The following is a 47712-nucleotide window of genomic DNA, read 5'->3' on the forward strand; positions in this document are numbered from 1 at the left end:
GAATACGAGACCATCATGACCACTCAGGTCGCACTCGCCGCCTGAGCCCGACTGTCACCTATCGGTGCAGCAGACCCGACCGCGCTATCCACAACCAGCCGCCGCAACCCCCGCCCAGGCAGCCGATCGTGGCCCCATGGGAGAAGGCCCCAGAGGAAGGGAGCAGGACGATGACCGAGTTCAATGCCGTCGACCCGACGGCCACTTGGATGCAGATCATCGCGATCCTGACGGCCGCAGCTGACAGCCCACAGAAGACGGTGGCGGGCGGGCCGGACCTGCAATCTCTGGCTCTGGGCGCACAGATCGTTGCGTCAAGGGCTGTGGCGCTCCTGCCCATCGACTCCGACGACGACCTCGAGGACCTCGTCCTGGAGGTCGCTGCGTCGTCCGCTGTGGGAGAGCTCATCCGGGCGGCGGCAGAGGCTGCCCGTCGGTACCCGATCGACAAGTTCCCCGCCGGTGCCGCCGCAGTGATTTCCGAGCTAGACGACTTGGTCGCCGAAACCGAGGTCGCATCGTGACGGCGGCGAGAGGGGCGTCGTCCGCCACCGCGCCGCCGGTGCCGCCCGACGAGCGGACGGTGGGAGATCTGCTGCACGACGCCGACTTCGCCGCACGTGAGCTCTTATGGGAGGCACCGCCACATATGGCCAAGGCCAGGGTGCGTTCGTGGGGCGAGGTCGTTGAGGCGGCGGCCGGATTGTGGGCGTCGATCCCGGATCGGACCGGGGACCCGAGCATGGGGCGGATTCACAGGCTTGCTCTGGGGATGCACCGCACCCAGCTGCGGACCGGTTGGCCGGGCGTCGGTGAGGGCGACCCGCTCCTGGAACGCGCTGTGGAGAATCTCTGGCTGGCAGCTGAGATGGTCGCCGCCCGCCGACACCCCACTGCGCCGCTCAGCGAGCCGGGGCACCTGGACTCCGAGGCCGCCCGAACTCGGATCATGCACGTGGTCTACGTCGCCTCGCACGGCGTAGGCCAGGCGCTGGACAACTACAACCGCGACCTGCGCCGCGTGCTCGACGCGAAGCACCGCGTCGAGCCGGGGCAGTCGGCAGAGCAGTCGCGTGACCTTCTGGTGCGGGTGGGAACGGCCGAGCAGTTGGCGGCGTCCTATCTGTCCGGCCGCTGGCCCGCCGCGCTGACCGGGCAGCACCTCGACCCCGTCGAGCCAGGCCGCCTCGAACGCGCCGTCGCTCGCTGGGACGTCCAAGCTCGCCGGACGCTGGCGGCATCGCCGACCGCAACGGATGTCCTATTCACTGTGAAGGTCGAACGGGACCTAACCGTGACCGGCGCCAGAATCTTCACCGCGGCCGCTCACCTCGGTGCCATCGACGCCGACCAGCACGCGAACCGTCTGCAGCCGGCGCTCGGTTCGCTCGACGACGCCTGGGCGCAACTGGGTGTCGACCTCCAGCAGATCGCCGGACGCGCCCGCAGAATCGACCCCGACCTCCTGCACGCTGGCGCCGAGCTGCGCGCGTCCCTGCGGGAGATCACCGCAGACCTCGGCGGCCACGCCGGACCGGAAACGATGGCGCAGCGCGTCGACCTGCGCGCGGCGAGCCGGGAGGTGCAGCGCGGGCTGGTCGCCGCGGTCGACTTTGGCTACGTCCTGCGCGAGGCGGTCACGGATCCCGAGTTCTTCGCCCCGGCCCGTGGTGTGGCGGCCGCGTGCACGGTTCTTTTCGTCCGGTCCGACGACGCGGCCTGGGTCGAGCTAGGGGACCTGTACGCCAACCGTGCGATACCCATCCCCCAAGCCCTCCGCGAGTCTTTGGCCGAGCGCAGCGCCGACGTCGTGGAAGCGGCGGTGCAGGTCGACTCGGCCAGCACGTTCCTGGGTGCGAACCGTGACATCAGCCCAGCCGGCCCGCGGCTGAATGGGCGCGGCCACGAGGAGCGCGGGATCGGTGTGCCGCCAGGCCCGGGCCCGGCATATGGCTGCGAGCGGTGACGGACCGGTGACGAGACGATCGAGAGGAAATGCCATGCGAAGCAGGGACCCGGTTGGCGACGCGATCGCGGCTTTGACCGAGGCAGCACGGGGCACCCGGACCATCGGCGCGGGTTCCCCGCACGAGCACAGTGAGCCGGTCGACTTCGGGGAGATCGCCTGTCACGTCCGGACTGCCGTGGCGGCCAACGTCGGCGGGGTCGAGCGGCTGCTCTCCGGTCGTCCCGGATCATGGGAAGCCGACTATGTCCGGCAGATCGTTCTGAGCACGGCTGGCGAAGGTAGCCAGGAGCTGTTGCGCTGGCGAACCGAAGCATCTCGGCTCTCGCCAACGGGTGGGGATGCCGACGATGGCCAGCATCACCAAGCGCCCTGACGGGGTGTGGCGGGCTCGGTACCGCGATGAGGTGGGCCGCGAATACTCCAAGCACTTCCAGCGCAAGCTTGACGCGCAGCGGTGGCTGAACGAGGTGACCACGGCGGTGGGGACAGGTACCTACCTGGACCCGGAGATCGCGCGCACGACGGTGGAGGAGTGGTGCACCTCGTGGCTGGCCGGCTATGGCACCCGGCGCGCGTCGACCGTCCGCCAGGGACGCGTGCACGTGGCGCGGATCGTCGCGGAGTTCGGACCGAGGCGGCTGGCGAACGTGCGCCCCTCCCACGTGAAGGCGTGGACGGCCAAGCTCAAGGCCGAGGGTGTGTCCGACTCCTACGTCTACGCACTGCACGCCCGCCTCGCGCAGATCATGGCCGACGCGGTCCATGACGGCCTGATCGCGCGCTCGCCCTGCTCGCGGCGCACCTCACCGGGCGCTGGCAAGCAACGGCCCTACGTCGCCACGGAGATCCAGGTGTGGGCGCTTGTCGACACCGTGCCCGAGTACCTGCAGCCGGCGGTCTTGCTGGCCGCGTTCGCCGGCCTGCGCGTCGCTGCGGTCTGCGGGCTCCGAGTCACTGACGTGGACTTCGCGCGAGGTGTCATCAACCCGGCGGTGCAGTACCCGCAGGAGCCGCTCAAGACGGCCACGGCGCGCATCGCGATTCCGATCCCGCAGGCGCTGGTGGTCGAACTTGCGGACGGAGCAGGTGGGCGCAAGTGGATCGTCGAGACGAGCGCGGGGGAGCAGGTCGCCCCGTGGAAGATCGATCGGGCCGTCCGTGCGGCACGAGCCGCACTCAAAGCGAGGGCGGAGAAAACGGTGCAGCAGCCGACGGCGGAGCTCGTCGAGGTCGAGGCGGCGCGAGCCGCCGCGCTGCCCGTGGGCTTTCGGTTCCACGATCTGCGGCACTTCTACGCGTCGCTGCTGATCGCGTCCGGCGCCGACGTGAAGGTCGTCCAGGCGCGGCTTCGGCACGCGTCCGCTAAGACGACTCTCGACACCTACGCCCACTTGTGGCCGGATACCGAAGAGTCCACCCGCGCGGCCGTTGGAGCAGCGATGGCGGCGCGTGCGGACTCGGTGCGGACCAAGACGTCCTCGTGAACGCGGTTGCGCTGCCTAGAGGCAACTCCATGTCAGAAGCCATCAACGGTGACGGCGAACCTGATGAGCCTGGGAATGAAGTCCACCGGGGAACCGCGATCAGGACCATACTCCAGTCCCCGCCCGCGACCACTTCTGGTCTGAGGATCTCCGGCACTTCTATGGCTCGTCACTGATCACCTCCGGCCCTTCCGCATTGGCCATCCAGGCACGGGTTCGGCACGCGTTGGCGAGGCCCCGCTCGACACCCAACGCCCACCCGTGGCCGGACGCAGAAGAGCCCGCAAACGCCGACGTTTCAGGAGTGCTGTCGGCGCTTGCGGACTCTGTGCGGACTAGACCGACCTCACGCCTGCGTTTGTGCAGGTCAGAGGCATATCTTCGTCAGCAGTCGTAGTAGAGCTCGAACTCGTGCGGGTGCGGCCGCAGGCGGATCGGGTCGATCTCCTGGGTGCGCTTGTAGTCGATCCACGTCGAGATCAGGTCGGGGGTGAAGACGTTCCCGGCCGTGAGGTAGTCGTGGTCGGCCTCGAGCGCGTCGAGGACCTCGCCGAGGCTGCCCGGAACCTGGGCGATCGCGGCGTGCTCCTCGGGGGGCAGCTCGTACAGGTCCTTGTCGACCGGCTCGGGCGGCTCGATGCGGTTCTGGATACCGTCGAGACCGGCCATGAGCATCGCGGCGAAGGCCAGGTACGGGTTGGACGACGGGTCGGGGACCCGGAACTCGATGCGCTTGGCCTTCGGGTTCGATCCCGTGACCGGGATGCGGATGCACGCGGAGCGGTTGCGGGCCGAGTAGACCAGGTTGACCGGCGCCTCGAAGCCCGGGACCAGGCGGTGGTAAGAGTTCACCGTCGGGTTCGTGAACGCGAGCAGCGACGGCGCGTGCTTGAGCAGGCCACCGATGTACCAGCGCGCCATGTCAGACAGGCCGCCGTAGCCCTTCTCGTCGAAGAACAGCGGCACGCCGTCCTTCCACAGGGACTGGTGGACGTGCATGCCCGAGCCGTTGTCGCCGAACAGCGGCTTCGGCATGAAGGTGGCCGTGCGGCCGGCTTCGTGCGCCACGTTCTTCACGACGTACTTGAACAGCTGGACCTTGTCGGCCGAGATGGCGAGCTTGTCGAAGCGGTAGTTGATCTCCGCCTGGCCGCCGGTGCCGACCTCGTGGTGCGAGCGCTCGATCTGCAGCCCCAGAGCGTCGAGCTCCAGACAGATCCGGTCGCGGATGTCGATGAAGGAGTCGACCGGCGCGACGGGGAAGTAGCCACCCTTGTAGGGGATCTTGTGGCCGAGGTTGCCGCCCTCTTCGACGCGGGCCGAGTTCCAGGCCCCTTCGATGGAGTCGACGATGTACGACGCAGAGTTGGACTTCGTCTCGAACCGGACGTCGTCGAAGATGTAGAACTCGGCCTCGGGGGCGAAGAACGCCGTGTCCGCGATGCCGGTCGAGAGCAGGTACGCCTCGGCCTTGGCGGCCACCTGGCGCGGGTCGCGGCTGTACGGCTCGTTGGTGTACGGGTCGACGATCGCGAAGTTGATGTTGAGGGTCTTTTCCTTGCGGAAGGGATCCAGGTAGGCCGTGGTGATGTCCGGGATGAGCTTCATGTCGGACTCGTGGATCGCCTGGAAGCCGCGGATCGAGGATCCGTCGAACATCTGACCCTCGGTGAAGAAGTCCTCGGGAAGCGAGTAGGCCGGCACGTTGAAGTGCTGCATCACGCCCGGAAGATCACAGAACCGCACGTCGACGAACTTGACGTCGTTGTCCTTGATGAACGTCAGGACTTCCTCGGGATTACTGAACATCCGTTGCTCCTCGGTTCGGTGTGCCCGGTGCGGGCGGTCTCGACGCTAGGTGAGTGGCGTTAACCAACCGTGTACCTCGTGTTTCCGCCGTGTTAAGTCGACGCCGGATCGCACGAGATCCGGTCGTTAGGCTACCGGGATGGCAGCGCGGGACGACATCGGCTCATGGTTGGACGGCACCGGGTCCGGCGACGGGACATCTGGTGCCGGCCGCCGGCTCGGGCTGCCGTCGACCGGCCCCGGCTCGCTCGCGTCGCTGGTCCGCCGGGTCGCGGCGATCGGCGTGGACTGGGCGCTGTGCCTGCTCATCTCGGCCGCGTTCTTCGACGGTGACCCGATCGCCACGCTCGCGGTGTTCGCCGTCGAGAACGTGCTGCTGGTCGGCACGATCGGCCACACGCTCGGGCACCGCCTGCTGGGGATCCACGTGCGGCGCGCACCGTCCGGCGGGGGAGCCGACGGCGGTCGTTCCGGCGGTGGGCCTGCTGCGTCGCTCTCCGGCCCGGGCGCCGTCGGCATCCCGCGAGCCGCGCTGCGCACCGTGCTCGTGTGCCTCGTGATCCCCGCCGTCGTCTGGGACGGTGACGGCCGTGGCCTGCACGACCGGGCCGCCGGGACCGTCATCGTCCGGCTCTGACCTCGCCTCCACGCAACGACCTCGGCGACCTCGGCCGCACGCACCCGGCGCACCCGGCGCACCTGGCAGCCGCAAAAGAAAGGCCGGCTCCCGGGGAACGTATCCCCGAAGAGCCGGCCGTCGGCGAAAGCGGTCAGCGTCCGCGCATCCCCTTGCGGTCCGGGCGGGCCCGGGTCGGGTCGATGCCCTTCGGGACGGGCAGGCGCACGCCGCCCAGCGCGGTGAGTCGCTTGGAGATCTCGGACGTCTCCTGCTTGGTCAGCGTGGGGCGCAGCTTCTGCACGCGTCGCGGCAGCTTGCGCAGCGGCACCTGCCCCTCGTCGGAGCCGGCCTGGATCAGGGTGATCGGGACGTTCGGCAGCACGCGGGCGGTGCGCTTGCGCTCGGTGTCGAGCAGCTTGGCCGCGCGCGCCTTCGGCCCCTCGCTGACCAGCACGACGCCGGCGCGCCCGATCCCGCGGAACACGAGATCCTGCGTGCGGGGGTCGACGGCGACGGGCTCCTCGGCGAAGCTCCAGCCGCGGCGGATCGTGCCCAACGCCGCGCGGGACGCTCCCGGCTGGCCCTCGATCTGCGAGTACGCAGCCGTCTCGGCCCGGCGGGCGAGGATGAACATCGCCGCCAGGGCGCCGAACGGCAGCCCCAGGAACAGCGTGTAGATGACGTGGCCCCACCAGAGGCCGATCAGCAGCGCGACGGCGACGATGCCGAGGAACGCTGCCAACATCAGCCAGGTGACCGCCGGATCCTGCTTGCGGGTCATCTGGTACGCCTGCCACACCTGCGTGTACCAGCGGGTCTTCTTCTGCTTTACCGGCTTGGCGGCGGGTGTGTTCGCCCCGGTGCTCTGACGTGCCATGGAGCGAGAGTCTAGACGGTCCAGACTGACGGCTCGGGCCGCAGCGGCGCGTCAGCGGGCGAGCAGGCTCGCGGCCTCCTGCCGAGCGGTCCGCGCCTCGCCGAGGTGCGCGAGGGCGGCGGGGATCTCCTGGCCGCGCCGGCGCATCGCCTGCCCCCACAGCCGTCCGGCCCGGTACGACGAGCGCACCAGCGGCCCGGCCATGACCCCGAGGAAGCCGATCCGCTCGGCCTCGTCGGACAGCTCGACGAACTCCTCGGGCCGGACCCACCGGGCCACCGGGTGGTGGCGCACGGACGGGCGCAGGTACTGGTTGATCGTGATGAGGTCGCAGCCGGCCGCGTGCAGGTCGACCAGCGCCTCGCGGACCTCCTCGGTCGTCTCGCCCATCCCGAGGATGAGGTTGGACTTCGTGACGAACCCGGCCGCGCGGGCGGAGGTGATCACCGAGAGCGACCGCTCGTAGCGGAACGCGGGCCGGATCTGCTTGAAGATGCGGGGCACGGTCTCGAGGTTGTGCGCGAGGACCTCGGGCCGCGAGGAGAAGACCTCGGCGAGCTGGTCGGGCACGGCGTTGAAGTCGGGGATCAGCAGCTCGACGCCGGTGCCGGGGTTGAGGGCATGGATCTGGCGGACGGTCTCGGCGTACAGCCACGCACCGCCGTCGGCCAGGTCGTCCCGGGCCACGCCGGTGACGGTCGAGTACTTCAGCCCCATGGCCTGGACCGACTCGGCCACGCGGCGCGGCTCGTCGCGGTCGAGGTCGGCCGGCTTGCCCGTGTCGATCTGGCAGAAGTCGCACCGCCGCGTGCACTGGTCGCCGCCGATGAGGAAGGTCGCCTCGCGGTCCTCCCAGCATTCGAAGATGTTGGGACAGCCCGCCTCCTCGCACACGGTGTGCAGGCCCTCGCGCTTGACCAGGCCCTTGAGCTCGGAGTACTCGGGCCCCATCGTGGCGCGGGTCTTGATCCAGGCGGGCTTGCGTTCGATGGGGGTCTCAGCGTTGCGGGCCTCGACCCGCAGCATGCGGCGTCCTTCGGGTGCGATCGTCACCTTCGCCACACTACGTCAGGGGTTCGGCCCCGACGGCGGCGGTCTCGCGGCGGCCGCTGCGGCCCACCGATCCCCGGGCCAGCAGCCCGACGACGGCGAGCGCGGCCGCGGCGGTCACCGGGACCCCGAACGCCGCCTGGACCCCCGCCGCCTCAGCGACGGCGCCGGCCCCCGCCGCGCCGATCGCGCCGCCGACCACGTTCGCGCTGACCAGGAGGGTCATGACCGTGCCCGCGCGTCCGACCGGCGACACGTTGCCGCCGACGGTGAAGATCGTCACCATCGCCGGTCCGATGAACAGGCCGGTCACGCCCAGGACGGCCACGATCGGACCGACGCCGGTCACGACGAGGGTGGCCGAGCTCACGATCGTCATCCCCGTCGCGGCCACCACCCAGCGTCGACGCGGGTCGATCCGGTCGGGCAGGGCGACGACGGCGAGCGCGGTGGCCGCCGAGCCGACGCCCATCGCGGCGTAGAGCAGGCCGGCGAGCCCCGGGTTGCCCGCGTCGGTGGCGAACGCCGTCACGGCGGCCTGCGAGCCGCCGAAGAAGACCCCCATCGCCGCCATCCCGAGCAACGGGGCGCCGGCCAACGGCAGCAGACGGCGGACCGGCCAGCGCGCCGCCACCGCGCGGTGCGCGGTCCGATCGCCGTCGGCCGGGCGCGTGATCCGGGCGGTGGGATGCGCCGCGAACGCCAGCCCGAAGACCGCGGTGAGCAGGGCCGCCGCCAGCAGGGTCAGCTCGGGGCTGGCCGCGGCGCTGATCAGCCCGACGAGGGCGGGGCCGAGCACGAACGTGAGCTCGTCCACCGTGCTCTCGTAGCCCATCGACGCCGCCAGCGTGGCCGGGTCGTCCCGGGTCAGGGCGATCCAGCGCACCCGCGCGAACGCGCCGACCTGGGGCGAGGTCGCGCCGGTCGCGAAGCACGCCACGAGCGTCACCGCGAGCGGGGCGCCCCGGTGGGCGGCCAGCACGACGGCGACCATCGCGGCGGCGTTGGCCGTCACGGCGATCGAGACGACGGGCCGTTGACCGAAGCGGTCCGCGAGGTTGCCGTGCACGGCGCCGAACAGGGCCGTGCCGAGGGAGGACGCCCCGGTGGCCAGGCCGCCGGTGGCGACCGAACCGGTGCTCGTGGTGACCAGCAGCATGATGCCCAGCGCGGTCATCGAGAACGGCAGCCGGGCGAGGAGGGCGATGGGGAGGAACGAGCGCCCGGCGAGCCGCGGCAGCGCCCGATAGGTCGCGAGCGGCCCGGCGTGCGGACGGGACGGGTGGGGTGGTGCGGGAGTTCGGGTCATGGCCTCGGGGTTCGTCGAAGATCGCGCGCCGACCCACCCAATTCCCGACGCGCACGAGACCCTGTGCGTCGCTCATTCTATCGGTCGTCGGCGATCGTGCCACGTTTGGGCCGTTCTGGGCGTTGCGCCTGGGACCTCTGGCCCACGCGGACCGCGGCTCGATTCGTGAACCTGGGCCAAGGCGGTGTGCAACGCGGCGGGTCGCCTCAGAGCTCTGGGAGGCGCCATGCACGTTCTCGTGACGGTCGGATCGCGGCACGGCTCGACCCGGGAGATCGGCGACAGCCTCGCCGGGGTGCTCGAACGGGAGGCGCACACGGTGGCGCAGGTCGACCCCGACGACGTCACCTCCCTGGTCGGCTACGACGCCGTCGTCCTGGGTTCGGCCATCTACGCCGGCCAGATGACGGAGTCGGTCCGCGCGCTGGTGCGTCGGCTCGAGGCTGCGCTGGTCGACATCCCCCTGTGGCTCTTCTGGTCGGGCCCGATCGGCGCGCGCGCTCGGCCGGTGGGTGAGCCCGACGACGTCCGGCTCCTCCAGCGACGGCTCAAGCCGCGCGGGGTGCACATGTTCGGCGGTCAGCTGGCGACCGCCGGGCTCGGGATGGCGGAGCGTTCGCTCGTGGCCGCGGTGGGTGCCGTGCCCGGTGACTACCGCGACTTCGAGGCGGTCGACAGCTGGGCCGAGCAGATCGCGGTCGAGCTGCGGGCGAAGGCGCGGCCGGGGATCGAGATCCCGCCGTCGGGGCAGTGGCGGGGGCTGGGGCCGGCCTAGACCGGCCGGCGTCCGCGGCCGGGGGACCTACGCGGCCGGGGGACCTACGCGGCGGGAACACCTACGCGGCGGGGCGGCCGACGGCGAGCAGCGGCGCGAGCGCCTGGTCGACGTGGGTCCGCACGGGGTCCAGGACGTCCGCGATCCGCACCCGGCGTCCGGTCTCGGCCGAGAGCGAGGTGACGTCCGCATCCGGCAGGCCGCAGGGCACGATCCGCCCGAACTCGGCGAGGTCAGGCTCGCAGTTCAGCGCGAACCCGTGCATCGTGACGCCCCGGGCGACGCGCACCCCGATCGCGGCGACCTTGCGCTCACGGCGCCCCGCGTCGGCCGGGAACCACACCCCGCTGCGGCCGTCGACGCGGATCGCCGCGAGGTCGAGCTGCGTGCACACGGCGATCAGGGCGTCTTCGAGCGCGCGGACGTAGGCGACGACGTCGATCGGGTCGCCCAGCCGCACGATCGGGTACCCGACGAGCTGACCCGGGCCGTGCCAGGTGATCTTGCCGCCGCGGTCGACGTCGACCACCGGCGTGCCGTCCTGGGGGCGGTCCAGCGAGGCGGTGCGCCGACCCGCGGTGTAGACGCTCGCGTGCTCGCAGAGCAGCACGGTGTCCGGGCGGGTGCCGTCGGCGACCTCGGAATGGACCGCGCGCTGCAGGTCCCACGTCTCGCGGTAGTCGGCGAGGCGGGTTCCGAGGTCGAGCTCGACGAACTGCATCGGGTCAGGCTAACCGCCCGACGCCGGACCGCGGGTTCGGCGTCGGGCCGCTACGCCGGGTCGGTCGGCTCGGGGCGCGCCTGGATCATCAGGGTGAGGAGCTCGCGCATGGTCGCCACCTGTTCCGGGGTCAGGCCGCGGGCCGACATGGCCTCGGCCGGGCCGGGCCGGGCGGCCTCGCGGAGCACGCGCTCACCCGCCGGGCTGAGCGCGATGACGTGCCGACGCTTGTCGTCCCCGTGCGGGGTGCGGGTCAGGTAGCCGGTGCGCTCCATCCGCGCGAGGATGCGGCTCATCGTCTGTTCCGTCACACCGACGGCGGACGCGAGCTGGCGCTGGGAGTGGTCGCGCTGGGCGAGCAGGACGAGGACCGGGAAGCTCGCGTGGTTGAGATCCCAGGCGAACAGGTGGTGGTTCCACTCCCGCTCGACGTGGCGCGCGGCGCTCGACAGCATGCGCCCGGTCGACCACCTCGTCATGTCCTGCATGTACGCCTTCACCGCCTCCGGCTTGCCCCAGGGCGGGACTAGCCTCATGATACTCAGCATGCTGAGTAATTCCAGATCTGCCGCCGCGCTCCGGGCCCTTGTCATCGTGCTGCTGATCGCCGTCTGGCTGGGGGTCGGCGCGATCGGTGGCATGGCCCAGGGAAAGCTCTCCGAGGTGCAGAGCAACGACGCTGCCTCGTTCCTGCCTGCGTCCGCGGAGTCGACTCGAGCCGCCGAGCTCAATCGGGCCTTCGTCGACTCAGAGACTTTACCCGCGCTCGTGGTGCTCACCGCGCCCGAGGGTGGTGCCATCTCGCCGGAGCAGCTCGCCGCGGTCGAGGACTTCGCCGCCGGCATCCCGGCGCTCCCGATCACCGGCGCAGACCCGGCGGCCGGGGACCCCGCCACGATCGGCGACGTGCTCACGGCCGACCCCGTCGTCGTGCCCTCCGAGGACGGCGCCGCGCTGCTCGTGCCGCTCTCGCTGGACGGCCCCGCCGCCGAGGAATCGCTCGCGGACGACTCGAGCGTCGTGGGCGGGGTGGTCGGATCGCTGCGGGACGCGCTGAGCTCCGACCTGGGGGCCACGTCCGAGTCGGTCGGTGCGGTCGGGCTCAACGCGTGGGTCACCGGACCGGCCGGGTTCGTCGCCGACCTCGTGACCGCCTTCGGCGGGATCGACGTCACCCTCCTGCTCGTGGCGCTGGGGGCGGTCCTCGTCATCCTCGTGGTGGTCTACCGCTCGCCGTTCCTGCCGTTCCTCGTCATCTTCACGGCGGTGTTCGCGCTCTCGGCCGCCTCGCTCGTCGTCTACCACCTCGCGAAGAACGACCTCATCACCCTCAACGGGCAGACGCAGGGGATCCTGTCGATCCTCGTGGTCGGCGCCTCGGTCGACTACGCGCTGCTGCTCGTGGCCCGCTACCGCGAGGAGCTGCGGCACGTCGAGAGCCCGTTCGTGGCCATGGCGCGTGCGATGCGGGTCTCGGTGGCCCCGATCGCCGCCAGCGCGGGGACTGTGATCGCCGGGCTGCTGTGCCTCACCCTCTCGGACCTCGGCTCGAACAAGGCCCTCGGGCCCGTCGGGTCGCTCGGCATCGTCGCGGCCTTCGTGGCGGTCATGACCCTGCTCCCCGCGTTCCTGCTCGTCCTCGGCAAGCGCTCGCGGGCGCTGTTCTGGCCCCGGGTGCCGCGCCAGGTCGACGCCGGCACGCACGCCACCGTCCCGGGGACGCTGTCCACCGCCGAGATCCTGTCCGGCGGCTGGGGCCGGCTGGCCGGGTTCGTCGGCCGCCACCCGCGCCGCGTCTGGGTCGTCACCGCGCTGGCCCTGCTGGCAGGTGCGGCGTTCCTGCCCACCCTCCAGGCGAGCGGCACCAGCCAGACCGACATCTTCCTCACCAAGGTCGACGCCGTGTCCGGTCAGAAGGAGCTCGCCGAGCACTTCCCGGCGGGCGCGGTCCAGCCCGCCGTCGTCATCACCCCGCAGGGCGACGCCGACGCGGTCGTGGCCGCCGCGCAGGGCGTCGACGGGGTGGACTCGGTCTCGGTCTACACCGGTCCGCAGACGGGGCCGCCGAGCGCCGTTGCGGCGCCGCCGCTGGTCGTGGACGGCAACGTGCGCGTCGACGTCGTCACGACCGCCTCGGCCGACTCGCTGGCCGCGGTGGGCACCATCGAAGCGGTCCGTGACGCGGTGCACGCGGCGTCCCCCGACGCCCTCGTCGGCGGCGCCAGCGCGGAGTCGCTCGACACCCAGAACGCGAGCACGCGGGACCTCAAGGTGATCGTGCCGGTCGTGCTGCTCGTCATCCTGCTCATCCTCGGCCTGCTGCTGCGGTCCGTGCTCGCGGCGCTGCTCCTCATCGCGGCGAACGTGCTGTCGTTCGCCGCCGCCCTGGGGATCTCGGCCATCGTGTTCAACCACGTGGTCGGCTTCCCGAGCGCCGATCCGTCGGTCCCGCTGTACGCCTTCACGTTCCTGATCGCGCTCGGCGTCGACTACTCGATCTTCCTGATGACTCGCGTGCGGGAGGAGTCGGTGCTCTACGGGACGCGCGAGGGCGTGGTGCGGGGGCTCGCGGTGACGGGCGGGGTGATCACGTCCGCCGGTGTCGTGCTCGCCGCGACGTTCGCCGCCCTGGGCATCATCCCGCTGCTGTTCCTCGCCCAGCTCGCGCTGATCGTGTCGATCGGGGTCCTGATCGACACGCTGGTGGTGCGCAGCCTGCTCGTCCCCGCCCTCGTGCACGACATCGGCCCGCGGATCTGGTGGCCGAGCAGGCTCCGCCACGAGGCGCCCCGGGTGCACGCCGACGGTGCCCCGGAGCCGGAGGGTGAGGAGTTCGCGCGCACCCTGCGCTGACCGGGTGATTAGGGTGTCCGCATGAGTGAGCAAGGTGCAGGCCAGCGGCTCCGCGTCGGGTTGATCGGGTACGGCGATGCCGGACGGGGGATCCATGCCCGGCTGCTGCGCGCGGCGGGGCACGTCGTCACCCACGTCGCGGTTCGCAACACCGAGCGCGCGGCCGCCGCGCAGGCCGACTGGCCTGGCGTCGTCCTCGTGCCCAGCGTGGCGGCGCTGGTCGAGCTGGGCGGCGACCTCGATCTCGTCGTCATCGCGAGCCCGACCGGGAACCACGTCGAGAACGCCCTCGCCGTGATCGCGGCGGGTCTGCCCCTGGTCATCGACAAACCCCTGGCGCCGGACTCGGCCGGGGCGCAGGCCGTGGTGGCGGCCGCCACGGCCGCCGGCGTGCCGCTGACGGTGTTCCAGAACCGCCGGTGGGACTCCGAGCAGCTCACCCTGCGTGCGCTGCTCGCGGACGGCACGCTCGGCACGGTGCACCGGTTCGAGCGCCGCTGGGAGCGGTGGCGCCCGGTCCCCAAGGACCGTTGGCGGGAGAACGACCCCATCGCGGGCGGGCTCCTGCTCGACCTCGGGGCGCACCTGGTCGACTCGGCGGTCCAGCTCTTCGGCCCCGCGACCAGCGTCTATGCGGAGATCCGTGCGTTGACGACCCCGACCCCCGACGACGTCTTCCTCGCGCTGCAGCACCCGGGCGGCGTCGTCAGCCACCTGTGGGCGGGTGGGCTGACCGGAGCACCCGGCCCGCGCACCCGGGTGCTCGGCAGCGCGGGGGCGTACCTGGTGACGTCCTTCGAGGGGGAGCCGACCCCCTTCGCGGAGCTCGACGAGGCCGCGCCGGGCGGGTCCGAGGGTCACGAGGGCTGGTTGGTGCACGGATCGGACCGGGTAGCCGTCCCGCGGGTGAGCGGTGGGCATGTCGACTTCTACCGCGCGGCCGGGCGCTGGATCCTCGCCGGCGGACCCGTCCCGGTCGACCCGCAGGACGCCGTTCGCACCGCCCGGGTGCTCGAGGCCGCCGTCGTCAGCGCGCGCGAGCAGCGGGTGGTCCAGCTCGGCTGACGGCCCCCGTGGCCGTCGGGGGAGGCCGCGCAGGCGCAGCGCACTGACGCTGTGGACAACCCCGGTCGGCACCCGGGCGGACGGTTCGATGGGCGGATGGAGACCGACCTGGTGCCGCCCGACCTGGCCGCCGCGCTGCGCGCCGCCGGGTACCGCGTGGGTGGGCCGGTCGGGGTCGGCTCGCACGGGCCGGCCTGGGCGGCGGTCGGGCACGCCGGTGGCTCGTCGGCCGGGACCCGGGTCGTGGCCACGGTGCTCACCGTGCCGGCCGGCTCGGGCGGGACGGAGCTGCGCCGGCGACTGGTCACGCTGCGCGCCCTCACCCATGACCACCTCGCGGAGATCGTCGACGTCGTCCCGATCGACGGTGCCGGTGCCGACCTCCCGCCGCCCGCTGGTTCCCCGCAGGCCGCGCAGTGGGCGGTGCTGCTCGCGGAGGTCCCCGGTGTGAACCTGGCGACGCTGCTCGCCGCGCGGCCGCCGCTGGCCGACGGCGAGGTCGTCACGCTCGTCGTCCCCCTCGCGCAGGCGCTCGCCGCGCTGCACGACGCCGGCCTCGTCCACGGGGACGTCTCGCCGGCCAACGTCGTGGTGCGCCCAGACGGGCGGCCCGTGCTCGTCGACCTGCTCGGCGCCCTCACCGGGCAGGCCGGAACCCGGGACGGGCGCGGCACGCCGGCGTTCGCGGCTCCCGAGGTCGAGCGCGGCCACCGGCCGGGCCCGGGCGCGGACGTGCACGCCCTGGCCCGGGTCGCGCTCGCGGGGCTCGCCCCGGGCGGTCACCCGGGCCTGCGGAGCCTGATCGAGCGGGCCTGCGCCGCGGACCCGGGGCGTCGGCCGTCCGCCGCCGACCTCGCGGACCGGTGCTACGCCGCGGTGGCTCCTGAGCCGCTGGCCCTGCCCGACGCCGCCGTCCTTGCTCGGACCACGCTCGCGCGGCTGGCGGGCGAGCGTGGTCCCCGCTCGGCGGTCACGATCCGGCCCGCGGGTTCCCGGCACCGCGCCGCCCGGCGGGGGCCGGGTGCGGTCCAGGCGCTGGTGGCCGCCGGGGCCGTCCTCACCTGCGCCGCGGTCGTGGTCGCGCTCATCGCGCGCGGCCCCGCCGTCGGGAGTGCCGACGCGCGGACCGCAGCACCAACCCCGTCGGGGGGAGTCGACCCGAGCGGGGCCGCGGGCCCGGCCGATGGTCGGCGCGTCTCGTCGGGCCCGGCCGATCCTGTCGCCGCAGCCAAGGCGCTCACCGAGCGGCGGGCCGTGCTGCTCGCCGCCGACGACCCGGACGCCCTGGCCGAGGTCGAGGTCGTCGGCTCCGACGCGCAGCGCGCCGACCTGGCCATGCTCGCCGGCGTGCGTGCTGCCGGGCAACGCATCCGTGGCCTGTCGGCCGAGGTCGCCTCGGTGCGGCTGGTCGACGCCGGCGTGGGGGAGCCGCTCACCGAGGCCAGGGTCGAGGTGAGCTCGGCGCTGACGGCGCACCGTCGCGTCGCCGCCGACGGCACGGTCGCTGCGGAGATCCCTGCCCAGCCGGCGCGCACCGTCGTGCTGACCATGGCGTGGACCTCGGCGGGCTGGCGGGTCGTCCAGGTCGCCGGTTCGCCGACCGGCGCGCCGGTGGATGGGGTCAGCGGGACCGGGGGGTGACTCCGCGGCCCGTCACCCAGGCGGCGACGTCGGGCACATCGGGGTGGGTCCAGGTGAAGCCGCTGTCGACCAGGGCGGTGGGCAGGGCGCGGACGGAGCCGAGGACCTCCTGGGCGAACTCCCCGAGGACCAGCCGCACAGCGAATGCGGGCACCTTGATCACGGCGGGACGGTGGGCCGCCCGCGCGAGAGCGCTCGTGAGCTCGGCGTTGGTCGCCGGGTGCGGGGTGGTGAGGTTCACCGGACCCGCCACCGGCGCCTGCAGCAGGTGCACGATCGCGCGGACCTCGTCGACCAGGGAGATCCAGCTCCAGTACTGGCGGCCGGAGCCGAGCGGCCCACCGACGCCCAGGCGGACGATGGGCAGGAGCCGCCCGAGCGCTCCGCCGGAGGGCGCCATCACGATGCCGGAGCGGAGGTGCGCGACCCGGATCCCTGCGTCCTCGGCCGGGGAGGCCGCGCCTTCCCATGCCCGCACGATCCCGGCGAAGAAGGTGTCCCCGAGCGCCGAGGTCTCGTCCAGCACCTCGTCGCCACGGTCCGCATAGGTGCCGTACGCACCGATTCCCGAGGCCTGCAGCAGCACCGACGGCGGCGTGTCCATCCCCGCGATCGTGCTCGAGAGCAACGACGTCGTGCGGGTGCGGGAGGTGAGCACGACCCGCTTGTACTTGTCCGTGAGCCGGTGGTCCGCGACGCCTGCCCCGGCGAGATTGATCACGGCGTCGGTGCCGGCGAGGTCGCGGGGGTCGAGACGACCCGCGTCGGGATCCCAGGCGATCTCGGTCGGACCCGACGGCGCGCGCCGCACGAGCCGGCGGACGTCATGCCCGCCGCGCGTGAGCTCCGTGACCAGCGCGTTGCCGATCAGCCCGGACGATCCTGCGACGACGACCTGCATGGTGGGCACCTTGGGTTCGGGCCGCGGACGACGACCGTCCGCGCCCCGCCGGTCGAACGGACCGGGGAACGCGGACGGGCGGCGTCAGGGACGCTGGGCGAGCAGGCGAGGGGTCAGAGCCCGACTTCGGACTCGAACGCCCCTTCCTCGAGACGGTTCTTGACCGCGGTGAGGTATCGCGCGGCGTCGGCACCGTCGATCAGGCGGTGGTCGTACGACAGCGACAGGTAGACCATCGACCGGATCGCGATGATGTCGGACCCGTCCGCATCCTTGGCGATGACCGGGCGCTTGACGATCGTGCCGGTGCCGAGGATGGCCACCTGCGGGAGCGCGACGATCGGCGTGTCGATCAGCGCGCCGCCCGAACCGGTGTTGGTGATCGTGAACGTGCCACCCGTGAGGTCGTCCGGACCCACCTTGTTCACGCGGGTGCGCGCGGCGAGGTCGGCGATCTTCCGGGCGATCCCGGCGAGGTTGAGGTCGCCGGCGTCCTTGATGACGGGCACGACCAGGCCGCGCTCGGTGTCGACCGCGATGCCGAGGTTCTCGGAGCCGTGGTAGATGATCTGGCTGCCGTCGATGCTCGCGTTGATCTTCGGGTAGGTCTTGAGCGTCTCGACGGCGGCCAGGGCGAAGAACGGGAGGAACGTGAGGTTCACGCCCTCGCGCGCCCGGAAGTCCGTCTTGGCCCTGGCCCGCAGGCGGGCCACCTTGGACACGTCCACCTCGACGACGGTCGTGAGCTGGGCCGAGGTCTGCAGGGACTCGACGAGCCGGTCGGCGACCAGCTTGCGCAGCCGCGACATCTTCTCGGTCGTGCCTCGCAGCGGGGAGACGGCCACGGGCGCGGCCTTCGCCGGGGCCGTGGCGGCGGCGGGTGCCGGGGTGGCAGCAGCAGCAGCGGCGGCGGCCTCGGCCTTGGCAGCGGCCTCAAGGACGTCCTCCTTGCGGACGCGCCCTCCGACGCCGGTGCCGGTGATCGTGGCCAGGTCGACGCGCTTCTCCGCGGCGAGCTTGCGCACGAGCGGGGTGAGGTAGCTGCCGGACACCGTCGCGGCGGCGGCCGGGGCCGACGGAGCGACGTGCTGCGCCGGGGTTGCCACGGGTGCCGGGGCGGGAGCCGCGACCGGGGCCGGTGCGGCGGCCGGAGCAGCAACGGGGGCGGGAGCCGCGACCGGAGCGGGAGCGGCCACGGGGGCCGGCGCCACGGAAGCGGGAGCTGCCACCGGTGCGGCGCCCGCGCCGAGCACCGCAAGGGCGGTGCCGACCGCGACGGTCTCGTCCTCCTGCACGAGGATCTGCTGGAGCGTGCCCGCGAACGGCGACGGGATCTCGGTGTCGACCTTGTCCGTGGACACCTCGAGCAGCGGCTCGTCGACCGCGACGTCGTCGCCGACGGCCTTGAGCCACCGGGTGACGGTGCCCTCGGTCACGGACTCGCCGAGTGCCGGCATCGTCACCTGGACGCCGTCGGACGGGGCGGCGGCGGCCGGGGCGGGAGCAGCCTGCGGCGGTGCCACGGGCTCGGGCGCGACGGCGGCCGGCTCGGCGGCGGCAGGCGGTGCCTGCTCGACGGGCGGTGCTGCCTGCGCGGCGGGGGCGCCGCCGTCGGCCACGGCCGCGCCGGTGCCGATCACGGCGAGCGCGGTGCCGACCGCGACGGTCTCGTCCTCCTGGACGAGGATCTGCTCGAGCACGCCCGCGAAGGGCGACGGGATCTCGGTGTCGACCTTGTCGGTCGACACCTCGAGCAGGGGCTCGTCGATGGCGACGGTGTCCCCGATCGCCTTGAGCCAACGGGTAACGGTTCCCTCGGTGACGCTCTCACCGAGCGCCGGCATCTGCACGGAGTCAGCCATGACCGCTCGTGTCTCCTTCGATCGTGGGGTCAGTTGTGGGCGTGCAGCGGCTTGCCGGCCAGGGCCAGGAAGGCCTCGCCGAGCGCTTCGTTCTGGGTCGGGTGGGCGTGCACCAGGCTGGCGACGTCTTCCGGGTACGCCTCCCAGTTCACGATGAGCTGGCCTTCGCCGATGAGCTCACCGACGCGGGCGCCGATCATGTGCACCCCGATGACGGGGCCGTCCTTCTGGCGGACCAGCTTGACGAAACCTGTCGTGCCCAGGATCTGGCTCTTGCCGTTGCCGCCCAGGTTGTACTCGAGCACCTCGACGGCGTCGTCCCCGTGGATCTCCTTGGCCTTGGCCTCGGTCAGACCCACCGAGGCGACCTCGGGGTCGGAGTAGGTGACGCGCGGGATGCCGGACTCGAGGATGGACACGGGCGCCAGGCCCGCGATCTCCTCGGCGACGAAGATGCCCTGCGCGAACCCGCGGTGCGCGAGCTGCAGGCCGGGCACGATGTCGCCGACGGCGTAGATGTTGCCGACACCGGTGTGCAGGCGCTCGTTGGTGATGACGAAGCCGCGGTCGAGGGTCAGACCCTGGTCCTCGTACCCGAGACCGGCCGTGCTCGGTCCGCGGCCGACGGCGACGAGCAGCAGCTCGGCGTCGAACGTCTTGCCGTCCTCGAGCGAGACGTGCACGCCGGCGTCGTCCTGCGTGACGCCCGCGAAGCGGACCCCGAGGTTGAAGTTGATGCCGCGCTTGCGGAACGCCCGCTCGAACGCCTTGCACAGCGCGAGGTCCTCGTTCGGGACGAGGTGGGGGAGCGCCTCGATGATCGTGACGTCCGTCCCGAAGGACTTCCAGACGCTCGCGAACTCCGAGCCGATCACGCCGCCACCGAGCACGACCACGGACTTCGGCACGTAGTCGAGCTGCAGCGCCTGGTCGGACGTGATGACCCGCCCGCCGATCTCGAGACCGGGGAGCGACCGGGCGTAGGAGCCGGTGCCGAGCACGATGTTCCGGCCGGTGATGCGCTCACCGTTGACCTCGACGGCGTCGGGGGCGACGAGCTTGCCCCAGCCCTCGAAGACGGTGACCTTGCGCGACTTCACGAGTCCCTGCAGGCCCTTGTAGAGCCGGGCGACGACGCCGTCCTTGTACGCGTTCACGCCGGTCATGTCGATCCGGTCGAGGGTGGTGTGCACCCCGACGTGGGCACCCTCGCGGGCGTTGTCGGCGAGCTCGGCCGCGTGCAGCAGCGCCTTGGTCGGGATGCAGCCGTTGTGCAGGCAGGTCCCGCCGAGCTTGCCTCCCTCGACCAGGGCCACGCTCAGGCCGAGTTCTGCGCCGCGCAGCGCGGTGGCGTACCCGCCGCTGCCTCCGCCCAGGACCACGATGTCAAAAACGGTGCCGTTCGTGTCGGCCACGTGTCACTCCTCCGGCGCAGGCTGTGGGGTTCTTTCGAATACTCGCGGCCCATCCTGTCACCGCCCGGGCCTTGCCCCTAACCGGATGGGGGTCGAGTATGTGTGAGCCTCAGAACATTCATCCCATGACTTGACCGGCGCTCGGAACCTTCAGCGTTCGCCCAGGCACGGCCGCTATTCTGGGCCGATGGCTCTGTTCTTCCGACGTCAGCGCACCTCTGACGCGACCGCTCAGCCGTCGGCGCGCGAGGCGCAACAGGCCACCGTCGACCATTTCCGGGAGTTCGTCCGCACCCAGGTCGGCGTCGAGGCCTATCTCGAACCCGTCACGAGCTCGACGCCGATGACGCTCATGCTGATCGCGACCTCGGGGGAGTGGACCAGGCGCAAGGTGCCTGACGCCCGCGCCGCGCACTCCCTCGCGCACGACCTGGGCATCCCGATCTACGACGTGCACCGCACGGGCTACCCGCAGCGGATGCGCGACTGGAGCAGCCGCCAACGCATCCTCGCCAAGCGCGCCCGACAGGCGAGGACGTCGCCGGGTTCACAGCCCGTGCGGGCGGATCCCGGCGACGTCGGTCGCACCGGCTTCTAGCGGCGACTCGGCTTCTCGCGACGTCGCCCCTCGCGGGGCGGCGTGCCCGCTCGGACTACTTCTTCGCTGCGACCTTCGCCGCGCGCGCCTCGATGACCGCGAGCATCGTCCGGACACCGACTCCGGTGCCACCCACGGACGTGTAGCCGTGCGCGGCCTTCTCGTTGTACGCGGGGCCGGCGATGTCGAGGTGGGCCCACGGCGTCGATCCGACGAACTCCTTCAGGAAGAGCCCGGCGGTGAGCATCCCGCCCCACCGGTCGCTGATGTTGGCCAGATCGGCGAACTTCGAGTTCAGCCCCGGGCGCAGGTCCTCGGGCAGCGGCATCGGCCAGAACTGCTCGCCGGCGACGCCCGCGGCGTCGATGACCTCGGCGCGCACGTCGTCGGTGCCCATCACCGCGGACACGCGATTGCCGAGGGCGACCATCTGGGCGCCGGTGAGCGTCGCGATGTCGAGCACGACGTCGGGCTTCTCCTCGACGGCGGCCACCAGGCCATCGGCCAGGACCAGGCGGCCCTCGGCGTCGGTGTTGAGGACCTCCACGGTCTTGCCGCCGCGGATGGTGATGACGTCCGACGGCCGCTGGGCCGAGCCCGACGGCATGTTCTCCGCGATGCAGAGCCAGCCGGTCACGGCGACGGGCAGCTCGAGCCGGGCCGCTGCGATCACGGTGTGCAGCACGGCGGCGGCACCGGACATGTCCGACTTCATCGCCTCCATGCCGGCCGCGGGCTTGATCGAGATGCCGCCCGAGTCGAACGTGATGCCCTTGCCGACCAGCGCGACCTTCGCCGACGGACGCGAGGGGGCGTAGCTGAGCTTCACCAGGCGCGGTCCGCGGGCCGAACCCTGCCCGACGGCGAGGATGCCGCCGTACCCGCCGGCCGCGAGCGCCTTCTCGTCGAGCACGGTGACCTTGACGCTGGTGCCCTTGGCCGCGGCCTTGGCCAGGTCGGCGAAGGCCTCCGGGAACAGGTCGTTCGGCGCGGCGTTGATCAGGTCGCGCGTGGCGTGGACCGCGGCGGCGATCGCCTCGGCGCGGGCGACCGCGGCCTTGGCCGCACCCTCGCGCACGAGCGGGGTGACGATCTCGAGCGCGGTGGGCGGGGCGGACTTGGCGGCCGCCTTCGCGTCGCGGTAGCGCGTGTAGGAGTAGGCCCCGAGCAGGGCGCCCTCCACCACGGCCGCGAGCAGCTCGACGTCGTCGGCCGGCAGGGCCAGCGCGACCGACTCCGCACCGGCGAGCTCGCGCGTGGCGGCACCGGCCGCGCGGCGCAGGGTCTCGGCGGAGTAGCGGTCGGTCTTGGCGCCCAGACCCGTCAGGACGAGCACGGGCGCGGCGATCTCGCCGGCGGTCGGGACCTTGCGGACCTCGTCGGCGGCTCCCGTGATGCCGAGGGTCACCGCCGCCCGCAGGATGTGGTTGCGCAGCGCGGCGGGCAGCGCGTCGGCGGACACGAGCACGACGCCGTCGTCGGTGGTGGCCGTCGCGACGACGAGGGCGTCGGCAGCGAGGCGGGCGGGGTCTTTGGCAGTCAGGGTCAGTGGCACCTCTCGATGGTAGTCGCCCGGCGCGCGGCTGCCATGGGTGCGTGGTGGGCGTCACCACCGGACGGCGGCTGTCGCGCGGGTGCCGCCACTAGCCTGTGGACCGTGGTCATCCCCCTCGCGCTCACCGTCGTGATCCTCGCGCTCGCGCTGGCGGCGTGGGCCGGGGTCTTCGCGGTGCGTGACCGCGCCGTCGTGCTCCGTCAGCTGTGGGGTGCGGCCGTGGTCGAGGGTGCCCTCCTCGTCCAGGCGGTGGTCGCGATCGTCGTCGCCGTCTCCGGGACGCAGGTCCACGACGCCGTGACGTTCTGGGGGTATGTCGCGTGCTCCCTGATCGTCCTGCCGATCGCCGCCGCCTGGGCGTTCGCCGAGCGGACCCGCTGGAGCTCGGTGGTGCTGGTGGTCGCGGCAGTGACTGTCGCGTTCCTCCAGTGGCGGCTGCTCCAGATCTGGGGCGCGGCATGAGCGCGCCGAGCGCGACGGCCGCATCGACGGCGCGGGGGCCGGGGCGCGTGCTCGTGGCCGTCTATGCCGTGTTCGCACTCGCCGCCAGCGCGCGGGCGGGGGTGCAGCTCGTGCGGGACTGGCACGAGGCCCCGCTCGCGTACGCGCTGTCGGGGCTGGCCGCCGTCGTGTACGTCGTGGCGACCCTCGCCCTGGCCCGGGGCTGGCGCGTCGTCGCGACCGCGGCCGTCAGCGTCGAGCTGGTCGGGGTGCTCGTGGTCGGCGCGTTCTCGCTCGCGGACCCGGCCGCCTTCCCGCGTGCCACCGTCTGGTCGGCGTTCGGGCAGGGGTACGGCTACGTGCCGCTCGTGCTGCCGCTGCTCGGCCTGCTCTGGCTCCGGCACACGCGGCCGCGGCCGACGGAACCCGCGCGGTCGACCTTCGAGCCGGCGTGACCCGTGCGGGCGCGACCCGCGCAGTGGTGAACGCAGGCCCCCGATCCCTGCCCGCGACGGCTAAGTTGGGCGGCGTGTACCCCCTTCTCTTCAACCTCGTCTTCCGTCGGATGGACCCCGAGCGCGCGCATGAGATCGGCTTCCGGGCCATCCGGGCCGCGGCCGCCGTGCCGCCGCTCGCCGCCGTCCTGCGCCGCGCGCTCGCGCCGGGTGCGGGCGCCCGCGTACGCGCGTTGGGGATCGACTTCCCGGCGCCGTTCGGCGTCGCGGCGGGCTTCGACAAGAACGCCGTCGCGGTCCGCGGGCTGACGATGCTCGGGTTCGGCTTCGTCGAGGTCGGCACGATCACCGCGCACGGGCAGCCCGGGAACCCTAAGCCGCGGCTGTGGCGGGTGCTCGACGAGCGTGCGATCCGCAACCGGATGGGCTTCAACAACGAGGGCGCCGCGGCGGTCGCCGCCCGGCTGCGTCGCCTGCGGGCCACCCCAGCCGGGCGGGCGCTCGTCGTCGGGGTCAACATCGGCAAGACCAAGGTGACGCCCGCGGCCGACGCCGCCGCCGACTACGCGACGAGCGCGGGACTCCTCGCCCCATACGCGGACTACCTGGTCGTCAACGTCTCGTCCCCGAACACCCCCGGCCTGCGCGACCTGCAGTCGGTCGATGCGCTGCGCCCGATCCTCGTGGCGGTCCGGGCCGCGGCCGACGCCGCGCCGTCGCCCCGCGGGTCCGGCGTCCGCGTCCCGCTGCTCGTCAAGATCGCTCCCGACCTGTCCGACGACGACATCGACGCGATCGCCGACCTCGCGACCGAGCTGGGCCTGGACGGTGTGGTGGCGGTGAACACGACGATCGCGCACAGCTACGGCGAGGGCGGGCTGTCGGGCCCGCCGGTCTTCGAGCGCGGGCTCGACGTCGTGGCCCGGCTGCGGACCCGGCTCGGGCCCGCGCCGGTGATCATCGGCGTCGGCGGCATCTCGACGCCGGCCGACGCGCGCGAGTACCTCGCGGTCGGCGCCACGCTGGTGCAGGGCTACACCGGGTTCATCTACCGCGGGCCGTTCTGGGCCGCACGGATCAACCGGGCGCTCGCAGCCGACGGCGCGCAGCGCACCGATCCGGTGACGGCATGATCCGCGCGCAGTGGGAGTGGGCGCTCGAGGACGCAGCCGGCGTGCGTCTCGACCGCCCGATCAGCCCCGTGTTCGGCAACCAGTTCGACGCCGAGCAGTGGCTGGGGGAGAACTGGCGCGACCTCGCCAAGCAGTCCGCCGCCGTCGCGCGCCTCCTGCACGACGGCGTCCAGGCCGCGGCGCCCGTCACCCTCCGGATCCCGTGAGCCCGGCGAACCCCCCGGAACCTGTGGCGACGACTGACGGTGCGCCGGTTGTGACCGGTGCGCCGGCCGGGACCGGTGCGCCGGTTCCGGTCGCCCGCGCCGCCGTGCCGCGCCCGGCGGGCGTGCCGCGTCGGGGCGCGCAGCTGTTCGCGGGACTCGTGCTGTACGCGGTGTCGATCTCGCTGATCGTGCACGCCGCGCTGGGCAGCATGCCGTGGGACGTGCTGAGCCAGGGCGTCTCGCGCCAGCTCGGCTGGAGCTTCGGGACGGTGACGATCGCGCTGAGCCTGGTCGTGCTCGCGTGCTGGATCCCGCTGCGCCAGCGCCCCGGCTTCGGAACCGTGGCGAACGTCCTGGTCATCGGGCTGCTGGTCGACCCGTTCCTCGCGCTGCTCGCCCGGCTGCCCGACCTCGCGTGGCCGGCAGCGGCGGCGATGACGGTGTCGGGGATCGTGCTCAACGGCCTGGCCACCGCGCTGTACATCGGGGCGCGGATGGGACCCGGGCCGCGGGACGGGCTGATGACCGGGCTCGTGGCCCGCACCGGACGGCCGGTGCGGGTCGTCCGGGTCGTCATCGAGGTGGTCGTCGTAGCGCTCGGGTGGGCGCTCGGCGGGACGGTCGGCTGGGGCACGGTCGGCTACGCCCTCGCGATCGGCCCGATCGTCCACGTCCTGCTGCCGCGCTTCACCCTCCGGGCGACCCCGACCCCGACCCCGACCCCGACCCCGACCCCGACCTCGACCCCTCGCTGAGCACCGCCCGCTCCCGGCCGCGCTGGTCCGGGAGTCGCAGGACTCTCCGGACCAGCGCGCCGGCGCGTGAGCCTCAGACCGGGCGGGTCTGCGGCGCGGTGCGCGCGGTCATGGCCGCATCGCGCACGACGGCGTCGCCGAGCACCTCGTCGATGCGGGCCAGCAGCTCCGCCGGGATCGTCACGCCCGACGCCTTCGCGTTCTCGACGACCTGCTCCGGCCGGGAGGCGCCGATCAGGGCCGCCGCGACGTTGTCGTTCTGCAGCACCCACGCCACCGCGAGCTGCGCGAGGGACAGGTCGAGCTCCGCGGCGATCGGGCGCAGGCCCTGCACCCGGGCCAGGACGTCGTCGTTCATGAACCGCTTGATCATGTTCGCGCCGCCCTTCTCGTCGGTCGCACGCGAACCGGCCGGCAGCGGCTGACCGGGCACGTACTTGCCGGTGAGCACGCCCTGGGCGACGGGCGACCACACGATCTGAGACATGCCGAGCTCGCGTGACGTCGGGACGACCTCGGGCTCGATCACGCGCCACAGCATCGAGTACTGCGGCTGGCTGGAGATGAGCTGGAACCCGAGCTCCTTGCTCAACGCGTGGCCCGCGCGGATCTGGTCGGCCGTCCATTCGCTGACGCCGATGTAGAGCGCCTTGCCCTGCCGGACGATGTCGGCGAACGCCTGCATCGTCTCGGCGAGCGGGGTCTCGGTGTCGTACCGGTGGGCCTGGTACAGGTCCACGTAGTCGGTCCGCAGGCGCCGCAGCGAGCCGTCGATCGACTCCATGATGTGCTTGCGCGACAGCCCGCAGTCGTTCGGGCCGCCGGGGCCGGTCGGCCAGTACACCTTGGTGAAGATCTCGGTCGACTCGCGGCGCACCCCCGCCAGCGCCTCGCCGAGCACGGTTTCCGCCGCGGTGTTCGCGTAGACGTCCGCGGTGTCGAAGCTCGTGATGCCGACGTCGAGCGCGGCGCGCACGCACGCCTTCGCGGCGTCGTTCTCCACCTGCGAGCCGTGCGTGAGCCAGTTGCCGTAGGTGATCTCGGAGATCTTCAGACCGGAGTTGCCAAGGTAGCGATGGTTAACCATGGCTCGACCCTACGACCTGGGTCCGACACGCTTGCGCCGGGCTCCGCCGCGCCGCGCTGCGGTCGGGTCGCCCCGCCGCCGTCAGCGAACCGAGCGGGTCAGACCGGGTACTCGCCGTGCTTGACCTGCGGCTTCGGCAGGCGTGCCCGGCGGATCTGGAACCCGCGCATGACGGCGTACATCGCCAGGCCCTTGAGATAGGTGTCGGCCCCGAACTTCGTGAGGATCCGCTTCTTGAGCCCGCGCCACATGACGAACGCGTCGATCACTGTGACCAGCACCACGACGTACAGGGTGAGCACCACGACCGTCGACACGGCCGCGTTGGTCGCGAACGCGAACGTCATCACGACGAAGACCATCGCGATCGGCAGGAAGAACTCGCCGAGGTTCCAGCGGGCGTCGACGTGGTCGCGCACGTAGCGGCGGACCGGCCCCTTGTCCTTGGCCGGCAGGTACTTCTCGTCGCCGGTCTGCATCGCCTGGTACTCGCGATCCCGCTGGGCGCGGGCAGCGACGCGGGCCGTCTTGCCAGCAGCCTTGCGGTCGGCCGGGACCAGGGGGCGCTTGTTCAGCGCCTCGGAGGTCTTGCGCTTCGGGGTCGGGTGGCCCTTGCCCGCCTGGACGGTACGGCTAGCGGCCGCATCGTCCTCGGGGACGGTCGGCTGGGCAGAGTTCGACTTGCTACGGAAGAGCACGCCCCCAGGATAGTCGAGGCCCGGGGGTAGCGTGGTCGCTCGTGACCGAGCCGAGCACGACCCCCACGGACCCCACCGAACTCCTGCGCCCACGCGTCGCGGCCGCCTTCCCGGGGCTGCGCGCCGATCTGGAGGCCCTCGTCCGGATCCCGAGCGTCTCGAGCGGCGCGTTCGACCAGGCGCACGTGGCCGCGAGCGCCGCAGCCGTCGCCGAGCTCCTGCGCGGCGTCGGTCTGCCCGAGGTCCAGGTCCTGCAGGCCGACCGCCCGGACGGCCGTCCCGGCGCCCCCGCGGTGATCGCTCGCCGGCCCGCTCCGGCCGGGGCCCCCACCGTCCTGCTCTACGCGCACCACGACGTGCAGCCCCCGGGCGCCGACGAGGGCTGGGACACCGTGCCGTTCGAGCCCACCGAGCGCGACGGGCGCCTCTACGGGCGCGGCGCGGCGGACGACAAGGCCGGCGTGATCGCGCACGTCGGTGCCCTGCGGGTGCTGGCCGACGAGCTCGGGGTCGGCGTGACGGTGTTCGTCGAGGGGGAGGAGGAGGTCGGGTCGCCGTCGTTCGGCGCCTTCCTGGCGAAGTACGCCGACCTGCTCGCCGCCGACGTGATCGTCGTCGCCGACTCGGCCAACTGGAAGGTCGGCGTCCCCGGCCTGACCACCTCCCTGCGCGGGCTCGTGGACCTCTCGGTCGAGGTCGCCGTCCTGGACCACGCGGTGCACTCCGGGATGTTCGGCGGCCCGGTGCTCGATGCCCTCACGCTGCTGTCTCGCCTGATCACCACCCTGCACGACGACGCCGGGGACGTCGCCGTCGCGGGCCTCGTCAGCGCCCCGGACCCGGTGGTCGACTACGACGAGGCCGAGCTGCGGGCCGACGCCCATCTGATCGACGGCGCCCATCTGGCCGGGACGGGACCGCTCACCGCGCGGCTCTGGACCCGCCCGGCGCTGGCCGTCATCGGCATCGACGCGCCGAGCATCGCGCTGTCGTCCAACACCGTCGTCCCGCGGGCGACCGCGAAGCTGTCGCTGCGGATCGCCCCGGGACAGGACCCGGCCGCGGCCTACGACGCGCTGCGCGCCCACCTGGTGGAGCACGCGCCGTTCGGTGCCCGGGTGACCGTGACACCCGGTGAGCTCGGCCGCCCGTTCAAGGCGCCGGCAGACTCCGAAGCGATGCGGGCCGCGCGCTGGGCCTTCGAGCAGGCCTGGGGCACCGCACCCGTCGACATCGGCATCGGCGGTTCGATCCCGTTCATCGCCGACCTGCTCGAGGCCTTCCCGGACGCCGCCATCCTCGTGACCGGCGTCGAGGACCCGGACTCGCGCGCGCACGGCGCGAACGAGTCCGTCCACCTCGGCGAGCTCGAGAAGGTGATCCTGGCGGAGGCTCTCCTCCTGACGAAGCTGGCCGAGAGCTGAGGCCACCCGGCGCGCCGGACCAGGTCAGGTGAGGCGGATCGCGCGGGACCAGGTGCTGACCTCGTCGGGGAGCTCGGGGCTGACGCGGTCCGCGCCGAACGACTCCGCGACGTCGGGCGCCGGGACCCCGCCGCCGGTCCGGGCGAGGAAGCGGGCCGCGACGATCGCCTCGGCCACCACCTCGACGTCCCCGGAGGGACGGCGGCGCTCGAAGACCTGCTCGAGGTAGACCACCCGGTCGTCCCAGCCCAGGACGCGGGTCTCGATCTCGAACCGCTCCCACAGCTGCAGCGAGCGCCGGAAGCGGATGGACTCGCCGACCACGACCGGGTACCACCCCTGCGCGGACACCGCCGCGTGCACGCCGGTCCGGAGCATCATGTCCACCCGGCCGAGGTCCATCAGTGACAGGTAGACGCCGTTGTTCATGTGCCGCAGCAGGTCGAGGTCGTTGGGCAGCACGCGCAGCGCCGTGCGGCGCGGGACGAACGGCGAGTCCGCCTGCCAGCCCGCCCGCCGTGCGTCGAGTCGGGCGCGAGCGACGATCCAGGCGAGGCGCAGCAGGCGATTCATGTGCGCGATCGTGCCATGCGCGCCCGCCGCCGGGGCACAGAACGGTGCGGGCAGCCGCGCGTGGGGCGGCAGTGACGGAAGTGGCGGGAGGGACGTCCCGCGCGTCGCACCAGCACCACGCGTCACCCGCGCGGCTGTGCGCACCGGCGGGCGACGGTCAGACGGGGCAGACGGGCGGGCGGCGGTCAGACGGGGGGCGACGGGTCGTACTGGATCGCGCGTCGCACCTGGGCGGCCACCTCGCGGCTCTCCAACCGGGCGACCAGGTGCAGGGCCATGTCGATGCCGGCGGACACCCCGGCGGCGGTGATCACGTCGCCGTCGTCGACGAACCGCGCCTCGGTGTCGGGCAGCACGCTCGGCTCGATCGCGGCGAGCTCGTCGAACGCCCCCCAGTGGGTGGTCGCGGGCCGGCCGGCGAGCAGCCCGGCCGCCGCGAGCACGAGCGCGCCGGTGCAGACGCTGGTCACGAGCGGGGTCTCGGCGCGGATCGACCGGACCCAGTCGAGGTGCTCGGAGTCCTTGGCCAGGACCCGGGTCCCGCCGCCGCCGGGATAGACCAGCACGTGCAGCGGGACGACGTCGTCGGCCGCGCGGTCGGGCACGATCCGCAACCCCTTGGCCAGCCGTACGCCCGAGCCGTCGGTGGAGAAGGTCAGGACCTCGGGTCTCAGCTCGGACAGGGCGGCCCACGCTGCCAGCACCTCGTAGGGCCCGACGACGTCGAGCTCCTCCGCATCGTCGAACACGAAGATGCCCACCCGCAACGGGCTGCCGGTACTCATCGGGGTCTCTCCTCCTGTGCCGGCGTGCCTCCCGGCCCGCCGCATCTGGACAGCCGGGTCAGTGTCCGGGCAGCGCGAGCATCTGATCGAGGGCCACCTTGGCCCAGTGCGCATCGTCGGGGTCGACGACGATGCGGTTCACCGTGCGTCCGGCGAGGAGCGACTCCATCGTCCAGACGAGGTGCGGCAGGTCGATCCGGTTCATGGTGGAGCAGAAGCAGACGGTCGAGTCCAGGTAGTGCACCCGCTTGTCCGGGTGGGCGAGCGCGAGGCGGCGCACGAGGTTCAGCTCGGTGCCCAGGGCCCAGGCGGACCCGGGCTCGGCGGCGTCGAGCTGCTTGATGATGTACTCCGTCGAGCCGACGAAGTCCGCGGCCTCGACGACCTCGTTCGTGCACTCCGGGTGCACCAGCACGTTCACGTCCGGGACGGCGGCGCGGATGTCGAGCACGTTGCGCACGGAGAACCGGCCGTGCACGGAGCAGTGCCCGCGCCACAGGATCATCCGGGCGGCGGCCAGCTGGTCCGCGGTGAGTCCGCCGTTCGGCTTGCGGGGGTCGAACACGACGCAGTCCTCGAGCGACAGCCCGAGCTCGCGGACGGCGGTGTTGCGACCGAGGTGCTGGTCGGGCATGAACAGGACCTTGCCGGTGCCGTCCACGCCGCCGACCTTGTCGAACGCCCACTTCAGCGCGACGTGCGCGTTCGACGACGTGCACACCGTCCCGCCGTGGCGGCCGGTGAACGCCTTGATCGCCGCCGAGGAGTTCATGTAGGTGACGGGCACGGTCGCCTCGGCGATGCCGGCGTCGGCCAGCACGTCCCACGCGTCCTCGACCTGGTGGATCGCGGCCATGTCGGCCATCGAGCAGCCGGCGGCCAGGTCCGGGAGCAGCACCTGCTGGTCGTCCGTGGTGAGGATGTCGGCCGACTCGGCCATGAAGTGGACGCCGCAGAAGATGATGAACTCCGCCTCGGGGCGGGCGGCGGCCTCGCGGGCGAGCTTGAACGAGTCGCCGGTGACGTCGGCGAAGTCGACCACCTCGTCCCGCTGGTAGTGGTGGCCGAGCACGAAGACCCGGCTGCCCAGCGCGGCGCGGGCGGCCCGGGCCCGCTGCACGAGGTCGGGGTCGCTCGCGGCCGGCAGTGCGCCCACGCACTCCACGCCGCGTTCGGAGGCGAGGTCGACCCCGCGCCCGAGCAGCAGCAGGGCCGACGGCGCGGGCTCGGTGAAAGGACTGGTGGCGGTGGTGCTCACGGCATCAATCTTCCCACAACCGTCTTCCGACGATCGATGCTGCGACGACCAGTTCGTCCCGGCCGCACCCGAGGTGCGCGCCGTGGGGCGCGGTCCGGGCCCGGCGTGGGCCTGTGCCAGGATCCAACGCATGCGCGTTGTGATCGCCCCCGACTGCTTCGGCGGAACCCTGACCGCCACCGAGGCCGCTGCGGCGCTGCGGGACGGTTGGTTCCGCGCGGCCCCGCAGGACGTCGTCGACCTGTGCCCGCTGGCCGACGGCGGGCCCGGGTTCCTCGACACGGTGCACGCCAGCCTCGGCGGCACGCTGCTGGCCGCCACCGTGCGCTCGCCGGTGCACGACGACGTCCCGGCGGCCGTGCTGGTCGTGGACGGACCCGACGCGGTGCGCACCGCCTACCTCGAGAGCGCCCAGGCCGCCGGGCTCGCCCTGGTGGCGCCCGAGCGACGCGATCCGACGGTGACCACGACGTACGGCGTCGGCCAGCTGCTCCGGGTGGCGCTCGACACCGGCGCACGACGGATCGTGGTCGGGCTCGGCGGCTCGGCGACCAACGACGCCGGCGCGGGGATGCTCGCGGCCCTCGGGGTCGGTGCCCCGGACGGGATCCTGACCCGCGGCGGCGGGACGCTCGGGCTCGTGGCGCCGACCGACCTGACCGGGCTCGCCGAGCTGCGTGCCTCGCTGTCGGGGGTCGAGCTGGTGGTCGCCACCGACGTCGATGTGCCGCTGCTCGGCCTGCACGGCGCGAGTGCCGGATTCGCCCCGCAGAAGGGCGCCACGCCCGAGCAGGCGCAGGAGCTCGAGCGCGCGCTCGGGCACTTCGCGCACGCCGCGGTCGCCGGGCTCGGTCCGGATGCGGTCCGACCCGACCTGCTCGCGTCGTCCCGGACCGCGTCGCCCGCGGCGCGCCTGACGGGGTTGCCGGGTGCGGGCGCGGCCGGGGGGCTGGGGTTCGCCCTCGCCCTGCTCGGTGCGCGGATCGTGTCCGGCTCGGGCCTCGTGGCCGACGTCGTGGGGCTCGGCGCGCGGATCGCGGCCGCGGACCTGGTGGTAACGGGGGAGGGGCGGCTCGACTGGCAGTCCCTGCACGGCAAGGTGGTCGCCGCCGTCGCGCACGCCGCGCTCGCGGCCGGGGTGCCGACGGTCGTGATCGCCGGACAGGTCGAGGTGGGTCGCCGCGAGTGGGCGGGCGCCGGGATCGCCGGGGCCTACGCGGTGGCCGACACCCCCGAGCAGCTCGTCGCGTCGCTCGCCGACCCGGCCGGCACCCTGTCCGACCGGGCCCGGCGGGTCGCCCGGACCTGGTCGCACTGACGACCTACTGGGGTGCGCGGCGAAGTCGACGTACCCTGAACGGGAACAACCGGGCGAGCACGTGCTGTTGACCCGTTAACGAGCTTCTCGGGAGATCGCGTCCTGGGGACCGTCGAGACCTTCGGAGTGATGATGAGCGAAACCACTGAGACCACCACCGAGACCGCGACGCACGGCGTCAAGCTCAGCGATGTGGCCGCGGCCAAGATCCGCAGCCTGCTGGAGCAGGAGGGTCGCGACGACCTGCGCCTGCGCGTCGCCGTGCAGCCCGGCGGATGTTCCGGCCTGATCTACCAGCTGTACTTCGACGAGCGCGTGCTCGACGGCGACGCGCTGCGCGACTACGACGGCGTCGAGGTTGTCGTCGACCGCATGAGCGTGCCGTACCTCGACGGCGCGACGATCGACTTCGCCGACACGATCGAGAAGCAGGGCTTCACGATCGACAACCCGAACGCCGGCAGCTCGTGCGCGTGCGGCGGCTCGTTCGGCTGATCGTTCGCCCCGCTCCGACAGCACCACATCTCGACGGCACGACACTCTGACAGCCACGACACGCTGACAGCAGAGCCCCGCAGCGTCCGGACGGACACCGCGGGGCTCTGCTGCGTCTCAGCCGCTCGTGCGGACCGTGATGGCGAGGACGTCGCCGTCGGTCATCGCGACGCGGTCGCTTCCCGATACGGTCTCGATCGACACGAGCGCATGGCCCCGCAGCCGGGCCCACGCAGGCACGTCGTGCCGGGCCGCCGGATCGGTGGTGAGCACGGTCAGGACGGTGCCGCCGGGAGCGTCGCGGGCCGCCTTGGCCAGCTCGATGACGGGCAGCGGGCAGCGCAGGTGCCGCGCATCGACGACGACGGGCTCGGCGCCGGTCACAGGTCGCGCACCCCGAGCACGTCGCGGACCCGGGCGACCGCAGCCGGCAGCACCGCGAGGAACCGGTCGACGTCGTCGTCGCGCACGCCGACGGGCAGCGTGAGCCGCACGTTGCCGTGGGTCAGCACTCCCATCGCGGCCAGCACGTGGCTCGGCTCCAGCGCGCTCGACGTGCACGCCGAGCCGGAGCCGACGGCGAAACCCTGCCGGTCCAGCTCACCGGTGAGCGCCTCGCCGTCGACGAACAGGCAGGAGAACGTGACGACGTGGGGGAGCCGGTCGGTGGGGTCGCCGACGACCTCGACGTCGGGCACCGTCGCCGCCACCGTGCGCCGGATGCGGTCGACGAGCCCGCGGCGATGGGTGTCCGCGGCGGCCCGCTCGGCGACGGCGTGCTCGAGCGCCACCGCGGCGGCCAGGGCGGCCGGCACGCTCACCCCGCCGGGGAACCACGCGTCCTCGTCCGCCGGCCAGTCCGGCGACCAGCGCACGCGCGAGCGCACCACGAGCACGCCCAGCCCGCCGAGGCCGCCCCAGTCGCCGGGATCGGCGGCGAGCACGTCCCAGTCGTCGGGGATCGCGACGTGCCCGACGGCGGCGCCCGCGTCGACGAGCAGCGGTACCCCGGCGCGGCGGGCCGCCGCCGCGACCGCGGGGACCGGTTGCAGCGTCCCGACCTCACCGTTGGCCACCTGCAGCGCGGCGAGCGCCACGCCCGGTGCGGCGACGGCGTCGGCCATGGCCGCGACGTCGACCCGGCCGAGGCCGTCGACCCCGACGATCACCCGGCGGCCCGGGGCCGCACCCGGCGCACCGGCGGCGACGAACTCGGCGGCGGCCAGGACGGCGGCCCGTTCGACCGCGGACACCACCACATCGCGGCCCACCCGCCGTCGACCCCGGGCGATGCCGCGGACCGCCGCGTGCAGCGACGCGGTGTGCGAGCCGGACAGGAACACCTCTTCGGTCCGGGCGCCGAGCGCGGCGGCCAGCGCGGCGCGCGCGCCGTCGAGCAGCGCGCGGGCGCGGCGCCCCTCGGTGTGCAGCCGACGAGGGTCGGCCCACCCCTCGTCCAGGGCCTGGTCAAAGGCCGCGCGGGCCGCCGGGTGCAGCGGCGCGTGGCCGCTCGCATCCAGGAACGTGCGTCGGTTCGTCATGGCGTGCGTCACACCCGCCGGGAGGTGCCTGGGGGCTGTGGGGTGCCTGTGCTGCTCACCCCCCGCACGCTAGTGCCCGCGCCGGTGGGTGACGTGCTGCGGCGGGTCCGGCGGGCGGTCGCACCGAGGCCGGGTCCGACCGCGCGCGAGGCCAGATGCACGCTACTATGCGCGAGACGAGGACGAAGGTCCCGCACCAGCGGTGCAGTGATCCGGCGGCCGCTGACGGACGTGACGCGAGAGGTCGTACCTTGCACTCGGATTCCACCCGCCGACACCGGCGCCCGGCACTGAGGGTCGCAGCAGTCGCGGCCCTGGTCGCGATCGTGCTCACTGGTTGCTCCGCCGAGGCGCAGCGGGGCTTCCTGCCCGGTTTCACCGACGGCGAGGTCACGAACCAGACCGCCCGCATCACGAGCCTGTGGGTCGGTTCCTGGGAGGCCGCGCTCGCGGTCGGTGTGCTCACCTGGGGCCTGATGCTCTGGGCGATCGTGGTGTACCGCAAGCGGAAGAACGACGACACGCTGCCGGTGCAGCTGCGCTATCACGTGCCCCTCGAGATCATGTACGTGATCCTGCCGATCCTCATGATCGGGGTGCTGTACTTCTACACGGCCCGCGACATGAGCGCGATCACCGACACCACGACCCATGAGCCCGATCTCACGGTCCAGGTGATCGGCAAGCAGTGGAGCTGGGACTTCAACTACGTCGACGAGGACGTCTACGAGACCGGGGTGCAGGCCGAGGACGTGGGCGCGTCCGGCAGCCTGGACCTCCTGCCGACGCTCTACCTTCCGGTCGACCAGCGCGTGGAGTTCGTGCTGGACTCCCGCGACGTCATCCACTCGTTCTGGGTCCCGGCGTTCCTGTACAAGCTCGACGTGATCCCCAACCGGACCAACACGTTCCAGATCGTCCCCACCCGTGAGGGCGTCTACACGGGCAAGTGCGCGGAGCTGTGCGGTGAGGAGCACTCGTCGATGCTGTTCAACGTGGCTGTCGTCTCGCAGGCCGAGTACGACAAGCAGATGGAAGCCCTGCGTGACAAGGGACAGACAGGGCAGCTCGGCATCGAGTTCAGCCGGCTGCAGGATGCGCGGACCTCGCTCGGTCCGCAGGAGATGGACAACTGATGGCCGCCACGACCGCACAGATCCCCGGTCTGGCCCCGGCGCGCCAGTCGCTGGGCCGCCAGGTGATCAAGGTGATCACCTCGACCGACCACAAGACGATCGGGTACATGTACCTGGTCACGTCGTTCATCTTCTTCGCCATCGGTGGCTTGATGGCGCTGCTGATCCGCGCGGAGCTGTTCGAGCCCGGCATGCAGATCCTGTCGAGCAAGGAGCAGTACAACCAGCTCTTCACGATGCACGGCACGATCATGCTGCTGCTGTTCGCGACGCCGCTGTTCGCCGGCTTCGCGAACGTCATCATGCCGCTGCAGATCGGTGCGCCGGACGTCGCCTTCCCGCGGCTGAACATGTTCGCGTACTGGCTCTACCTGTTCGGCGGGCTGATCGCCAGCGCCGGGTTCTTCACCCCGCAGGGAGCCGCGTCGTTCGGCTGGTTCGCGTACGCGCCCCTGTCCAACGCGGCCTTCTCACCGGGCCTCGGCGGTGACCTCTGGGTCTTCGGCCTGGCGATGACCGGGTTCGGCACCATCTTGGGTGCCGTCAACTTCATCACCACGATCGTCACCATGCGCGCGCCCGGCATGACGATGTTCCGGATGCCGATCTTCACCTGGAACACCCTGGTGACGAGCATGCTCGTGCTGATGGCGTTCCCGCCGCTGGCCGCGGCCCTGTTCGCGCTCGGCGCGGACCGGCGCCTGGGGGCCCAGGTCTTCAACCCCGAGAACGGGGGTGCGATCCTCTGGCAGCACCTGTTCTGGTTCTTCGGGCACCCGGAGGTCTACATCATCGCGCTGCCGTTCTTCGGCATCGTCTCCGAGATCTTCCCGGTCTTCAGCCGCAAGCCGATCTTCGGCTACAAGGGTCTGATCTACGCGACGATCGCGATCGCTGCGCTGTCCATGACCGTGTGGGCGCACCACATGTACGCCACGGGCGCGGTGCTGCTGCCGTTCTTCGCGCTGATGACGATGCTGATCGCGGTGCCCACCGGGGTGAAGTTCTTCAACTGGATCGGCACGATGTGGCGCGGCAAGCTCACGTTCGAGACGCCGATGCTCTGGTCCCTCGGGTTCATGGCCACGTTCCTGTTCGGCGGCCTGACGGGCGTGATCCTGTCGAGCCCGCCGCTGGACTTCCACGTGACCGACACCTACTTCGTGGTCGCCCACTTCCACTACGTCATCTTCGGCACCGTGGTGTTCGCGATGTTCGCCGGCTTCTACTTCTGGTGGCCCAAGTTCACCGGGCGGATGCTCAACGAGTCGCTCGGCAAGGTCCACTTCTGGTTGACGTTCATCGGCTTCCACACGACGTTCCTCATCCAGCACTGGCTCGGGGTGGAAGGCATGCCCCGGCGGTATGCGGACTACTCGCCCGAGGACGGCTTCACCTTCATGAACCAGGTGTCGACCGCGGGCGCGATCATCCTGGCGGCGTCGACCCTGCCGTTCTTGTGGAACGTCTACATCACCTGGCGCAACGCGCCCCTGGTCACGGTGGACGACCCGTGGGGCTACGGCGGTTCGCTCGAGTGGGCGACCAGCTGCCCGCCGCCGCGCCACAACTTCACCTCGCTGCCGCGGATCCGCTCGGAGCGACCGGCCTTCGACCTGCACCACCCGGAGGTCGCGGCCATGGACCATGCGGAGCCCGACCCCGGACTCCTCGATCAGCTGCTCGGTGAGCCCGACCGCATCGGTGCCGATGGCCACGAGGGGGAGATCCGATGAAGGTCGAGACCAGGCTCTTCCTGTGGATGGCGCCGTTCTTCGGGCTCTGCGCCGCCGTGTACGGCTTCTGGAGCGGGTGGGAGCCGGTCGGGTCGGCCGCGCTCATCATGGTCGCGCTCCTCATGGCGATGATCGGCGCGTACTTCACGCTGCTGATCAAGCGGATCGACTCCCGACCGGAGGACGACCCGCTGGCCGAGATCGAGCAGGGCGCCGGCGACCAGGGCGTGTACAGCCCGTGGAGCTGGTGGCCGCTGGTCATCGCGCTCGCTGCCGCGATCGCGTTCCTCGGCCTGGCGATGGGCTGGTGGATGCTCCTCATCGCGATTCCCGTCGCCGTCGTCGGCCTGTGCGGCTGGGTCTTCGAGTTCTCCACCGGTCAGCACGCGCACTAGCCCCGATCCAGACGAACGAAGCGCCGGTGACCTCGAGGGTCACCGGCGCTTCGTCGTATGGGGGAGGTCAGGCGGGAACGATGAGGCCTGACGTCTGGGTGGTCGCCCGGGCGAAGCGCTCAGCGGCGTCGGCCCAGTTGACGATGTTCCACCAGGCCTTGACGTAGTCGCCCTTGACGTTGACGTAGTCGAGGTAGAAGGCGTGCTCCCACATGTCGAGGACCACGATCGGGACCAGGCCGAGCGCGATGTTCCCCTGCTGGTCGTGCAGCTGCACGATCACGAGGCGCTGGCCGATCGAGTCCCAGGCCAGGATGGACCAGCCGGAGCCCTGGATGCCCAGTGCGTTCGCCGTGAAGTGCTTCTGGAAGCCGTCGAACGAGCCGAAGTGCTCGGTGATCGCGGCGCTGAGCTCACCGGTGGGCTTGTCGCCGCCGTCGGGCGAGAGGTTCTTCCAGAAGACCGAGTGGTTGACGTGCCCACCGAGGTTGAACGCAAGGTTCTTCTCGAGGAAGGACACGGTCGCGAACGAGCCGCTCGTGCGTGCCTCGGCCAGCTGCTCGAGGGCGGTGTTCGCGCCGGCGACGTAGGCAGCGTGGTGCTTGTCGTGGTGGAGCTCCATGATGCGGCCGGAGACGTGCGGCTCGAGGGCCGAGTAGTCGTAGGGCAGGTCCGGGAGGGTGTAGTCAGCCATGGATGCGAAGCCTCTCCAAGTCAGGCCGCAGCTCGCTGCGGCGATCGGGGTACCACCTTGCGGTGCCCCCAAGTTAGCGGCGTTCAGCGGGTGAACGCCATTGCCTGGTCCAACCAAATGGTCGGATCAATAATTCCGGGTGTCGGAACCCAGGTCGTCGTCGTGGTCCGCAAGCCGTCGACCGCCGCCCGAGACGGCGCCGCCGACCAGGGGGGCCTCCGTGGCTGCACCGACGGCCTCGTGCCCGCCGTGCGGCTCGGCGCTCTCGAGGGCGTCGTGCGCCCCGTGGGCGTGTGCGGCGGCAAGCTCGGCGGGCGTGACCGGCTCGACCCGATCCTCGAAGAACGTGCGGGACACCCGCTGGCGCAGGAGATCACGGCGGTAGCCCTTGCGGCGCACCCCGCGAGAGTCGTGGGCCGGCGCGATCTGGAGCGGCGCGTGGGCGTCGTAGTTGACCCGGAGCCACCGCTCCTCGTCGCTCAACGGCTTGTGGACCTCGATGTACTCGCCATGGGCGAAGCGCACGATCCGGCCGGTCTCGTGACCGTGCAGCACCAGCTCGCGGTCCTTGCGCTGCAGGCCCAGGCAGATGCGCTTGGTGACCCAGAACGCGATCGCGGGCACCACGAACAGCAGCACCCGCAGGGTCCAGGTGATGTCGTTGATCGACAGGCTGAAGTGGTCGGCGATGATGTCGTTCGCGCCGGACAGGATCAGCACGATGAAGGCCGAGAGGACCGAGACCCCGGTGGCGGTGCGGAAGGGCACGTTGCGGGGCCGGTCGAGCACGTTGTGCACCCGCTTGTCGCCGGTCGCGAACGCCTCGATGAACGGGTAGAGCGCGAGCACCCCGAAGAGCACCCCGGGAACCACCATGGCGGGGACCAGCACGTTCAGCGAGAGCGTGAAGCCGGCGATGACGAACTCCGTCTGGCCCGGCATCAGTCGGACGGCGCCGTCGAGGAAGAGCATGTACCAGTCGGGTTGGGCGCCCGAGGACACCGGCGACGGGTCGTACGGGCCGTAGTTCCAGACCGGGTTGATCGACATCGTCGCGGCCATCAGGGCGATCACGCCGAAGACGATGAAGAAGAACCCACCGGCCTTCGCGGCGTAGATCGGGAAGAGCGGGTAGCCGACGACGTTCTTGTCGGTGCGTCCGCCACCCGGGTACTGCGTGTGCTTCTGCAGGAACACCAAGAACAGGTGCGCGCCGATGAGCGCGAGGATCAGCGCCGGCACGAGCAGGACGTGGATGGTGAACAGGCGCGGGATCAGGTCCTGGCCGGGGAACTCGCCACCGAAGATCCAGTACGAGAGGTAGGTGCCGATCACAGGGACCGCCATGACGATGCCGTCGGTGATCCGCAGGCCGTTGCCCGACAGGACGTCGTCGGGCAACGAGTAGCCCGTGAAGCCGGCGACCAGGCCCAGGATCATCAGCGTGAAGCCGATCAGCCAGTTGAGCTCGCGCGGCTTGCGGAAGGCGCCGGTGAAGAAGACCCGCATCATGTGCGTGACGATCGCGGCCATGAACAGCAGCGCCGCCCAGTGGTGGACCTGCCGCATGAGCAGCCCGCCGCGCACCTCGAACGACAGCCGCAGGGTCGAGGCGAACGCCTCGGACATCGGCACGCCGTTCATCGCGGCCCAGGGGCCGTCGTACTCCGTCTCGGCCATGCTCGGCACGAAGAACGCCGTGAGGAAGACGCCCGAGATGAGCAGCACGACGAACGAGTACAGCGCGATCTCGCCCAGCATGAAGGACCAGTGGTCCGGGAAGATCTTGCGGGACAGGCCCTTCACGGCGGCGGCGATGCCGGTGCGCTGGTCCAGGTAGTCGGCGGTGGCACCCGCTGCGCGGGCACCGCCCGAGGGGGTCGTCGTGGTCATTTCAGGCGCTCCCAGAAGCTCGGACCCACTGGTTCGGTGAAGTCGCTCTGCGCGATCAGGTAGCCCTCGTCGTCGACCTCGATCGGCAGCTGCGGCAGCGGGCGCTTGGCGGGGCCGAACAGCACCTTGGCGCCGTCGGCGACATCGAACGTGGACTGGTGGCACGGGCAGAGCAGGTGGTGCGTCTGCTGCTCGTACAGGGCGACCGGGCAGCCGACGTGGGTGCAGATCTTGGAGTAGGCGACGATGCCGTCGTAGGACCAGCCCTTGCGGTCCTCGGCCTCGGTGAGGTCGCGGGGGTCGAGCCGGATGAGGAGCACGACCGCCTTGGCCTTCTCGTCGAGGGGGTGCTCGGTGTCCTCGAGACCCTCGGGGATCACGTGGAAGACGGAACCGATCGTCAGGTCGGACGCCTTGATCGGCCGACCGGAGGGATCGATGGTCAGCTTCATGCCCTTGCGCCACATCGTGCTCTTGAACTTCGAGACGTCCCAGTCCTCGCCGACGTTGCCGACGAGCGGGACGACGACGGTGAGGGGAGCGAGCAGGAGGGCCGAGACCATCGCGCCCTTGAGCACCCCGCGGCGGCCGATGGCGGAGTCCTGCGCACCCTCGCGCAGCATCTCGACGGCGGCCGCCCGGGTCTCGTCCGAGCTGCGCAGCGTGTGCCGGTCCTCGGCCTTCTCCTCGGAGTTCATCAGCGACTTGGCCCAGTGCACCACGGCTGCGCCGATCCCGAACATGCCGAGGAACAGGCCGAGTCCGAGCAGCAGGTTCGACTGCCGCATGCTGGCCACCGTCTCGCCCGGCGGTACGGCGAAGTAGGCGACCAGGAAGCCGATCGTGCCGAGCACGGACACCGCGAACAGCAGGACGACCTGCCGCTCGGCCCGCTTGTTGGCCGCCGGGTGGAGGTCGGACTGCCTCGGCTGGTGCTCGGGGTGGCCCGGGTCGGTGAAGTGGGTGGGGACGCCGGCCTGCCCGTCCGGTGCGGCGAGGTCCTGCGACGGGTGGCCCTTGGCCGGGTTCTGCTGGTTCATGAGGACTTGGCTCCGATCCAGACGGCGCAACCGAGCAACAGGCCCATGCCGACGACCCACACCCACAGGCCTTCGCTCACGGGGCCGATGGCGCCGAGGTCGGCGCCGCCCGGCGAGCCGGACCGCTGCGCCTCGACGTACGAGATGACGTCGCGCTTCTCTTCTGCGGTGAGGACGTTGTCGTTGAAGACCGGCATCGACTGCGGGCCGGTGAGCATGGCCTGGTAGATGTTCCGCGCACTGGTGTCCCACAGTGCGGGGGCGTACTTGCCGCCCGAGAGGGCGCCACCGGCGCCGACCGCGTTGTGGCACATCGCGCAGTTGGTGCGGAACAGCGCCATGCCGTTGGCGACGTCGCCCTGCGAGCCGTCGATCTCCTCGTCCGTCGGGATCGCGGGACCGGCGCCGAGGGAGGCGACGTAGGCGGCGAGCTGTGCGGTCTGCTCCTCGTTGAACTGGGGCGTCTTGGCGGGGGCCTGCGGGCCGTTGGCCTGCATCGGCATGCGGCCGGTGCTCACCTGGAAGTCGACCGCGGCAGCGCCGACGCCGATCAGGGACGGCACACCCTCGGAGCCCTGGGCGTTCATGCCGTGGCAGGTGGCGCAGTTCGCCTGGAACAGCTTCATGCCGAGCTCGACGTCGCTGGCGGTCGCGACGGATGCGGTGGCGGTGGCCGTGCTCGGAGCGAGGGCGGCGTACAGACCGCCGGTGATCAGCAGTGCCAGCAGGAGCAGGGCCGTCGGGGCGAACCGGCTGCGCCTGCGGGTGGCGAGTGCCTTCACGATTGGATCCTCGTCTCGCATGGGGGAGTGGCGGAGGTGCTGGTGGCGGCCGCGGCGGCGCGGGCGGTCACTGGATCAGGTAGATCACGGAGAACAAGGCGATCCAGACGACGTCGACGAAGTGCCAGTAGTACGACACCACGATCGCCGTCGTGGCCTCGTGGTGGCCGAAGCGCTTGGCGGTGAAGGAGCGGCCGAGCAGGAACAGGAAGGCCAGCAGCCCACCCACCACGTGCAGGCCGTGGAACCCGGTCGTGAGGTAGAAGACCGAGCCGTAGGGGCTCGACGCGATCGTGAGGCCCTCGCTGACGAGGCCGGCGTACTCGTAGATCTGTCCGCCGATGAACACCGCGCCCATGAGGTAGGTGAGCGTCATCCACTCGTTCATGCCCCAGCGGTTGACCTGGACGAGCGAGCCGCTGCGTCGGGGTTGGAACCGCTCCGCGGCCCACACGCCCATCTGGCACGTCACCGACGACAGCACCAGGATCGTGGTGTTCACCACCGCGAACGGGAGATTGAGCAGCGGCGTCTCCCGCGCCCACTCGTCGGGGACCGTCGACCGGAGAGTGAAGTACATCGCGAACAGGCCGGCGAAGAACATGAGTTCGCTGGCCAGCCACACGATGGTGCCCACCGACACCGGATTGGGACGGTTGACGCTCACGTGGAGGGAGGCGCTCGGAGCAGCCGTTGAGGTCGACACGTTCGCCATTATGGAGGAAAGTCCCGGGGAATGGGTCATTAGACCTAGGCGAAGTGCGGTCGTGTGTGTCACAGATTCGTCACAGTCGCAGATCGGGGCCGTTTCGGCGGTGGCGCACGGCACGGTTCCGCCCGCGCGTGCGGTCCCCGGCGCCGTGGCGTGCCAAGATGCCAGGACCAGTGCACGGCAAGCACCAGCGAGGGCGAGCATGACCACGGAACTGCAGGACACGGCAGGCACGACGGCGAGCGCGAGCGGTCCCCGCGTGCTGCTCTACAGCGACGACAGCGACACCCGGGCGCAGGTGCTGCTCGCCGTCGGGCCCCGCCTGTCGCGAGGCGCGCCCGACATCGAGTGGGTGCAGACGGCGACCCACGCGGCCGTGCTCACCCACGCGGACGCCGGGGGCTTCGATCTGCTCGTGCTCGACGGCGAGGCGGCGAAGTCCGGCGGGATGGGCCTGTGCCGCCAGCTCAAGGACGAGCTGTTCCAGTGCCCGCCGATCCTCGTCCTGACCGGCCGCCCGGAGGACGCCTGGCTGGCCTCGTGGTCCCTCGCTGACGGGGTGATCGCCCGACCGTTCGACCCGATCGAGCTGCAGAGCACCGTCGCCCGCCTGCTGGCGGCACCCGTCACCCCATGACCGAGACCACCTGGCCCGAGCTGCTGACCTGCCTCGTCGGCAGGCAGGACCTGTCCGAGCGACAGACGTCCTGGGCGATGGACCAGGTCATGGCCGGTGAGGTTCCGCCGGCGCGTCTGGCCGGGTTCCTCGTCGCGCTTCGCTGCAAGGGCGAGACCGTCGAGGAGCTGACCGCGCTCTCCGACACGATGCTCGCGCACTCGCTCCGGTTCGCCGTCCCCGGGCGCACCGTCGACCTGGTCGGCACCGGGGGCGACCGGGCGCACACCGTGAACATCTCGACCATGGCGGCCCTCGTCGTGGCCGGGACCGGCACCACCGTCGTCAAGCACGGCAACCGCGCGTCGTCGTCGTCGTCCGGATCGGCCGACGTGCTCGAGGTGCTCGGCATCCGGCTCGACCAGCCCGTCCAGCGGGTCGCGGCGATGGCGGGCGAGGTCGGGATCACCTTCTGCTTCGCGCAGGTGTTCCACCCCTCGATGCGGCACTCCGCGGCGGCTCGGCGTGAGCTGGGGATCGCGACCGCGTTCAACTTCCTCGGGCCGCTCACCAACCCGGCGCAGCCGGGCGCGACGGCGGTCGGGGTCGCGGATGCGCGGATGGCGCCGCTCGTCGCGGGCGTCTTTGCGCGCCGCGGCACCGATGCGCTCGTGTTCCGCGGCGAGGACGGACTCGACGAGCTCGCGCCCACGGCGCGGTCGCACATCTGGGAGGTCCGCAACGGGGAGGTCACCGCCTCGGTGCTCGATGCCGTGGCCGACCTCGGCCTGGCGCCCACGACCGTCGACGACCTGCGGGGCGCCGACGCCGGCTACAACGCCGAGGTCGCCCGTCGCGTGCTCGCCGGAGAGACCGGTCCGGTGCGCGACACCGTCCTGCTCAACGCCGCCGCAGCCCTCGTGGCCGACGGCGTGCTGGCCGGCACCGCCACCGGGTCGCTGGCCGACCGGCTCCTGGCCGGCATGGGACACGCCGCTCGCGCGGTCGACGACGGCGCGGCGGCCGACGTGCTGGCCCGCTGGGTCACAGCCTCGGCGTAGCCTGCCGGCGCACCGGGCCCTCCCGCCGGCGCACCGGGCCCTGCACCCACCGAGCTGCGGTGGGTGCGGTCAGTCCTCGATGCCGAGGGCGAAGGCCTGCTCCAGGTCGTGCTTCGAGTAGGTCCGGAACGCGATGTAGGTCTGGGTGCGCAGGACGCCCTCGACCTTGCTCACCTGGTCGGCGATGACGTCGGCCAGCTCCTCGTGCTCGCGGACCCGCACCATCGCGATCAGATCGACCTCGCCCGTGACCGAGTACACCTCGCTCACGCCCGGGAGATCGGCGATCGCCGCGGCGACCTCCGGGATTCGGCTGGCGTCGACGTCGATCAGGACGATGGCAGTGAGCATGGGTTTCCTCCGACGGCGGCAATGCGGGACCTGCGGGTGTGGTCTCCCATCATGCCGTGCGCGCCGGCGCGGGGACGGCGAGCCGCAGCCGGGCGACGATCGCCGCCGTGCGCGCCGGGTCGGTGTAGGCGTCCGCGCCATGCACCGGGCAGCACCGGCCGGACACGGTCGGGTCGTGCTGCGTCGGGTCGTGGTCGGTCGGGTCGTGCTGCGCCGGGTCGTCGTGTGCCGTGGGATCGCGCGGCGGGGCGAGGTCGACGAGCCGGACGCCCGGTGCGTCCAGCCAGGCGAGCAGCAGGTCCGCCTCCTCGGGGTGGGCGGCCGGTGCCGGCGAGGTGGGCGCCGCGACCTGTTCGGCGGTCAGGCGAAGGGCGGCGATGGCCGCGCGCGGATCGGTCCGCCGGTCCACCGCGGCGGTACCGGCGAGCCGGCCGTACCGCACGAGGACGATCTCCCAGCCGCCGGCGTCCGTCCGGCACGCGGCGATCATCTCCGCGCAGCTCGCGAGCGGGGCCAGGCGCTGGGCCCGGGCGGCGCCGCGGACGAACGCGTCGAGCCGGTTGCGCACGTCACCGGCCTCCTCGAAGCGCTCGGCCTCGATGTAGGTCGCGATCCGTGCGGCGTGGGCGAGCACGACGGGTGCCGGGTCGGTGAGCATCGCGGCCCGGACAGCGAGGATGCTCCCGACCTCGAGGACCGTGGTCCCGCGGGTGCCCGGGGTGCGGGGGACGAACGTCGCGTGCAGCGCGTCGACGGCGAGCTGCGCGGCCGACCGCGCAGAGAACGGCCCGATGTGCGCCAGACCGGGCTGGACCTCCCGGACGATCTGGAGCCGTGGTCGAGTGCCCTCGACCAGGCGGATCCACGGCATCCGCTCCGGGAACCGTGAGCGTCGGTTGTATCGCGGAGAGTGCTCGGCGATCAGCCGCAGCTCGCGCACGCGTGCCTCGAGCGTCGTCGCGCACACCACCGGCGTGACGGCGTGCGCGAGGCGGACCATCTCCGTCATCCGACCGCGCTTCTCCGCCGCGGTGAAGTAGCTGCGCACGCGGGTCCGGATCGAGCCGGACACCCCGACGTACAGGACCTCCTCGCCGGGGCCACGGAACATGTACACCCCGGGGGCATCGGGCAACCCGTCAGCGAGCGTCCGCTTGCGGCGCACGTCCGCCGGCACCGGGTCGGTCGCGGTCGCGAGGTCCTCGAGGTGCGTGATCCCGAGCGGGGCCAGGCGGGACAGCAGCGCGTGCAGCACGTCCACGGTCGCGCGGGCGTCCGACAGGGCGCGGTGGTCGGGGGTCACCGACGCGCCGAACAAGGCCGCGAGGGTGCCGAGCTTGTGGTTGGGGGCCTCGTCGCGCAGCACCACCCTCCGGGCGAGCTTCACGGTGTCGAGCACCTGGTTGCCCGGCCACGGATGCTCGCAGCGCGCGGCTGCCGCCTTGAGGAAGCCGATGTCGAACGGCGCGTTGTGGGCGACCAGCACCGAGCCGCGCGCGAACTCCAGGAAAGACGGCAGCACCTGTTCGATGCGGGGTGCGCCGGCGACCATCGAGGTGGTGATCCCGGTGAGGGTCTGGATGAAGGCCGGCACCGGGGTGCCCGGGTTGACCAGGGTCTGGAACTCGCCGAGCACCTCGCCGCCGCGGACCTTCACGGCGCCGATCTCCGTGATCGCACAGGTGAGCGGCGTGCCGCCCGTGGTCTCGAGGTCGACGACGACGAACGTGACCTCGTGCAGCGGGGTGCCGAGCTCGTCGAGTCCGAGCTGGACCGGTCGCCCGACCGTCGAGGGGACGAGATCCTCGCGGCGCAGGCGACGCACTGTTGGCATGGACGGACCGTAGCCGTTGGTGCTGACAGGGTTTCGCGCCGTCGCGGCACGACCGGCAGACGAGCAGGTCAGTGCACGAGGCTCACATCCTCGTGGCCGCATCCGATGGGGAGGAGAACGCGCACAGCGAGTGCGTCTGGCAGACAGGATGTCGCGTGGCAGGGTCGAGAGCCGTCACGACGGCGATGCAGCCGGGTCGGCTTCCCGGGTCGGGGGGCGCGACCGGCGCGTTCCCGCGCACCGCGCTGCGGCCTCGGCCCGCCCCGAGCCTGGGGCAGTGGCTGGCAGAGGTCCCCGCCGCGTTGCGGACCCCCAGCTGGCGGCGCGCGTTCGCGTACTGGGCGCTCGTCGGTGCGCTCCTCGACATGGCCACCACGATGATGCTCGGACGGGTCGACGGCATCTACGAGGCGAACCCGCTCTCGGCCGCGGGCCAGGCGTTCGTCGGGTCGGTGCCGATCTACATGATCGCGACGACGTTGGTCGTCGGTCTGGTCGTGCTGGTCCTGGCGGTGAAACCGGTCGGGCTTGCGACCCGCCTGGTCTGGTGGGCCGTCGCCGGCCTCGGCGCGGCGAAGATCGCGGTGGCCGTGCACAACCTCGTCGTGCTCCAGGTCGCGGTGAACGCCTCGATCGACCGGCTCTGACGCGCTGCGACCCTGACTCGCTGCGCCCCTGACGCGCTGCGCGCTGCGCAGGCCCGCGTCGAAGGTCGTGATGCTCCTATAGGTGTCAAGCGGCCTGAAGCCATTGGCGGTAGGCGTCGGCGAGTTCGTCGTCGCGGGTCAGT

Annotated in this window: 48 protein-coding genes; 24 read left to right on the forward strand and 24 right to left on the reverse strand. The window is 72.1% G+C overall.

Annotated features, from left to right (window positions below; translation table 11 throughout):
* The first annotated feature begins 170 nt into the window (after positions 1–170).
* Genes EUA98_RS14220 through EUA98_RS14235 form a run of 4 tightly spaced genes read left to right on the forward strand, consistent with a single transcriptional unit; the run spans position 171 to position 3453 of the window.
* Complete coding sequence (locus tag EUA98_RS14220; RefSeq protein WP_130103353.1) at positions 171–524, forward strand: hypothetical protein; 354 nt, start codon at positions 171–173, stop codon at positions 522–524.
* Positions 521–1966, forward strand: a complete 1446-nt coding sequence (locus EUA98_RS14225; protein ID WP_130103354.1) for a hypothetical protein — start codon at positions 521–523, stop codon at positions 1964–1966. Before EUA98_RS14220 ends, EUA98_RS14225 begins: the two co-directional genes overlap by 4 nt.
* 34 nt (positions 1967–2000) lie before the next feature.
* Positions 2001–2342: a hypothetical protein gene (locus EUA98_RS14230; RefSeq protein WP_207219100.1), complete on the forward strand. Its 342-nt coding sequence runs from the start codon at positions 2001–2003 to the stop codon at positions 2340–2342.
* Entirely contained in the window at positions 2317–3453 is a 1137-nt protein-coding gene (locus tag EUA98_RS14235) for a tyrosine-type recombinase/integrase (RefSeq protein ID WP_130103355.1), read from the forward strand. Before EUA98_RS14230 ends, EUA98_RS14235 begins: the two co-directional genes overlap by 26 nt.
* A 384-nt stretch (positions 3454–3837) precedes the next feature.
* Here EUA98_RS14235 and glnA read toward each other — a convergent pair whose 3' ends face one another.
* Positions 3838–5262, reverse strand: a complete 1425-nt coding sequence (glnA, locus tag EUA98_RS14240; RefSeq protein WP_130103356.1) for a type I glutamate--ammonia ligase — start codon at positions 5260–5262, stop codon at positions 3838–3840.
* A 139-nt stretch (positions 5263–5401) separates the two neighbouring features.
* Here glnA and EUA98_RS14245 point away from each other — a divergent pair, with 139 nt between their 5' ends.
* Positions 5402–5899 (forward strand): RDD family protein, encoded by a 498-nt coding sequence (locus EUA98_RS14245; protein ID WP_130103357.1) that lies wholly within the window; start codon positions 5402–5404, stop codon positions 5897–5899.
* Positions 5900–6032: 133 nt separating this feature from the next.
* On the opposite strand, the gene EUA98_RS14250 is transcribed toward EUA98_RS14245, so the two are convergent.
* From EUA98_RS14250 to EUA98_RS14260, 3 genes are read right to left on the reverse strand one after another with little or no spacing between them, the layout of a single operon-like run.
* A complete protein-coding gene (locus tag EUA98_RS14250) occupies positions 6033–6758 on the reverse strand; it encodes a DUF4191 domain-containing protein (protein WP_130103358.1) in 726 nt (241 codons plus the stop codon).
* A 51-nt stretch (positions 6759–6809) separates the two neighbouring features.
* On the reverse strand, positions 6810–7811 hold the full coding sequence (lipA, locus tag EUA98_RS14255) for a lipoyl synthase (RefSeq protein ID WP_130103359.1): 1002 nt from the start codon (positions 7809–7811) through the stop codon (positions 6810–6812).
* Between the two features lie 10 nt (positions 7812–7821).
* Positions 7822–9117 (reverse strand): MFS transporter, encoded by a 1296-nt coding sequence (locus tag EUA98_RS14260; RefSeq protein ID WP_130103360.1) that lies wholly within the window; start codon positions 9115–9117, stop codon positions 7822–7824.
* A 226-nt stretch (positions 9118–9343) separates the two neighbouring features.
* Between EUA98_RS14260 and EUA98_RS14265 the strand changes: the two genes are divergently transcribed.
* The gene (locus EUA98_RS14265; RefSeq protein WP_130103361.1) at positions 9344–9892 is read left to right on the forward strand and encodes a flavodoxin domain-containing protein; all 549 of its coding nucleotides are present in this window, start codon (positions 9344–9346) and stop codon (positions 9890–9892) included.
* A 61-nt stretch (positions 9893–9953) separates the two neighbouring features.
* Here EUA98_RS14265 and lipB read toward each other — a convergent pair whose 3' ends face one another.
* Both lipB and EUA98_RS14275 read right to left on the reverse strand, forming a co-directional pair.
* Positions 9954–10613 carry a lipoyl(octanoyl) transferase LipB gene (gene lipB, locus EUA98_RS14270; RefSeq protein ID WP_130103362.1) on the reverse strand — a complete coding sequence of 220 codons (660 nt, stop codon included), beginning with the start codon at positions 10611–10613 and terminating at the stop codon, positions 9954–9956.
* A 50-nt stretch (positions 10614–10663) separates the two neighbouring features.
* Positions 10664–11149 carry a MarR family winged helix-turn-helix transcriptional regulator gene (locus tag EUA98_RS14275; protein WP_242511536.1) on the reverse strand — a complete coding sequence of 162 codons (486 nt, stop codon included), beginning with the start codon at positions 11147–11149 and terminating at the stop codon, positions 10664–10666.
* A gap of 10 nt (positions 11150–11159) precedes the next feature.
* Between EUA98_RS14275 and EUA98_RS14280 the strand changes: the two genes are divergently transcribed.
* The 3 genes from EUA98_RS14280 (at position 11160) to EUA98_RS14290 (ending at position 16172) form a co-directional block, all read left to right on the forward strand.
* A complete protein-coding gene (locus EUA98_RS14280) occupies positions 11160–13466 on the forward strand; it encodes an MMPL family transporter (protein ID WP_242511537.1) in 2307 nt (768 codons plus the stop codon).
* A gap of 21 nt (positions 13467–13487) precedes the next feature.
* Positions 13488–14531 (forward strand): Gfo/Idh/MocA family protein, encoded by a 1044-nt coding sequence (locus EUA98_RS14285; RefSeq protein ID WP_130103365.1) that lies wholly within the window; start codon positions 13488–13490, stop codon positions 14529–14531.
* Positions 14532–14627: 96 nt separating this feature from the next.
* Positions 14628–16172, forward strand: a complete 1545-nt coding sequence (locus tag EUA98_RS14290) for a protein kinase domain-containing protein (protein WP_130103366.1) — start codon at positions 14628–14630, stop codon at positions 16170–16172.
* On the opposite strand, the gene EUA98_RS14295 is transcribed toward EUA98_RS14290, so the two are convergent.
* From EUA98_RS14295 to lpdA, 3 genes are all read right to left on the reverse strand, one after another.
* Positions 16153–17073, reverse strand: coding sequence for a TIGR01777 family oxidoreductase (locus EUA98_RS14295; RefSeq protein ID WP_130103367.1), 921 nt, complete (start codon positions 17071–17073; stop codon positions 16153–16155). The two genes, EUA98_RS14290 and EUA98_RS14295, sit on opposite strands and share 20 nt — an antisense overlap.
* 113 nt (positions 17074–17186) lie before the next feature.
* A complete protein-coding gene (sucB, locus tag EUA98_RS14300) occupies positions 17187–18935 on the reverse strand; it encodes a 2-oxoglutarate dehydrogenase, E2 component, dihydrolipoamide succinyltransferase (protein WP_130103368.1) in 1749 nt (582 codons plus the stop codon).
* Positions 18936–18964: 29 nt separating this feature from the next.
* A complete protein-coding gene (gene lpdA / locus EUA98_RS14305; protein ID WP_130103369.1) occupies positions 18965–20350 on the reverse strand; it encodes a dihydrolipoyl dehydrogenase in 1386 nt (461 codons plus the stop codon).
* A gap of 187 nt (positions 20351–20537) precedes the next feature.
* Between lpdA and EUA98_RS14310 the strand changes: the two genes are divergently transcribed.
* Complete coding sequence (locus EUA98_RS14310) at positions 20538–20948, forward strand: oxidoreductase (RefSeq protein ID WP_130103370.1); 411 nt, start codon at positions 20538–20540, stop codon at positions 20946–20948.
* A 55-nt stretch (positions 20949–21003) separates the two neighbouring features.
* Here EUA98_RS14310 and EUA98_RS14315 read toward each other — a convergent pair whose 3' ends face one another.
* Positions 21004–22503, reverse strand: a complete 1500-nt coding sequence (locus EUA98_RS14315; RefSeq protein ID WP_130103371.1) for a leucyl aminopeptidase — start codon at positions 22501–22503, stop codon at positions 21004–21006.
* 102 nt (positions 22504–22605) lie between these two features.
* Between EUA98_RS14315 and EUA98_RS14320 the strand changes: the two genes are divergently transcribed.
* From EUA98_RS14320 to yczE, 5 genes are all read left to right on the forward strand, one after another.
* A complete protein-coding gene (locus tag EUA98_RS14320; RefSeq protein WP_130103372.1) occupies positions 22606–22965 on the forward strand; it encodes a hypothetical protein in 360 nt (119 codons plus the stop codon).
* The gene (locus EUA98_RS14325; RefSeq protein WP_130103373.1) at positions 22962–23399 is read left to right on the forward strand and encodes a hypothetical protein; all 438 of its coding nucleotides are present in this window, start codon (positions 22962–22964) and stop codon (positions 23397–23399) included. The genes EUA98_RS14320 and EUA98_RS14325 overlap by 4 nt, the downstream gene beginning before the upstream one ends.
* Before the next feature lie 74 nt (positions 23400–23473).
* Positions 23474–24532 (forward strand): quinone-dependent dihydroorotate dehydrogenase, encoded by a 1059-nt coding sequence (locus tag EUA98_RS14330; protein WP_130103374.1) that lies wholly within the window; start codon positions 23474–23476, stop codon positions 24530–24532.
* Positions 24529–24738: a hypothetical protein gene (locus EUA98_RS14335; RefSeq protein WP_130103375.1), complete on the forward strand. Its 210-nt coding sequence runs from the start codon at positions 24529–24531 to the stop codon at positions 24736–24738. The genes EUA98_RS14330 and EUA98_RS14335 overlap by 4 nt, the downstream gene beginning before the upstream one ends.
* A gap of 50 nt (positions 24739–24788) precedes the next feature.
* Positions 24789–25493: a membrane protein YczE gene (gene yczE, locus EUA98_RS19815; protein WP_165372843.1), complete on the forward strand. Its 705-nt coding sequence runs from the start codon at positions 24789–24791 to the stop codon at positions 25491–25493.
* 73 nt (positions 25494–25566) lie between these two features.
* Here the strand turns inward: yczE and EUA98_RS14350 are convergent, their stop codons facing one another.
* Both EUA98_RS14350 and EUA98_RS14355 read right to left on the reverse strand, forming a co-directional pair.
* The gene (locus EUA98_RS14350; RefSeq protein ID WP_130103377.1) at positions 25567–26580 is read right to left on the reverse strand and encodes an aldo/keto reductase family protein; all 1014 of its coding nucleotides are present in this window, start codon (positions 26578–26580) and stop codon (positions 25567–25569) included.
* Positions 26581–26678: 98 nt separating this feature from the next.
* Positions 26679–27278 (reverse strand): DUF3043 domain-containing protein, encoded by a 600-nt coding sequence (locus EUA98_RS14355; protein ID WP_130103378.1) that lies wholly within the window; start codon positions 27276–27278, stop codon positions 26679–26681.
* 41 nt (positions 27279–27319) lie between these two features.
* Between EUA98_RS14355 and EUA98_RS14360 the strand changes: the two genes are divergently transcribed.
* Positions 27320–28702 (forward strand): dipeptidase, encoded by a 1383-nt coding sequence (locus EUA98_RS14360; RefSeq protein WP_130103379.1) that lies wholly within the window; start codon positions 27320–27322, stop codon positions 28700–28702.
* Between the two features lie 24 nt (positions 28703–28726).
* Here the strand turns inward: EUA98_RS14360 and EUA98_RS14365 are convergent, their stop codons facing one another.
* From EUA98_RS14365 to nadA, 3 genes are all read right to left on the reverse strand, one after another.
* Entirely contained in the window at positions 28727–29275 is a 549-nt protein-coding gene (locus tag EUA98_RS14365; protein ID WP_130103380.1) for an acyl-CoA thioesterase, read from the reverse strand.
* Positions 29276–29460: 185 nt separating this feature from the next.
* Entirely contained in the window at positions 29461–30060 is a 600-nt protein-coding gene (locus tag EUA98_RS14370; RefSeq protein WP_130103381.1) for a DJ-1/PfpI family protein, read from the reverse strand.
* A gap of 58 nt (positions 30061–30118) precedes the next feature.
* Positions 30119–31327, reverse strand: coding sequence for a quinolinate synthase NadA (gene nadA, locus EUA98_RS14375; RefSeq protein WP_434063501.1), 1209 nt, complete (start codon positions 31325–31327; stop codon positions 30119–30121).
* A 121-nt stretch (positions 31328–31448) separates the two neighbouring features.
* Here nadA and EUA98_RS14380 point away from each other — a divergent pair, with 121 nt between their 5' ends.
* Positions 31449–32636 (forward strand): glycerate kinase family protein, encoded by a 1188-nt coding sequence (locus EUA98_RS14380; RefSeq protein WP_130103383.1) that lies wholly within the window; start codon positions 31449–31451, stop codon positions 32634–32636.
* A 132-nt stretch (positions 32637–32768) separates the two neighbouring features.
* On the forward strand, positions 32769–33131 hold the full coding sequence (locus EUA98_RS14385; protein WP_130103384.1) for a HesB/IscA family protein: 363 nt from the start codon (positions 32769–32771) through the stop codon (positions 33129–33131).
* Positions 33132–33248: 117 nt separating this feature from the next.
* Here the strand turns inward: EUA98_RS14385 and EUA98_RS14390 are convergent, their stop codons facing one another.
* Together EUA98_RS14390 and EUA98_RS14395 are read right to left on the reverse strand one after the other, a co-directional pair.
* Entirely contained in the window at positions 33249–33515 is a 267-nt protein-coding gene (locus EUA98_RS14390; RefSeq protein WP_130103385.1) for a sulfurtransferase TusA family protein, read from the reverse strand.
* Entirely contained in the window at positions 33512–34672 is a 1161-nt protein-coding gene (locus EUA98_RS14395) for an aminotransferase class V-fold PLP-dependent enzyme (RefSeq protein ID WP_130103386.1), read from the reverse strand. The genes EUA98_RS14390 and EUA98_RS14395 overlap by 4 nt, the downstream gene beginning before the upstream one ends.
* 251 nt (positions 34673–34923) lie before the next feature.
* On the opposite strand from EUA98_RS14395, the gene ctaC reads away from it, so the two are divergent.
* From ctaC to EUA98_RS14410, 3 genes are read left to right on the forward strand one after another with little or no spacing between them, the layout of a single operon-like run.
* Entirely contained in the window at positions 34924–35808 is an 885-nt protein-coding gene (ctaC, locus tag EUA98_RS14400; RefSeq protein WP_242511539.1) for an aa3-type cytochrome oxidase subunit II, read from the forward strand.
* A complete protein-coding gene (gene ctaD, locus EUA98_RS14405) occupies positions 35808–37544 on the forward strand; it encodes an aa3-type cytochrome oxidase subunit I (protein ID WP_130103388.1) in 1737 nt (578 codons plus the stop codon). The genes ctaC and ctaD overlap by 1 nt, the downstream gene beginning before the upstream one ends.
* Entirely contained in the window at positions 37541–37939 is a 399-nt protein-coding gene (locus tag EUA98_RS14410) for a cytochrome c oxidase subunit 4 (protein ID WP_130103389.1), read from the forward strand. The genes ctaD and EUA98_RS14410 overlap by 4 nt, the downstream gene beginning before the upstream one ends.
* A 67-nt stretch (positions 37940–38006) precedes the next feature.
* On the opposite strand, the gene EUA98_RS14415 is transcribed toward EUA98_RS14410, so the two are convergent.
* From EUA98_RS14415 to ctaE, 5 genes are all read right to left on the reverse strand, one after another.
* A complete protein-coding gene (locus tag EUA98_RS14415; RefSeq protein ID WP_130103390.1) occupies positions 38007–38633 on the reverse strand; it encodes a superoxide dismutase in 627 nt (208 codons plus the stop codon).
* A 126-nt stretch (positions 38634–38759) separates the two neighbouring features.
* Positions 38760–40526: a cytochrome bc1 complex cytochrome b subunit gene (gene qcrB, locus EUA98_RS14420; RefSeq protein ID WP_130103391.1), complete on the reverse strand. Its 1767-nt coding sequence runs from the start codon at positions 40524–40526 to the stop codon at positions 38760–38762.
* A complete protein-coding gene (gene qcrA, locus EUA98_RS14425) occupies positions 40523–41566 on the reverse strand; it encodes a cytochrome bc1 complex Rieske iron-sulfur subunit (RefSeq protein ID WP_130103392.1) in 1044 nt (347 codons plus the stop codon). The genes qcrB and qcrA overlap by 4 nt, the downstream gene beginning before the upstream one ends.
* Positions 41563–42348, reverse strand: a complete 786-nt coding sequence (qcrC, locus tag EUA98_RS14430; protein ID WP_130103393.1) for a cytochrome bc1 complex diheme cytochrome c subunit — start codon at positions 42346–42348, stop codon at positions 41563–41565. Before qcrC ends, qcrA begins: the two co-directional genes overlap by 4 nt.
* 67 nt (positions 42349–42415) lie before the next feature.
* Positions 42416–43063: an aa3-type cytochrome oxidase subunit III gene (gene ctaE / locus EUA98_RS14435; RefSeq protein WP_207219101.1), complete on the reverse strand. Its 648-nt coding sequence runs from the start codon at positions 43061–43063 to the stop codon at positions 42416–42418.
* 199 nt (positions 43064–43262) lie between these two features.
* Between ctaE and EUA98_RS14440 the strand changes: the two genes are divergently transcribed.
* Positions 43263–43697 (forward strand): response regulator transcription factor, encoded by a 435-nt coding sequence (locus tag EUA98_RS14440; protein ID WP_130103395.1) that lies wholly within the window; start codon positions 43263–43265, stop codon positions 43695–43697.
* Complete coding sequence (trpD, locus tag EUA98_RS14445; protein WP_130103396.1) at positions 43694–44737, forward strand: anthranilate phosphoribosyltransferase; 1044 nt, start codon at positions 43694–43696, stop codon at positions 44735–44737. The genes EUA98_RS14440 and trpD overlap by 4 nt, the downstream gene beginning before the upstream one ends.
* Before the next feature lie 69 nt (positions 44738–44806).
* Here the strand turns inward: trpD and EUA98_RS14450 are convergent, their stop codons facing one another.
* Both EUA98_RS14450 and EUA98_RS14455 read right to left on the reverse strand, forming a co-directional pair.
* Positions 44807–45088, reverse strand: a complete 282-nt coding sequence (locus tag EUA98_RS14450; RefSeq protein ID WP_130103397.1) for an Lrp/AsnC family transcriptional regulator — start codon at positions 45086–45088, stop codon at positions 44807–44809.
* A 49-nt stretch (positions 45089–45137) separates the two neighbouring features.
* A complete protein-coding gene (locus EUA98_RS14455) occupies positions 45138–46922 on the reverse strand; it encodes a DEDD exonuclease domain-containing protein (RefSeq protein WP_130103398.1) in 1785 nt (594 codons plus the stop codon).
* Positions 46923–47077: 155 nt separating this feature from the next.
* Here EUA98_RS14455 and EUA98_RS14460 point away from each other — a divergent pair, with 155 nt between their 5' ends.
* Positions 47078–47569 carry a hypothetical protein gene (locus EUA98_RS14460; RefSeq protein WP_130103399.1) on the forward strand — a complete coding sequence of 164 codons (492 nt, stop codon included), beginning with the start codon at positions 47078–47080 and terminating at the stop codon, positions 47567–47569.
* Positions 47570–47712: the final 143 nt, after the last annotated feature.

This window comes from Pengzhenrongella frigida, assembly GCF_004168625.1.
In the GTDB taxonomy this organism is placed as follows: Bacteria; Actinomycetota; Actinomycetes; order Actinomycetales; family Cellulomonadaceae; genus Pengzhenrongella; species Pengzhenrongella frigida.

Bases quoted from the DNA above. Each gene is read 5' to 3' on its own strand.
- EUA98_RS14260 (WP_130103360.1), bottom strand. From the start codon at position 9,117: ATGACCCGAACTCCCGCACCACCCCACCCGTCCCGTCCGCACGCCGGG.
- EUA98_RS14335 (WP_130103375.1), top strand. From the start codon at position 24,529: ATGATCCGCGCGCAGTGGGAGTGGGCGCTCGAGGACGCAGCCGGCGTG.
- EUA98_RS14250 (WP_130103358.1), bottom strand. From the start codon at position 6,758: ATGGCACGTCAGAGCACCGGGGCGAACACACCCGCCGCCAAGCCGGTA.
- trpD (WP_130103396.1), top strand. From the start codon at position 43,694: ATGACCGAGACCACCTGGCCCGAGCTGCTGACCTGCCTCGTCGGCAGG.
- EUA98_RS14370 (WP_130103381.1), bottom strand. From the start codon at position 30,060: ATGAGTACCGGCAGCCCGTTGCGGGTGGGCATCTTCGTGTTCGACGAT.
- EUA98_RS14325 (WP_130103373.1), top strand. From the start codon at position 22,962: ATGAGCGCGCCGAGCGCGACGGCCGCATCGACGGCGCGGGGGCCGGGG.
- EUA98_RS14410 (WP_130103389.1), top strand. From the start codon at position 37,541: ATGAAGGTCGAGACCAGGCTCTTCCTGTGGATGGCGCCGTTCTTCGGG.
- EUA98_RS14440 (WP_130103395.1), top strand. From the start codon at position 43,263: ATGACCACGGAACTGCAGGACACGGCAGGCACGACGGCGAGCGCGAGC.
- EUA98_RS14385 (WP_130103384.1), top strand. From the start codon at position 32,769: ATGAGCGAAACCACTGAGACCACCACCGAGACCGCGACGCACGGCGTC.
- EUA98_RS14415 (WP_130103390.1), bottom strand. From the start codon at position 38,633: ATGGCTGACTACACCCTCCCGGACCTGCCCTACGACTACTCGGCCCTC.
- EUA98_RS14235 (WP_130103355.1), top strand. From the start codon at position 2,317: ATGGCCAGCATCACCAAGCGCCCTGACGGGGTGTGGCGGGCTCGGTAC.
- EUA98_RS14350 (WP_130103377.1), bottom strand. From the start codon at position 26,580: ATGGTTAACCATCGCTACCTTGGCAACTCCGGTCTGAAGATCTCCGAG.
- qcrA (WP_130103392.1), bottom strand. From the start codon at position 41,566: ATGAACCAGCAGAACCCGGCCAAGGGCCACCCGTCGCAGGACCTCGCC.
- glnA (WP_130103356.1), bottom strand. From the start codon at position 5,262: ATGTTCAGTAATCCCGAGGAAGTCCTGACGTTCATCAAGGACAACGAC.
- EUA98_RS14245 (WP_130103357.1), top strand. From the start codon at position 5,402: ATGGCAGCGCGGGACGACATCGGCTCATGGTTGGACGGCACCGGGTCC.
- EUA98_RS14455 (WP_130103398.1), bottom strand. From the start codon at position 46,922: ATGCCAACAGTGCGTCGCCTGCGCCGCGAGGATCTCGTCCCCTCGACG.
- EUA98_RS14380 (WP_130103383.1), top strand. From the start codon at position 31,449: ATGCGCGTTGTGATCGCCCCCGACTGCTTCGGCGGAACCCTGACCGCC.
- EUA98_RS14295 (WP_130103367.1), bottom strand. From the start codon at position 17,073: ATGCAGGTCGTCGTCGCAGGATCGTCCGGGCTGATCGGCAACGCGCTG.
- ctaE (WP_207219101.1), bottom strand. From the start codon at position 43,063: ATGGCGAACGTGTCGACCTCAACGGCTGCTCCGAGCGCCTCCCTCCAC.
- EUA98_RS14280 (WP_242511537.1), top strand. From the start codon at position 11,160: ATGCTGAGTAATTCCAGATCTGCCGCCGCGCTCCGGGCCCTTGTCATC.
- lipB (WP_130103362.1), bottom strand. From the start codon at position 10,613: ATGCAGTTCGTCGAGCTCGACCTCGGAACCCGCCTCGCCGACTACCGC.
- EUA98_RS14285 (WP_130103365.1), top strand. From the start codon at position 13,488: ATGAGTGAGCAAGGTGCAGGCCAGCGGCTCCGCGTCGGGTTGATCGGG.
- EUA98_RS14220 (WP_130103353.1), top strand. From the start codon at position 171: ATGACCGAGTTCAATGCCGTCGACCCGACGGCCACTTGGATGCAGATC.
- EUA98_RS14450 (WP_130103397.1), bottom strand. From the start codon at position 45,088: ATGCTCACTGCCATCGTCCTGATCGACGTCGACGCCAGCCGAATCCCG.
- EUA98_RS14230 (WP_207219100.1), top strand. From the start codon at position 2,001: ATGCGAAGCAGGGACCCGGTTGGCGACGCGATCGCGGCTTTGACCGAG.
- ctaD (WP_130103388.1), top strand. From the start codon at position 35,808: ATGGCCGCCACGACCGCACAGATCCCCGGTCTGGCCCCGGCGCGCCAG.
- EUA98_RS14265 (WP_130103361.1), top strand. From the start codon at position 9,344: ATGCACGTTCTCGTGACGGTCGGATCGCGGCACGGCTCGACCCGGGAG.
- EUA98_RS14275 (WP_242511536.1), bottom strand. From the start codon at position 11,149: ATGAGGCTAGTCCCGCCCTGGGGCAAGCCGGAGGCGGTGAAGGCGTAC.
- EUA98_RS14310 (WP_130103370.1), top strand. From the start codon at position 20,538: ATGGCTCTGTTCTTCCGACGTCAGCGCACCTCTGACGCGACCGCTCAG.
- qcrB (WP_130103391.1), bottom strand. From the start codon at position 40,526: ATGACCACGACGACCCCCTCGGGCGGTGCCCGCGCAGCGGGTGCCACC.
- EUA98_RS14395 (WP_130103386.1), bottom strand. From the start codon at position 34,672: ATGACGAACCGACGCACGTTCCTGGATGCGAGCGGCCACGCGCCGCTG.
- EUA98_RS14290 (WP_130103366.1), top strand. From the start codon at position 14,628: ATGGAGACCGACCTGGTGCCGCCCGACCTGGCCGCCGCGCTGCGCGCC.
- sucB (WP_130103368.1), bottom strand. From the start codon at position 18,935: ATGGCTGACTCCGTGCAGATGCCGGCGCTCGGTGAGAGCGTCACCGAG.
- EUA98_RS14365 (WP_130103380.1), bottom strand. From the start codon at position 29,275: ATGAATCGCCTGCTGCGCCTCGCCTGGATCGTCGCTCGCGCCCGACTC.